45 protein-coding genes and 1 tRNA gene (2 of these 46 running past the window's edge) are annotated in these 57,671 nt (G+C 57.6%); 27 read left to right on the plus strand and 19 right to left on the minus strand.

Annotated features, from left to right (window positions below):
• A protein-coding gene (uxuA, locus tag M2416_RS22410; protein ID WP_259226861.1) for a mannonate dehydratase crosses the window boundary here: on the minus strand, nt 1-182 show its start. It extends 1,009 nt beyond the left edge of the window; the window shows 182 of its 1,191 coding nt (coding positions 1-182); the start codon lies at nt 180-182; its stop codon lies beyond the left edge, outside the window.
• 206 nt (nt 183-388) lie between these two features.
• On the opposite strand from uxuA, the gene M2416_RS22415 reads away from it, so the two are divergent.
• The 9 genes from M2416_RS22415 (at nt 389) to yejF (ending at nt 12,042) form a co-directional block, all read left to right on the plus strand.
• Nucleotides 389-1,855 carry a mannitol dehydrogenase family protein gene (locus M2416_RS22415; RefSeq protein ID WP_259226862.1) on the plus strand — a complete coding sequence of 489 codons (1,467 nt, stop codon included), beginning with the start codon at nt 389-391 and terminating at the stop codon, nt 1,853-1,855.
• Nucleotides 1,856-1,977: 122 nt separating this feature from the next.
• Nucleotides 1,978-2,955 carry a CobW family GTP-binding protein gene (locus M2416_RS22420; RefSeq protein ID WP_076945750.1) on the plus strand — a complete coding sequence of 326 codons (978 nt, stop codon included), beginning with the start codon at nt 1,978-1,980 and terminating at the stop codon, nt 2,953-2,955.
• Between the two features lie 42 nt (nt 2,956-2,997).
• Complete coding sequence (locus M2416_RS22425; RefSeq protein ID WP_259226865.1) at nt 2,998-3,705, plus strand: phosphatase PAP2 family protein; 708 nt, start codon at nt 2,998-3,000, stop codon at nt 3,703-3,705.
• A gap of 424 nt (nt 3,706-4,129) precedes the next feature.
• The gene (mepS, locus tag M2416_RS22430; RefSeq protein ID WP_041146498.1) at nt 4,130-4,702 is read left to right on the plus strand and encodes a bifunctional murein DD-endopeptidase/murein LD-carboxypeptidase; all 573 of its coding nucleotides are present in this window, start codon (nt 4,130-4,132) and stop codon (nt 4,700-4,702) included.
• Nucleotides 4,703-4,888: 186 nt separating this feature from the next.
• Nucleotides 4,889-6,457, plus strand: coding sequence for a cyclic di-GMP phosphodiesterase (locus M2416_RS22435; protein ID WP_259226867.1), 1,569 nt, complete (start codon nt 4,889-4,891; stop codon nt 6,455-6,457).
• Nucleotides 6,458-6,516: 59 nt separating this feature from the next.
• On the plus strand, nt 6,517-8,322 hold the full coding sequence (locus tag M2416_RS22440) for an extracellular solute-binding protein (RefSeq protein ID WP_259226952.1): 1,806 nt from the start codon (nt 6,517-6,519) through the stop codon (nt 8,320-8,322).
• 9 nt (nt 8,323-8,331) lie between these two features.
• Nucleotides 8,332-9,426, plus strand: a complete 1,095-nt coding sequence (locus M2416_RS22445; protein WP_041146500.1) for a microcin C ABC transporter permease YejB — start codon at nt 8,332-8,334, stop codon at nt 9,424-9,426.
• On the plus strand, nt 9,426-10,451 hold the full coding sequence (locus M2416_RS22450) for a microcin C ABC transporter permease (protein ID WP_123709349.1): 1,026 nt from the start codon (nt 9,426-9,428) through the stop codon (nt 10,449-10,451). The genes M2416_RS22445 and M2416_RS22450 overlap by 1 nt, the downstream gene beginning before the upstream one ends.
• A 1-nt stretch (nt 10,452) precedes the next feature.
• Entirely contained in the window at nt 10,453-12,042 is a 1,590-nt protein-coding gene (gene yejF, locus M2416_RS22455; protein WP_259226870.1) for a microcin C ABC transporter ATP-binding protein YejF, read from the plus strand.
• 3 nt (nt 12,043-12,045) lie between these two features.
• On the opposite strand, the gene M2416_RS22460 is transcribed toward yejF, so the two are convergent.
• The 3 genes from M2416_RS22460 to rsuA form a co-directional block, all read right to left on the minus strand.
• Nucleotides 12,046-12,390, minus strand: a complete 345-nt coding sequence (locus tag M2416_RS22460) for a YejG family protein (protein ID WP_259226871.1) — start codon at nt 12,388-12,390, stop codon at nt 12,046-12,048.
• A 329-nt stretch (nt 12,391-12,719) separates the two neighbouring features.
• The gene (locus M2416_RS22465; RefSeq protein WP_132512296.1) at nt 12,720-13,916 is read right to left on the minus strand and encodes a Bcr/CflA family multidrug efflux MFS transporter; all 1,197 of its coding nucleotides are present in this window, start codon (nt 13,914-13,916) and stop codon (nt 12,720-12,722) included.
• Nucleotides 13,913-14,632 (minus strand): 16S rRNA pseudouridine(516) synthase RsuA, encoded by a 720-nt coding sequence (rsuA, locus tag M2416_RS22470; RefSeq protein ID WP_259226878.1) that lies wholly within the window; start codon nt 14,630-14,632, stop codon nt 13,913-13,915. Before rsuA ends, M2416_RS22465 begins: the two co-directional genes overlap by 4 nt.
• A gap of 147 nt (nt 14,633-14,779) precedes the next feature.
• Here rsuA and M2416_RS22475 point away from each other — a divergent pair, with 147 nt between their 5' ends.
• Together M2416_RS22475 and rplY are read left to right on the plus strand one after the other, a co-directional pair.
• Entirely contained in the window at nt 14,780-16,537 is a 1,758-nt protein-coding gene (locus tag M2416_RS22475; protein ID WP_076945756.1) for a DEAD/DEAH box helicase, read from the plus strand.
• 137 nt (nt 16,538-16,674) lie between these two features.
• Nucleotides 16,675-16,959 (plus strand): 50S ribosomal protein L25, encoded by a 285-nt coding sequence (gene rplY, locus M2416_RS22480; protein WP_041146506.1) that lies wholly within the window; start codon nt 16,675-16,677, stop codon nt 16,957-16,959.
• A gap of 57 nt (nt 16,960-17,016) precedes the next feature.
• Here rplY and M2416_RS22485 read toward each other — a convergent pair whose 3' ends face one another.
• Complete coding sequence (locus tag M2416_RS22485; RefSeq protein ID WP_041146507.1) at nt 17,017-17,907, minus strand: LysR family transcriptional regulator; 891 nt, start codon at nt 17,905-17,907, stop codon at nt 17,017-17,019.
• 106 nt (nt 17,908-18,013) lie between these two features.
• On the opposite strand from M2416_RS22485, the gene M2416_RS22490 reads away from it, so the two are divergent.
• Nucleotides 18,014-19,321: a serine hydrolase domain-containing protein gene (locus M2416_RS22490; protein WP_259226882.1), complete on the plus strand. Its 1,308-nt coding sequence runs from the start codon at nt 18,014-18,016 to the stop codon at nt 19,319-19,321.
• Here M2416_RS22490 and M2416_RS22495 read toward each other — a convergent pair.
• Nucleotides 19,318-19,938: an NUDIX domain-containing protein gene (locus tag M2416_RS22495; RefSeq protein ID WP_076945759.1), complete on the minus strand. Its 621-nt coding sequence runs from the start codon at nt 19,936-19,938 to the stop codon at nt 19,318-19,320. The two genes, M2416_RS22490 and M2416_RS22495, sit on opposite strands and share 4 nt — an antisense overlap.
• A gap of 81 nt (nt 19,939-20,019) precedes the next feature.
• Between M2416_RS22495 and M2416_RS22500 the strand changes: the two genes are divergently transcribed.
• Entirely contained in the window at nt 20,020-20,784 is a 765-nt protein-coding gene (locus tag M2416_RS22500; RefSeq protein WP_076945760.1) for a DeoR/GlpR family DNA-binding transcription regulator, read from the plus strand.
• A gap of 42 nt (nt 20,785-20,826) precedes the next feature.
• Here the strand turns inward: M2416_RS22500 and yejK are convergent, their stop codons facing one another.
• Nucleotides 20,827-21,834: a nucleoid-associated protein YejK gene (yejK, locus tag M2416_RS22505; protein WP_041146511.1), complete on the minus strand. Its 1,008-nt coding sequence runs from the start codon at nt 21,832-21,834 to the stop codon at nt 20,827-20,829.
• Nucleotides 21,835-22,024: 190 nt separating this feature from the next.
• On the opposite strand from yejK, the gene M2416_RS22510 reads away from it, so the two are divergent.
• The 4 genes from M2416_RS22510 to M2416_RS22525 all read left to right on the plus strand — a co-directional run bounded on the left by M2416_RS22510 (nt 22,025) and on the right by M2416_RS22525 (nt 25,583).
• The gene (locus M2416_RS22510; RefSeq protein WP_015583825.1) at nt 22,025-22,252 is read left to right on the plus strand and encodes a YejL family protein; all 228 of its coding nucleotides are present in this window, start codon (nt 22,025-22,027) and stop codon (nt 22,250-22,252) included.
• Between the two features lie 19 nt (nt 22,253-22,271).
• Nucleotides 22,272-24,032 carry an LPS biosynthesis-modulating metalloenzyme YejM gene (gene yejM, locus M2416_RS22515; RefSeq protein WP_115192208.1) on the plus strand — a complete coding sequence of 587 codons (1,761 nt, stop codon included), beginning with the start codon at nt 22,272-22,274 and terminating at the stop codon, nt 24,030-24,032.
• Between the two features lie 75 nt (nt 24,033-24,107).
• Nucleotides 24,108-24,184, plus strand: a tRNA-Pro gene (locus M2416_RS22520).
• A gap of 289 nt (nt 24,185-24,473) precedes the next feature.
• Nucleotides 24,474-25,583, plus strand: coding sequence for an AI-2E family transporter (locus M2416_RS22525; RefSeq protein WP_041146515.1), 1,110 nt, complete (start codon nt 24,474-24,476; stop codon nt 25,581-25,583).
• A gap of 97 nt (nt 25,584-25,680) precedes the next feature.
• On the opposite strand, the gene M2416_RS22530 is transcribed toward M2416_RS22525, so the two are convergent.
• Nucleotides 25,681-26,103 (minus strand): hypothetical protein, encoded by a 423-nt coding sequence (locus tag M2416_RS22530; protein WP_115192207.1) that lies wholly within the window; start codon nt 26,101-26,103, stop codon nt 25,681-25,683.
• 367 nt (nt 26,104-26,470) lie between these two features.
• Between M2416_RS22530 and eco the strand changes: the two genes are divergently transcribed.
• Nucleotides 26,471-26,962 carry a serine protease inhibitor ecotin gene (eco, locus tag M2416_RS22535; protein ID WP_259226895.1) on the plus strand — a complete coding sequence of 164 codons (492 nt, stop codon included), beginning with the start codon at nt 26,471-26,473 and terminating at the stop codon, nt 26,960-26,962.
• 47 nt (nt 26,963-27,009) lie between these two features.
• On the opposite strand, the gene mqo is transcribed toward eco, so the two are convergent.
• The gene (mqo, locus tag M2416_RS22540; protein WP_041146518.1) at nt 27,010-28,641 is read right to left on the minus strand and encodes a malate dehydrogenase (quinone); all 1,632 of its coding nucleotides are present in this window, start codon (nt 28,639-28,641) and stop codon (nt 27,010-27,012) included.
• A gap of 277 nt (nt 28,642-28,918) precedes the next feature.
• Between mqo and M2416_RS22545 the strand changes: the two genes are divergently transcribed.
• Nucleotides 28,919-30,166: a SulP family inorganic anion transporter gene (locus M2416_RS22545; protein WP_259226897.1), complete on the plus strand. Its 1,248-nt coding sequence runs from the start codon at nt 28,919-28,921 to the stop codon at nt 30,164-30,166.
• On the opposite strand, the gene mgtE is transcribed toward M2416_RS22545, so the two are convergent.
• The 6 genes from mgtE to ompK36 form a co-directional block, all read right to left on the minus strand.
• The gene (gene mgtE, locus M2416_RS22550) at nt 30,129-31,565 is read right to left on the minus strand and encodes a magnesium transporter (protein ID WP_041146520.1); all 1,437 of its coding nucleotides are present in this window, start codon (nt 31,563-31,565) and stop codon (nt 30,129-30,131) included. The two genes, M2416_RS22545 and mgtE, sit on opposite strands and share 38 nt — an antisense overlap.
• A gap of 150 nt (nt 31,566-31,715) precedes the next feature.
• A complete protein-coding gene (locus M2416_RS22555; protein WP_259226899.1) occupies nt 31,716-33,359 on the minus strand; it encodes a multidrug ABC transporter permease/ATP-binding protein in 1,644 nt (547 codons plus the stop codon).
• Between the two features lie 74 nt (nt 33,360-33,433).
• A complete protein-coding gene (gene alkB / locus M2416_RS22560; RefSeq protein ID WP_041146522.1) occupies nt 33,434-34,084 on the minus strand; it encodes a DNA oxidative demethylase AlkB in 651 nt (216 codons plus the stop codon).
• Nucleotides 34,084-35,145, minus strand: a complete 1,062-nt coding sequence (ada, locus tag M2416_RS22565; RefSeq protein WP_076945767.1) for a bifunctional DNA-binding transcriptional regulator/O6-methylguanine-DNA methyltransferase Ada — start codon at nt 35,143-35,145, stop codon at nt 34,084-34,086. Before ada ends, alkB begins: the two co-directional genes overlap by 1 nt.
• A 72-nt stretch (nt 35,146-35,217) precedes the next feature.
• Nucleotides 35,218-36,270, minus strand: a complete 1,053-nt coding sequence (gene apbE, locus M2416_RS22570; protein WP_259226904.1) for an FAD:protein FMN transferase ApbE — start codon at nt 36,268-36,270, stop codon at nt 35,218-35,220.
• Between the two features lie 101 nt (nt 36,271-36,371).
• Nucleotides 36,372-37,463: a porin OmpK36 gene (gene ompK36, locus M2416_RS22575; RefSeq protein ID WP_259226906.1), complete on the minus strand. Its 1,092-nt coding sequence runs from the start codon at nt 37,461-37,463 to the stop codon at nt 36,372-36,374.
• Between the two features lie 770 nt (nt 37,464-38,233).
• Here ompK36 and rcsD point away from each other — a divergent pair.
• Together rcsD and rcsB are read left to right on the plus strand one after the other, a co-directional pair.
• Nucleotides 38,234-40,891, plus strand: a complete 2,658-nt coding sequence (gene rcsD / locus M2416_RS22580; RefSeq protein WP_259226908.1) for a phosphotransferase RcsD — start codon at nt 38,234-38,236, stop codon at nt 40,889-40,891.
• Between the two features lie 16 nt (nt 40,892-40,907).
• Nucleotides 40,908-41,558 carry a response regulator transcription factor RcsB gene (gene rcsB, locus M2416_RS22585; RefSeq protein WP_041146527.1) on the plus strand — a complete coding sequence of 217 codons (651 nt, stop codon included), beginning with the start codon at nt 40,908-40,910 and terminating at the stop codon, nt 41,556-41,558.
• A gap of 80 nt (nt 41,559-41,638) precedes the next feature.
• Here rcsB and rcsC read toward each other — a convergent pair whose 3' ends face one another.
• Together rcsC and gyrA are read right to left on the minus strand one after the other, a co-directional pair.
• Nucleotides 41,639-44,485 carry a two-component system sensor histidine kinase RcsC gene (rcsC, locus tag M2416_RS22590; RefSeq protein ID WP_259226911.1) on the minus strand — a complete coding sequence of 949 codons (2,847 nt, stop codon included), beginning with the start codon at nt 44,483-44,485 and terminating at the stop codon, nt 41,639-41,641.
• A 153-nt stretch (nt 44,486-44,638) separates the two neighbouring features.
• Nucleotides 44,639-47,278 (minus strand): DNA topoisomerase (ATP-hydrolyzing) subunit A, encoded by a 2,640-nt coding sequence (gene gyrA / locus M2416_RS22595; RefSeq protein ID WP_041146529.1) that lies wholly within the window; start codon nt 47,276-47,278, stop codon nt 44,639-44,641.
• 213 nt (nt 47,279-47,491) lie between these two features.
• Here gyrA and ubiG point away from each other — a divergent pair, with 213 nt between their 5' ends.
• From ubiG to yfaE, 4 genes are all read left to right on the plus strand, one after another.
• Entirely contained in the window at nt 47,492-48,220 is a 729-nt protein-coding gene (gene ubiG / locus M2416_RS22600) for a bifunctional 2-polyprenyl-6-hydroxyphenol methylase/3-demethylubiquinol 3-O-methyltransferase UbiG (protein WP_041146530.1), read from the plus strand.
• A 345-nt stretch (nt 48,221-48,565) separates the two neighbouring features.
• Nucleotides 48,566-50,851 carry a class 1a ribonucleoside-diphosphate reductase subunit alpha gene (nrdA, locus tag M2416_RS22605; RefSeq protein ID WP_041146531.1) on the plus strand — a complete coding sequence of 762 codons (2,286 nt, stop codon included), beginning with the start codon at nt 48,566-48,568 and terminating at the stop codon, nt 50,849-50,851.
• 96 nt (nt 50,852-50,947) lie between these two features.
• Complete coding sequence (nrdB, locus tag M2416_RS22610) at nt 50,948-52,078, plus strand: class Ia ribonucleoside-diphosphate reductase subunit beta (protein WP_076945773.1); 1,131 nt, start codon at nt 50,948-50,950, stop codon at nt 52,076-52,078.
• On the plus strand, nt 52,078-52,332 hold the full coding sequence (gene yfaE, locus M2416_RS22615; RefSeq protein ID WP_041146533.1) for a class I ribonucleotide reductase maintenance protein YfaE: 255 nt from the start codon (nt 52,078-52,080) through the stop codon (nt 52,330-52,332). The genes nrdB and yfaE overlap by 1 nt, the downstream gene beginning before the upstream one ends.
• A gap of 62 nt (nt 52,333-52,394) precedes the next feature.
• On the opposite strand, the gene glpQ is transcribed toward yfaE, so the two are convergent.
• Nucleotides 52,395-53,474 (minus strand): glycerophosphodiester phosphodiesterase, encoded by a 1,080-nt coding sequence (glpQ, locus tag M2416_RS22620; RefSeq protein WP_259226919.1) that lies wholly within the window; start codon nt 53,472-53,474, stop codon nt 52,395-52,397.
• Nucleotides 53,475-53,483: 9 nt separating this feature from the next.
• A complete protein-coding gene (gene glpT, locus M2416_RS22625; RefSeq protein WP_041146535.1) occupies nt 53,484-54,830 on the minus strand; it encodes a glycerol-3-phosphate transporter in 1,347 nt (448 codons plus the stop codon).
• 269 nt (nt 54,831-55,099) lie between these two features.
• Between glpT and glpA the strand changes: the two genes are divergently transcribed.
• Together glpA and glpB are read left to right on the plus strand one after the other, a co-directional pair.
• Nucleotides 55,100-56,722 carry an anaerobic glycerol-3-phosphate dehydrogenase subunit A gene (gene glpA / locus M2416_RS22630; protein ID WP_259226922.1) on the plus strand — a complete coding sequence of 541 codons (1,623 nt, stop codon included), beginning with the start codon at nt 55,100-55,102 and terminating at the stop codon, nt 56,720-56,722.
• A protein-coding gene (gene glpB, locus M2416_RS22635; protein WP_076945776.1) for a glycerol-3-phosphate dehydrogenase subunit GlpB crosses the window boundary here: on the plus strand, nt 56,712-57,671 show its 5' portion. It continues 300 nt past the right edge of the window; 960 of the gene's 1,260 nt are visible here — the first part of the coding sequence; it begins with the start codon at nt 56,712-56,714; its stop codon lies off the right edge, out of view. Before glpA ends, glpB begins: the two co-directional genes overlap by 11 nt.

Here is a 57,671-nt window from a genome sequence, read left to right on the forward strand (position 1 = left end):
ACCGACCACGTCAGCCCTTTTTCCGCCAGCAGCGCCTGACGCTGCTTGATATCTTCAACGGGCCATACCTGCCCGTTCGGAATATGGTGCAACGCGGTAACCACGCCCGTCGCACCGGCCTGCCGTACATCATCAAGCGATACCGGATCGTTCGGTCCGTACCAACGCCAGGTTTGCTCCATCGCTATACCCCTTTAAAGTTGTTATACCAATAACGCGAACATCAATGACGACTACCATACAGGCTTCCGCCAAAGGGTCAATTTATCCCGCTGAATTGATTGATCCAGCTCACACTAAGCGTATAAATACGGCTCACCAATTTAATTTGTTGTCATATAACTTTACACTGGCCGTGTTAATCATTGGTTAATCAGGTGTGTAAAGAATGACGAATATTGCTACAGCTACGCTACCGGAAGACGTGCAGCTTCCCCGCTACGATCGCAGCCAGCTGCGCTCGCGTATTGTGCACTTTGGGTTTGGCGCCTTTCATCGCGCGCACCAGGCGCTGCTTACCGACCGGGTGCTGAACGCCAGCGGCGGCGACTGGGGGATCTGCGAAATAAGTCTGTTCAGCGGCGATCGGCTGATGAGCCAGCTCCGCCAGCAGGATCACTTGTTTACCGTGCTGGAGAAAGGGGCGCAGGGCAATAAGGCTATCGTGGTCGGCGCGGTGCACGAGTGCCTGAACGCTAAACTCGATTCGCTCCCGGCGATAATCGAGAAGTTTTGCGAACCGCAGGTCGCCATCGTCTCTCTGACCATTACTGAAAAAGGCTACTGCATCGACCCGGCAAGCGGGTTGCTGGATCTTAAACAGCCGCGCATCGTGCACGATCTGGATAACCCGACGCTGCCGCAGTCGGTGCCGGGCATTTTGGTCGAGGCGCTCGCCCGCCGTCGTGAGCGCCACCTGCCGCCGTTTACCGTGCTCTCCTGCGATAACATTCCCGACAATGGCCACGTGGTGAAAAACGCCGTGCTGGGAATGGCACAGAAACGCTGTCCGGAGCTGGCGCAGTGGATTGCTGAACGAGTCAGCTTCCCCGGCACGATGGTCGACCGCATCGTTCCCGCCGCCACCGACGAGTCGCTGGCGGAAATCAGCGCCGCGCTGGGCGTCGAGGATCCCTGCGCCATCAGCTGCGAGCCGTTTATTCAGTGGGTGGTTGAAGATAACTTTGTCGCCGGCCGTCCGGCGTGGGAAACCGTCGGCGTGCAGATGACCGACAACGTGCTGCCCTGGGAGCAGATGAAGCTGCGAATGCTCAACGGCAGCCACTCTTTCCTCGCGTGGCTCGGCTACCTTGCGGGCAATGCGCATATCAGCGACTGCATGCAGGATGAGGTGCTGCGCGCCGCCGCGCGCCGGCTGATGCTCGATGAACAGGCGCCGACGCTCTCTATCGAAGGCGTCGATCTGACGGGCTATGCCGACGGTCTTCTTGAGCGCTTCAGCAACCCGGCGTTGAAGCATCGCACCTGGCAGATCGCGATGGACGGCAGCCAGAAGCTCCCGCAGCGCATGCTTGACGGCATCCGGGTGCATCTCGCTCGCGGCAGCCGCTGGCCACTGCTGGCGCTTGGCGTCGCCGGTTGGATGCGCTACGTCAGCGGCGTGGACGATGCCGGCCAGCCGATTGACGTTCGCGACCCGTTGGCGGAGAAAATCCACGCCCTGGTCGCCGGCAGCAATGAGCAAGAGCGGGTCAGCGCCCTGCTCTCCCTCGAAGAGATTTTTGGCAACGACCTTCCCCATAGCGCCGAATTTGTCGCCAACGTGACCTCGGCCTGGCGCCAGCTCTCGTCGCTGGGCGCGTGCGAAGCCATCGCCGCCGCGCTGGATTCTTAACAATTTCTGCTGTTTAACGGACAGAATTCTTTTCTGTCCGTCGTAAGCCTTCTCTTTTCCCCATTTTTTCGTCAGGATAGTCGCCAACTGTTACAACATTACATTTGTATCCTGGAGAAAATGTGACCAAAACAAACTTGATCACGGGGTTTCTCGGCAGCGGTAAAACGACCTCGATTCTTCATCTGCTGGCCCACAAGCCTGCAGATGAAAAATGGGCCGTACTGGTCAATGAGTTTGGCGAAGTGGGCATCGACGGCGCTCTGCTGGCCGATAGCGGCGCATTACTCAAAGAAATTCCCGGCGGCTGCATGTGCTGCGTCAACGGCCTGCCAATGCAGGTCGGGCTGAATACCCTGCTGCGCCAGGGGAAGCCGGACCGGCTGTTGATTGAGCCAACCGGGCTCGGTCATCCGAAACAGATCCTCGATATTCTCACCGCCGCGGTCTACGAGCCGTGGATCGACCTGCGCGCGACGCTGTGCGTTCTCGATCCCCGCCAGCTTCTGGACCCGAAGGTGGTGGCCAACGAAAACTTCCGCGATCAGCTGGCCGCCGCCGACGTCATTATCAGCAATAAAACCGACCGGATGACCGCTGAAAGCGAGCGCGCCTTCAGCGTCTGGTGGCAGGAGTATGCCGGCAAGCGCCTGCACGTCAGCGCCACCCAGGGAAGTATTGACCCGGCGCTGCTGGACCTGCCGCGGCTGAACCTTCGCCCGCTGCCGGAGAGCGCGGAGCATGCGCACGGCCACGGGCAGAAAAAGGGCCTCGCGGCGCTGAGTCTCCCCGGCCACCAGCGCTGGCGCCGCAGCCTGAACGCAGGCCAGGGCTACCAGGCCTGCGGCTGGATTTTTGACGCCGATACCACCTTCGATACCGTTGGCCTGCTGGAGTGGGCGCGGCTGGCCCCGGTGGGCCGCGTGAAGGGCGTGATGCGTATTGCCGAAGGCCTGGTGCGGATTAACCGCCAGGGGCTGGACCTCAATATTGAAACGCAGAACGTCGCCCCGCCGGACAGCCGCATAGAGCTTATCTGCGACGGCGAGGCGGACTGGAATGCACTACAATCCGCTCTGTTGAGGCTACGTTTAAGTTAAGGCGGCTATGTTTGCCGCCGTTTTACACAATACGCGACCGTTATGAATAAAACCCGAATCCCCCTTATCCTGCTGCTTAACGCCGCGGGTATTGCGCTTTTTTTATCATGGTATCTGCCCGCCAACCACGGGCTGTGGTTTCCGCTGGATTCCGCCATTTTCCACTTCTTTAACCACAACGTCGGCGTCAGCCGCGGCTATACCTGGCTGCTGGCGATTATCAACAACCGCGCTTTCGATGCCTGCTCTCTGCTGGCGATGGGAGCCGTGATGCTGAGCTTCTGGCTGAAGGAGCAAAGCGCCGGCCGCCGCCGAATCGTCATCATCGGCCTGGTCATGCTGCTGTCGGCGGTGGTGATAAACCAGCTGGCGCAGCACCTGATGCCGGTTAAGCGCGCCAGCCCGTCGCTCTCGTTTAGCGGTATCGTTAAGGTCAGCGACGTGGTCTCATTCCCGACCAAAGATGCCTCGAAGGATAGCTTCCCGGGCGATCACGGGATGATGCTGCTGATTTTCGCCACCTTCATGTGGCGCTATTTTGGCCGTCGGGCGTTTGCTATTTCCCTCGCCATTTTCGTTGTGTTTGCCTTCCCGCGGGTAATGATTGGCGCCCACTGGTTTACCGATATTGCCGTCGGTTCATTAACCGCGCTGCTGGTCGGTGCTCCCTGGGTTCTGCTGACCCCGTTGAGCGACAAAATGATTGCCTGGTTCGACCGGACTCTGCCCGCCGGAATGCACAAAAATTAACATTCCCGTCGCATATTATTAAATATCCATAAGGGATCGTTCTCGGTCCCTTTTTTTATGTTTCGCCTTTTTTATCCCCACAATCATCTTTCTGTCACATTAATCGTCTTAGAAATGAGGTAATTGCGTATTTTTTACCCATCTCTGCCGCTATTTTGGCCTTTGCCGATGATTCACTTTTTGTCGCAAAAATTCTTATAAGAAATCTCGCAAAACCGCTCGCCATCCCAGTGTTGATAGGGTAATCTCATTCTCGTTTTGCCTTTCCAGCAACGTAAAACCGGCATCAGAATTAAATTGTGCGTTACTGCACAAATTTAGATTTAAGGATTTGTCTGATTGCTGCCAGGTATTTAGGCTCTAACACGTTTGGCATTTTTTATAACGACATTGTCGTTAAGGACAACAAGGGAAAACACACAACATGGTCAAATCTCAGCCGATTTTGAGATATATCCTGCGGGTCGTTCCCGCGATAGCAGTGGCAGTTTTGCTCTCTGCCTGTAGTTCGACAAGTAGTACCGCAAAGAATATGCATTCTGAGACGCTTGGTGTGGGTAGTGGCGATTTATCATCACTGCAAGCCTCTCAGGATGAATTTGAAACAATGGTTAGCAATCTGGACGTTAAGTCCCGTTTGATGGACCAGTATGCTAGCTGGAAAGGCGTGCGTTACCGCCTTGGCGGCAGCACCCGGAAAGGCATCGACTGTTCGGCATTCGTACAGCGCACCTTCCGCGAACAGTTTGGTCTGGAACTGCCGCGCTCAACTTCAGAGCAGCAGGATTCCGGCAAATCGATTTCACGTTCCCAGCTGCGTACGGGTGATTTAGTCCTGTTCAGAGCGGGATCCACTGGCCGCCATGTGGGTATCTACATCGGCAACAGCCAGTTCGTTCATGCTTCCACCAGCAGCGGTGTGACCATCTCCAGCATGAACGAGCCGTACTGGAAAAAGCGCTATAACGAAGCGCGCCGTGTACTGAGCCGTTCGTAATCTCTTCCGTCGTCAGTTTTCCCTTGGCTGACGAACGGAAATTAAAAAACACTGCCAGGGCAGTGTTTTTTTTTGCTCATCGCCTCGCAAAGCCGCAATATAAGCTATGTCTTTAAATGGAAACGGTGAAATCGTTTTTCTGTCACCCCATTGGCGCGCCTCATAAACACGGACTGACTATAGCCTATGCTTACCCGCTACTTCTCACCCCGGCGTAAAATCTGGCTGACCAGCACACTGATTGGAGTTATCGTCGCCCTGCTGGTCGGTAGCATTCAATTTATGGTTATCTACCACAACCGCTCTGAACGCTTTGACTCCATCATCAATAACGTCAACGTCTACCTGAATGAGTACTTCCACGATCTTAATCAGACCATCGCCGAGCTGCAGCCGCTGGTCGACCGGGATTGCGAGAATATCGCATCAGGCCTAACCGCCCATGCCGCGTTCAGCCCAAACGTGCGGGCGTTTCTGCTGGTTAAAAATGGCCAGGCATTTTGCTCTTCGGCAACGGGCCCCATGAATAACCCCCTGACGCAGCTTATTCCGCAGCTCGATATGACTAAACCCGTCGATATGGCCATTCTGCCGGGTACGCCGATGATGCCAAAAAGCTCGGCGCTGGCGATGTGGGTACGCAGCCCACACGGCGGCAACGACGGCATCTTCGTGTCAATTAATACCAACCTGACGCCCTATATTCTCTATTCCGCCCGGCAAAATGACTTCAGCGGCATCGCGCTGGTGGTCAACAACAGCGCTATTTCGACCTTCAGCAACAGGCTGGTTAACCCGCAGGCGATGCTCTCCGAGCCGATTCGCGAAGTGCAGATCACGGGGCTACCGCTCAAGGTCTACCTCTACGCCAACAGCTGGCTGGCTGAAAACACCCAGTACGCCCTGCTGTTAGGCGTGGTATGCGGGCTGCTGGCGGGACTGCTGGGCTATTACGTGCTAACGATCAAGTCCGATCCGCGAAAAGCGATCCTGATGGGAATAAAGAACGACCAGTTCTACATCGTCTATCAGCCGGTCGTCAAAGCCGATACCCTGCACATTAGCGGCGTTGAGGTACTGATGCGCTGGCGCCATCCGGTCGCCGGCGAGATCCCCCCGGACGTCTTTATCAACCTGGCCGAAACCCAGCAGATGATCGTGCCGCTGACCCACCATCTGCTGGCGCTGATCGCGCGCGATGCGCCAACGCTGCAAAAAATCCTCCCGGCGGGAAGCAAGCTCGGCCTGAATATCTCCCCGGCCCACCTGCACGCCGACAGCTTTAAATCGGATTTACGGCAGTTTGCCGCCGCCCTGCCGGCCAACCACTTTAGCGTGGTGCTGGAGATAACCGAACGCGCGATGATCGATAAGAACCGATCCCTGGCTATCTTTGACTGGCTGCACGAGCAGGGCTTTGAAATTGCGATCGATGATTTTGGCACCGGCCACAGCGCGCTGATTTATCTTGAACGCTACAACTTCGACTTTTTGAAAATCGATCGCGGCTTCGTGCAGGCTATCGGGACCGAAACCGTCACCTCGCCGGTGCTTGATGCCGTGCTGACCCTGAGCCGCCGCCTGCAGCTCCTGACCGTTGCCGAAGGGGTTGAAACGCCTGAACAGGCGGAGTGGCTACGCAAGCACGGCGTGCACTACCTGCAGGGCTACTGGATAAGCCGGCCTCTGCCGCTGGAAACGCTGCTTGCCGCGCACGACGAACCGGCGAAATACTTCGCCGCCGCCGAGCGCTGATGATTTAATCTATGGACGGGCCCGCTCTGGGTCCGCCGACAGAGGATAACAACCTGGCCATGTTTGCGCGTATCTGCCTGATATTAATTACCTTTATGAGCCTTAACGGTCAGGCGCAGGCCGTGAAAGAGAGCCACAGCTTCGCCATTATCGGCGAGCCGAAATACTCTGACGGCTTTACTCATTTCGCCTACGCCGACCCGACGGCGCCAAAAGGCGGCGGCATCACACTCGCCTCCATTGGCACCTTCGACAACTTCAACCGCTACGCGCTGCGCGGCAACCCCGGCGTGCGTACCGATGCCCTGTACGATACGCTGTTCACCACCTCCGACGACGAAGCGGGCAGCTACTATCCGCTGATCGCCAACGGGGCGCGCTACGCCGATGACTTTTCGTGGGTGGAGGTTACCCTCAATCCGCAGGCCCGTTTTCATGACGGCACGCCGATCCGCGCCAGCGACGTCGCCTTTACCTTCCAGAAGTTTATGACCGAAGGCGTCCCGCAGTTTCGTCTGTTCTACAAAGGCACCCGCGTCAAGGCCATCGCCCCGCTCACCGTGCGCATCGAACTCGGCCAGGCGGGCAAAGAGAATATGCTCAGCCTGTTCACTCTGCCGGTCATGCCGGAAAAGTTCTGGCGAGACCACAAGCTCAGCGACCCGCTCTCGACGCCGCCGCTGGCCAGCGGCCCTTATCGCATTACCGACTGGCGGATGGGTCAGTACATCGTTTACTCGCGCGTTAAAACCTACTGGGCGGCAGATCTTGCGGTCAACCGCGGGCGCTGGAACTTCGATACGCTACGCTACGACTACTATCTCGACGATAACGTTGCCTTTGAGGCCTTTAAGGCGGGGGCGGTCGACCGGCGGGAAGAGACGATGGCCAAAAACTGGGCCACCCGCTACGTCGGGCGCAACTTTACGCGCGGCTACATCGTGAAGGATGAGTATCAGAATACCTCGGCGCAGGATACCCAATGGCTGGCCTTCAATATTCAGCGCCCGGTTTTTGCCGATCGTCAGGTACGCGAGGCCATTACCCTCGCCTTCGATTTTGAATGGATGAACAAGGCGCTGTTTTACAACGCCTACAGCCGCGCCAACAGCTATTTCCAGAATACCGAGTACGCGGCCCGCGCGGCGCCCGATGCCGCTGAACTTGCCCTGCTGACGCCGATGAAAAAAGATTTGCCGCCCGAGGTCTTCACCGCGCTCTATCAGCCGCCGCAATCCGACGGCGGCGGTTTCGATCGGGCAAATCTGCTGAAGGCGGACAGCCTGCTCAACCGGGCCGGATGGGTGGTGAAAAACCAGCGCCGGGTAAACGACAAAACCGGGAAGCCGCTGCGTTTTGAGCTACTGCTCCCCGCCGGCGGTAACGATCGCTGGGTGCTGCCCTTTCAGCACAATCTGCGGCGTCTCGGCATCACCATGGATATTCGCCAGGTTGATAATTCCCAGTACAGCAATCGCCGCCGCAGCCGGGATTACGATATGATGCCGATGGTCTGGCGGGCGACGCCGTGGCCCGGCACCGACCTGCAGGTTTCCTGGGACTCGGCCTATATTCACTCCAGCTACAACGCGCCGGGGGTCCAAAGCCCGGTCGTGGATAGCCTGATCGCGCAGATTATTCGCTGGCAGGGCAACGAGCAGAAGCTGCTGCCCCTGGGCCGCGCGCTGGACCGGGTGCTCACCTGGAACTACTACATGCTGCCGATGTGGTATATGGCGCAGGACAGAACGGCCCGCTGGGACAAGTTCTCGTTCCCGCCAACGCGGCCGGTATACTCCTCCGGCTTTGATAGCTGGTGGTATGACGTTAACAAAGCGGCAAAACTGCCCGCGGACAGACGCTGAGGAACGACGATGGGCGCATACCTGATCCGCCGACTGCTGCTGATTATCCCTACCCTGTGGGCGATCATTACGATCAACTTTTTTATCGTCCAGATTGCCCCCGGCGGCCCGGTCGATCAGGCCATTGCCGCCGTTGAGTTCGGCAATCATGGCGGGATGCCGGGCGCGGGCGACAGCGGAATGGCCGCCAGCCACGCGCGCACCGGCGTAAGCAACGTCAGCGAGGGCCACTATCGCGGCGGGCGCGGGCTCGACCCGGAGGTCATCGCCGAGATAACCCATCGCTACGGCTTCGATAAGCCCATCCACGAGCGCTACCTGAAAATGCTCGGCGACTACCTGCGCTTTGATTTTGGCGACAGCCTGTTTCGCAGCGCCTCGGTGCTAGAGCTGATCAAAAACAGTATGCCGGTCTCCATTAGCCTCGGCCTGTGGAGTACGCTGATTATCTACCTGGTGTCGATCCCGCTGGGGATTCGTAAAGCCGTCAGCAACGGCAGCCATTTTGATATCTGGAGCAGCACGCTAATTATCATCGGCTACGCGATCCCGGCATTCCTGTTCGCGATTCTGCTGATCGTTATTTTCGCCGGCGGCAGCTATTTTGACCTGTTCCCGCTGCGCGGGCTGGTCTCGGCTAATTTCGACAGCCTGCCGTGGTATCAGAAGATCCTCGACTACCTCTGGCACATTACGCTGCCGGTGCTGGCGACGGTGATCGGCGGCTTTGCGGCGCTCACCATGCTGACCAAAAACAGCTTTCTGGATGAGATCCGCAAGCAGTACGTGGTCACCGCCCGCGCCAAAGGGGTAAGTGAAAAGCAGATTTTGTGGCGCCACGTGTTCCGCAACGCCATGCTGCTGGTTATAGCCGGTTTCCCGGCGATGTTTATCAGCATGTTCTTTACCGGTTCGCTGCTGATCGAGGTGATGTTCTCCCTCAACGGCCTCGGGCTGCTGGGCTATGAGGCGACGGTTTCGCGCGACTATCCGGTGATGTTTGGCACATTGTATATTTTTACGCTGATTGGCCTGCTGCTTAATATCGTCAGCGATATCTGCTACACGCTGGTCGACCCGCGTATCGATTTTGAGGGCCGCTGATGTCATTTTTGAGTCCCGTCAACCAGGCCCGCTGGGCGCGTTTTCGCCACAACCGCCGCGGCTACTGGTCGCTTTGGCTGTTTTTAATCCTCTTCGTCTGCAGCCTCGGCGCGGAGCTGATCGCCAACGACCGCCCGCTGCTGGTGCAGTACCGCGGCAGCCTGTACGTTCCGCTCTTAAAAGAGTATAGCGAGAAGACCTTCGGCGGCGACTTTGCCACCGCCGCCGACTATCAGGATCCGTGGCTGCAGAAGCAGCTCGAGGCTCACGGCTGGGTGCTGTGGGCGCCGGTGCGCTTCGGGGCGACGACCATCAACTTTGCGACCCAATCCCCCTTCCCCTCGCCGCCGTCGTCGCAGAACTGGCTCGGCACCGACGCCAACGGCGGCGACGTGCTGGCGCGAATTCTCTACGGAACGCGGATCTCCATTCTGTTCGGCCTGCTGCTGACGCTCTTTTCCAGCGTTCTCGGCGTGCTGGCGGGCGCCATCCAGGGGTACTACGGCGGCAAAATCGACCTCTGGGGGCAGCGCTTTATTGAAGTGTGGTCGGGAATGCCGACGCTGTTTTTGATTATTCTCCTCTCCAGCGTCGTGCAGCCAGGATTCTGGTGGCTGCTGGCGATTACCGTCCTGTTCGGCTGGATGACGCTGGTGGGCGTGGTGCGCGCCGAGTTTCTGCGCACCCGTAACTATGACTATATCCGCGCGGCGCAGGCGCTGGGCGTTAACGACCGCAGCATCATCCTGCGCCATATGCTGCCCAACGCGATGGTCGCCACCCTCACCTTCCTGCCCTTTATTCTCTGCAGCTCGATTACCACTCTGACTTCGCTGGATTTTCTCGGCTTCGGTCTGCCCCTGGGCTCGCCTTCGCTGGGCGAGCTGCTGCTGCAGGGGAAAAACAACCTGCAGGCGCCGTGGCTGGGGATCGCCGCCTTTTTGTCCGTCGCGGTGCTGTTAACGCTTTTAATTTTCATTGGTGAAGCGGTTCGCGACGCCTTCGACCCGAGTAAGGCGGTATAGCATGGTGCAGCCTCTGTTAGAAATCGACAATCTCTCCATCGCCTTTCGCCAGCAGGGCGAAACCCAGACCGTCGTCAGCGAACTGTCGCTGCACATTGCGGCGGGGGAAACTCTGGCGCTGGTGGGCGAATCCGGCTCCGGTAAGAGCGTTTCCGCGCTGTCGGTGCTGCGCCTGCTCCCCTCGCCGCCGGTAAGCTACCCCAGCGGCGATATCCGCTTTCACGGCCAGTCGCTGCTGCATGCCGATGAGCGAACCCTGCGCGGGGTGCGCGGCAACCGTATTGCGATGATTTTCCAGGAGCCGATGGTGTCGCTCAATCCGCTGCACACCCTGGAAAAGCAGCTCTATGAAGTGCTCTCTCTGCATCGCGGAATGCGCAAAGAAGCCGCTCGGGGAGAGATTCTCGACTGCCTGGAGCGCGTCGGTATTCGCCAGGCTCCTCGCCGACTGGCGGACTATCCGCATCAGCTCTCCGGCGGCGAGCGCCAGCGGGTGATGATCGCCATGGCCCTGCTCACTCGCCCGGAGCTGCTGATTGCCGACGAGCCGACCACCGCGCTGGACGTCTCGGTGCAGGCGCAAATTCTGCAGCTGCTGCGCGAGCTGAAGCAGGAGCTGAACATGGGGCTGCTGTTTATCACCCATAACCTGAGCATCGTCCGCCAGCTCGCCGACCGCGTGGCGGTGATGCAAAACGGACGCTGCGTCGAGCAGAACGGCTGTCGCGCCCTTTTCTCGGCCCCTCAGCATCCCTATACCCGCCGCCTGCTGGATAGCGAACCGTCGGGGCTGCCGGTTCCGCTGGCGCCCGATGCGCCGCTGCTGCTGGCGGCGAGCGGGCTCAGCGTCGCCTTCCCGGTTCGTCGGGGACTTTTGCGCCGGGTGGTTGAGCATAATCGGGTGGTGAACGCCCTGAGCTTTCAGCTGCGCGCGGGGGAAACTCTGGGCCTGGTGGGCGAATCGGGTTCCGGCAAAAGCACCACCGGGCTGGCGCTGCTGCGCCTGATTGCCTCTGAAGGGGTTATCGCCTTTGATGGCCAGACGCTGCAGGGCCGCAGCCGTCGGCAGATGCTGCCGCTACGCCGTCGGATGCAGGTCGTGTTTCAGGATCCGAACTCGTCGCTGAACCCGCGACTAAACGTTTTACAGATTATTGAGGAAGGGCTGCGCGTCCACCAGCCGACGCTTACCTCCGCCGAGCGTGAACGGGCGGTCATTCAGGTGATGCAGGAGGTGGGGCTGGATGCGCAAACGCGCCTGCGCTACCCGGCAGAGTTTTCCGGCGGCCAGCGGCAGCGTATTGCCATCGCCCGGGCGCTGATCGTTAAGCCTCAGCTTATCGTGCTGGATGAGCCGACCTCGTCGCTGGATAAGACCGTGCAGGCGCAAATCTTAGCCCTGCTGAAAGCTTTACAGCAAAAGCATCAGCTGGCCTATATTTTTATCAGCCACGATCTGCGCGTCGTGCGGACGCTATGCCATCAGGTGATGGTGCTGCGGCAAGGAGAGGTGGTCGAACAGGGAGAGTGTGAGCGCGTATTTACCGCTCCACAGCAGGAGTATACCCGCCAGCTGCTGGCGCTGGGCTGACGGTCAGAACGGGTTGTTGCCGGAGAAGGGCTCGGCAATGGCTACGCCGAAATTTTTCAGCCGACAGGTGGCGGCGAACTCGTCCTGCATGTTGACGAACAGGCACGGCTCCCCTTCACACTCAACGATGGAGCAGTCGACTTCGATGTCGCTGAGCGCCTGGCTAAGCTTATGCATAACCGGCCACGCGCTCTCGCCGTCCGGGCTGAGTAATTTCAGCGCCACGAGGCTATTCTCGCTCTGCGCGCCGTTTTGCGGAATCGGTTCAACTCTTGAACCCGCAAAACCGGCCAGCCAGCGATAGCTTTGCGGCAGTCGGTGTACGATAGAGAGTTGCTGTGTATTCACCTGGTTTTCCCCGGAAGCAAAATGCTTCACAATAAATTTACATCAATATTAACACATTGTTGACAACTAGTCCTGTATCAGCGTGGAAAACGTTTACACCGGCGTGCGCCAGAGTTAACCGCTTATTATCCAGAACTTTATAGTTTCGCTGCGGAACCGATCGGGGCTATATGTACCCGTTTCTGTGATCCAAAACAACTTTTTTATCGCAACATTGCGACTTTTTACACTAATTGATTTTACATAAAAGAAACAAATTGCAGAATAACGAAGCCCGCCGCGGTTGATATGCATCAAAAAAGGGGCTGAAATAGCCCCTTTTTTGAGATTCAAAGCGCGACTTTTCGCCGCCGGCTGGCGTAGAGGTAGAAGAGAATGGAGCTGCTGGCGCAGAAAGCGATAGAGATCAGCATCGGCCAGGCGGTAGTAAAGGTTGCCATCGACAGCAGCGCCCCGACAATCGCGCCGATGCCGAAGCGGAAGGTTCCCGCCAGCGAAGAGGCCGTCCCGGCCATATGCGGGAACTCATCAAGAATAACCGCCATCGCGTTCGAGGAGACCATCGATACGCAGCCGATAAACGCGGCCACGCCGAACACCAGCGCCCAGAAGCCGACATCAAACAGCGCGCAGACCACCATCCACACGGCCATCGCGAACTGGATCCACAGCCCGGCGCGGAACATATTCAGCGCCCCAACCCGCCGGACAAAGCGGCTGTTAATCATGGTCATGACGAACAGGAAGGCCACGTTGAGCGCAAAGTAGTAGCCGAAGTGCTGCGGGGAAACGTGGTTAATCTTGATGTAAACAAACGGCCCGGCGCTCAGAAATGAGAACATCCCGGCAAAGCTGAAGCCGCTCGCCAGCATATAGCTCAGCACGCGCTTGTGGCGGAACAGGGTGGCAAAATTGCCGAGGGTGGTGCGAATGTGGAACTTCTGCCGCCGCTCCGGCGGCAGGGTCTCGCTAATGAAGAACGCGATCATTGCCGAAGCCAGCAGCGCCGCCACCGCAAGGATCCAGAATATCGCATGCCAGCTGAACCATACCAGCACCGCCCCGCCCACCATCGGTGCGACCAGCGGAGCGATGGTGGTGACCAGCATCACGAACGACATCATCCGCGAAAACTCTTCTTTCGGATAAATATCGCGCATCAGGGCGTTAATCACCACGCTCGCCGCCGCCGCCGCGAGGCCGTGGAAGAAGCGCATGGTGATCAGCATTTCGATGGTCTGCGACAGCGCGCAGGCCACCGCGGCGGCGGCAAAAATCAGCGTCCCCCCGAGGATAACCGGCTTACGGCCGATGCTGTCAGCCATCGGGCCGTACAGCAGCTGGCCAAAGGCAAAGCCCAGAATATAGGTACTGAGCGTCATCTGCGCGCTGCCGTCCGGCACGTTAAACTGCGCCGAGATCACCGGCAGAGCCGGGAGATACATATCGATCGACAGCGGCATGAGCATGGCCAGCAGGCCAAGAATAAACACAATCCCCAGGGAAGAATTCTGCTTTGCCGTCACGTTTTACTCCGTGCATGCTGAACGCCAACGCTGGCAATCTCTTCTTCCGTCAGCGGGCGATACTCGCCGGGCGCCAGAGAGTCGTCCATGGCGATTGCGCCGATTCGTTCACGATGCAGGCCGACAACGTGGTTGCCCACGGCGGCAAACATCCGCTTAACCTGGTGGTAGCGCCCTTCGCTGATGGTCAGGCGGACTTCCGTCGGGGTAATCACTTCGAGAACCGCCGGCCGGGTCAGATCTTTTTCATTGTGCAGCTGAACGCCCTCGGCGAACTGCTCCGCGGTGTTTTCAGCGACCGGGTTTTCCAGCGTCACCAGATAGGTCTTTTCGCAGTGATGGCGCGGAGAGGTAATACGGTGCGACCACTGGCCGTCGTCGGTCATCAGCACCAGGCCGGTGGTGTCGATATCCAGACGCCCTGCGGCATGTAGCTTGTGCGCCACCGGCACGTCGAGAAAATAGAGCACCGTGGGGTGATCCGGATCGTCGGTAGAACAGACGTAACCCTGCGGCTTGTTAAGCATAAAGTAGCGCGGGCCGTTCTGCTGGGTAAGCGTATTACCGTCATACTCAACGTCATGCTCCGGCTGGAGCTTGAACGAAGCGTCTTTCACGATTTCACCATCCACGAGAACGCGGCTGCTGCGGATTTCACGTCCGGCAATAGCCCTACTGACGCCAAGTTGCTGAGCGATAAACTTATCAAGTCGCATGAGATTTTTTTAGCCTGTAATAATGCTGGAGCGGGCAAGCGCCCGAAAAAGAAGAAATTCATTGGCTAGTATAACGGGCTCTTAACGCCACTCAAGGGAAAAGATTCGTGGCATACTATTTGCGAGTTAATTAACGCCTGTGAAGCCATGAATTTTACACTACGCCCCTACCAAAAAGAGGCGGTCGATGCCACCTTAGCCTGGTTTCGCCGCCACCATGAGCCCGCCGCTATCGTCCTGCCAACCGGGGCAGGCAAAAGCCTGGTCATTGCCGAACTGGCGCGCCTGGCCCGCGGCCGCGTGCTGGTTCTGGCGCACGTCAAAGAGCTGGTGGCGCAAAACCACGCTAAGTATCTTGCCCTTGGGCTGGAAGCCGACATTTTCGCCGCAGGGCTGAAGCGCAAAGAGAGCCACGGTAAGGTGGTTTTCGGCAGCGTGCAGTCGGTTGCCCGCAATCTCGAGCAGTTCCAGGGGGAGTTTTCGCTGCTGATCGTCGATGAGTGCCACCGCATCAGCGATGACGACGATAGCCAGTACCAGCAAATTATCGCCCACCTGCGGCAGGTCAATCCGCAGCTGCGCCTGCTTGGGCTCACCGCCACGCCGTTTCGCCTCGGCAAGGGCTGGATTTATCAGTTCCATTATCATGGCATGGTGCGCGGCGACGAGAAGGCGCTGTTTCGCGACTGCATCTATGAGCTGCCGCTGCGCTACATGATTAAACACGGCTATCTGACGCCGCCGGAGCGGCTCGATATGCCGGTAGTGCAGTACGATTTCAGCCGCCTTCAGGCGCAGAGCAACGGCCTGTTTAGCGAGGCCGACCTCAATCACGAGCTGAAAAAACAGCAGCGCATTACGCCACATATCGTCAGCCAGATTGTTGAGTTTGCCCAGACGCGAAAAGGGGTGATGATTTTCGCCTCTACGGTGGAGCACGCGCGGGAAATCACCGGTCTGCTGCCCGCAGGCGAGGCCGAACTGATTACCGGCGAAACGCCGGGCCCGCAGCGCGACCGCATTATTGAATCGTTTAAAGCTCAGCAATACCGCTATCTGGTCAACGTGGCGGTGCTGACCACCGGCTTTGACGCCCCGCATGTCGATCTTATCGCCATTCTGCGCCCGACCGAATCGGTGAGCCTCTATCAGCAAATCGTCGGTCGCGGCCTGCGCCTGGCGCCGGGAAAAACCGACTGCCTGATCCTCGACTATGCCGGCAACCCGCACGACCTCTACGCGCCCGAAGTCGGGACGCCTAAAGGTAAGAGCGACAACGTGCCGGTGCAGGTCTTCTGCCCGGCCTGCGGTTTTGCCAATACCTTCTGGGGCAAAACCACCGCCGACGGCACGCTGATCGAACATTTTGGCCGCCGCTGTCAGGGCTGGTTTGAGGATGATGACGGCCATCGCGAGCAGTGCGACTTTCGTTTTCGCTTTAAGAACTGCCCGCAGTGTAATGCGGAGAACGATATCGCCGCCCGCCGCTGCCGCGAGTGCGACACGATCCTCGTCGATCCCGATGATATGCTGAAGGCGGCGCTGAAGCTCAAAGACGCGCTGGTGCTGCGCTGCAGCGGCATGGATCTGCAGCACGGCGCCGACGACAAAGGCCCGTGGCTGAAAATTACCTACTACGATGAAGACGGCGCCGACGTTAGCGAGCGCTTCCGCCTGCAGACGCCCGCCCAGCGCACCGCGTTTGAACAGCTGTTTATTCGCCCGCACACCCGCACGCCCGGCGTGCCGCTGCGCTGGATAACCGCCGCCGATATCCTTGCTCAGCGGGCGCTGCTGCGCCATCCGGACTTTGTCGTCGCCCGCATGAAGGGGCAATACTGGCAGGTGCGGGAGAAAATGTTCGACTACCAGGGACGCTTCCGCCGGGCCAACGAACTGCGTTAATCGGCATTAAGGCTGAGGTTTTGATTGCCGTAAAAACCTCAGGCGGCTATAATACCGCCCGCTTTTGCATTCGCAAAGCAGATCATCTGCCTGCTGCTGGGTCGCCTGTAGCAGGATTTAAATATAGAGAGACATCAATGTTTACTATCGACGCAGAAGTACGTAAAGAGCAGGGTAAGGGTGCGAGCCGCCGCCTGCGTGCAGCTAATAAATTCCCGGCCATCATTTATGGCGGCGAAGCTACTCCGGTAGCAATTGAGCTGGACCAGGACAAACTGTGGAACATTCAGGGTAAAGCTGAGTTCTACGGTGAAGTTCTGACCATCGTTCTCGATGGCAAAGAAGAGAAAGTTAAGGTTCAGGCTGTTCAGCGTCACCCGTTCAAGCCAAAACTGTCTCACATCGACTTCGTTCGCGCTTAATAGCCGATAGCAGTTGTTGTATGAAGCGCCCCGGTCCGCAAGGTCCGGGGCGTTTTGTTATGTGCTTTGCGCCCACAGAGCCGGCGCTAAATCGATAACCGTCTTCAGATCCTGGTGTTTGTTCATGCCCGGCTGCCAGAGCATCACCATCGTGACGTTCAGCCCCTGGCTGCCGACCTCGGTGTCGATTTTACTCACCCCATCCCAGCGCTGCGCCTGAAGGTGATCGGCCAAAAACCCCCAGCCCTGCCCTTGCTGCATGGCGTGACGCAGCAGCGTGATTTCATTCATATACTGCGTATGGCCGGAGATCTGCAGCCGGCGGGCAATCTGATCGTCAGAACGGCGATGCATCACCAGCTGCGGTACCAGCGCCAGATTCAGCAGCGTCAGCGGCCTCGCATAGCCGGCAAACAGCCGCTCTGCGGCATAAAATCCCAGCTCAACGGTCCCCAGCGCGCGCCACTCCATCTCGCTGCCGAGGGTACGGTTATTGGCCTGACATAGCGCCAGGTCGGCATGGCCGTCGGCCAGCGCCTGTTCGGCCTCGCGACGCGACGCGCTCCAGCAGCTCATCCGCAGCTGACGCTGCGCAAGATTATCGGCCAGCGCACAGAGAAAGCCGCGCGGCACGAAGGGATCGTACGCCACCCTCAGCTCCTGCCAGGCCGTGCCCGGCAGCGTCCGGGCAAAGGATTCAAAGGCCTGCGCCTGACGCAGCAGCAGATGCGCCTGGCGAAAAAGCTGCTCCCCCTCCGCGGTTAACGCCAGGCTGCGTCCGTGGCGCAGGAATAGCGCGTAGCCCAGCGCATCTTCCAGATAATCCAGCAGATCGCGCAGCGTCGTGCGATCTTTGCCGAGGCGAATCGCCGCCCGCGACAGCGAGCCCGTTTCGGCGACGGTGGCGAAAGCCTCAATTTGCGCAAAAGAGTACTGCAGCGTTTTCATACCACCTCATCCTTGCGGGGGAAAATCCCCCATCGGCTGATTTTAGCCTGCGGCCGACGATTTATATACTGCGCATCGGGTTGTAATGGCTAACAAGGAATTTCTGATGACAAGTATAAAAACGATCAAACCGCTGGCGCTGGCGCTGATGCTTACCGCCCTGCCCGGCGCCGCGCTGGCGCAGGCGCAGCAGGCGTGCGGCGGCGTGCTGCTCGATACCTGCCCGACGCCGTTTGATAAAACGCTGCCGGCGGCTAAAGAGATGCTCACCTGGGATCGGGCCGATCGGGTGATTGGTTTTCGTAACGACTATCGTAACTATGCCGGGGACGTCTTTCACCACGGCGCCTCCGCTGCGCTCCAGCAGGCAGATAAGCCGCTGACCGACGTCAGCTATACGGTAAACGGCCATACCTGGCACCTGGAGGACTACCTGAAGCGCCAGAACGTTACCGGCTTCCTGGTACTGAAAGAGGGCAAAATTGCCTATAAATATCTTGGCGCCGGCAACAGCGACACGACCCTGTGGACCTCACGCTCGGTTGGCAAAGCGGTGGTTTCCACGCTGGTCGGTATCGCGATTCAGCAGGGAAAAATCCGCTCTTTGGATGACCTGGTGACCGATTATGAACCCGACCTTAAAGGGACGGCCTGGGAGGGCGTGACGCTCCGTCAGCTGATTCAGCACACCTCCGGCGTTGAGTGGAATGAGGACTACACCAACCCGCAGTCCCACTTCGCCCGGCTGACCCAGTGCGAGGCGCAACCGGGCGCCTACGACTGCGTCAGCAAGATTGTCGCCTCCCTGAAACGCGCCCATCCGCCCGGGGAGCAGTGGTCCTACTCCTCCGGCGGGGCATGGCTGCTGGGGGATATCGTGGAGCGAGCAACCGGCATGCCCCTTGCCGCCTGGCTGGAGCAAACGCTATGGCGGCCTGGCGGCATGGCCCAGGATGGCGTGTGGCACGCCTATCAGCAAGGCAAGCACGATGTCGGCGCCCACGGCTTCAACGCCACGCTTGAAGACTGGGGACGCTTCGGTGAGTTCGTCGCCCGGGACGGACGCCTGGCCAACGGGAAAGCGCTGGTGCCTGACGGCTGGTTCGATATGGCCTCCGCCTGGGCTCAGGCGCAGAAGTCGGTCTCCGCGGCGCATCCTGAGGGAATTTACGGATTCCAGTGGTGGAATAACGCCATTCCAGCTAATGCCAAAAACGTCGAACCGACGGCTCAGCAAGGGCTGAAGGATTCCCTGTGGGCGCTCGGCATCTATGGCCAGGTGATTATGGTCAATCGCGCTGAGCATCTGGTTATCGTCCAGTGGTCAACCTGGCCGCAGGCGGAGCCTTCGTTTAGCGCCCAGCCGCTGGAGGCCGCGCTGATGTACAGCGCCATCGCCCGCCAGCTGCGCTAAACCCTATCGCTCTTTGCCCGCTCTGTGGCAAAGAGCGAGGCTGAATTAAGCGCCAGGTGCTGCAGCAGCATGATGGTTTTGGCATCCACGATCTCACCGTCGCGGATAGCCTGCAGCGCCTGCTCAAGCGGCCACTCCAGCACTTCGATATCTTCCCCCTCTTCCGCCAGCCCGCCGCCGCCGGTTTGCCGATCGTCAGGCGAGTATTCGGCAATAAAAAAGTACAGCTTTTCCGTGACCGAACCGGGGCTCATGTAGGCGGTAAAAACGGGCTCGATGCGGGTCACCCGAAAGCCCGTCTCCTCCTGCGCTTCGGCGATAATTCGCTCTTCCGGGGAGGCGTTATCCAACAGTCCGGCGGCGGCCTCAATTAAAAATCCGTGGTGGCCGTTAATCCAGACCGGAAAGCGAAACTGGCGGATGAGAACCACCGTTTTTTTCTCGCGGCTGTAAAGTAGAATGACGGCACCGTTTCCGCGGTCGTAGGCTTCGCGACTCTGCTCCTGCCAGCGCCCGTCACGCCGCAGCAGCTCAAAGGTATATGTTTTGAGCGTATACCAGTTATCGGATAACAGCGTTTCACGGATATTACGAACCTTTGGTGCGTCAATGTGCATGCTTTGCTCCTTATCAGGTGACAGCAGGCACCATAACATGCATAATCAGGCACAAACAAGATCAATCGTGAAGGAAACCGCATGCTTGCCAGTCAACGAAAGCAGCTTATTTTGCAGATTCTCACCGCCGAGAAGCAGGTGATGTCGGGAGAGCTCAGCCAGCGCTTTGGCGTCTCGGAGGACTCCATTCGTCGCGACTTACGCGAGCTGGCGGCGGAAGGGAAGCTGCAGCGGGTTCACGGCGGCGCGCTTCCGGCTTCGGCCGCCGTTGCCCCGATAGCAACGCGCAGAAACGTGCAAATCGATTCAAAACAGGCGATTGCCCGCCGGGCGGCGGCGCTCATTCATCCAGGCCAGGTGGTTATCGTTGACGGCGGGACCACCACCACCGAGATGGTGAAGTTTCTGCCCGCCGATTTGGCCTGCACCATCGTGACCCACAGCCCCGGCATTGCCGTCGCGCTGGTCGATCGGCCGCTGATTGAGGTGATCCTGATCGGTGGCCGCTTGTTTAAACATTCGCTGGTCGCCGTCGGCGCTGCGGCGCTGGAAGGCATTGCGCGGATCAACGCCGATCTGTTTTTTATGGGCGTCACCGGAGTACATCATCATGCGGGTTTCACCACCGGGGACTATGAAGAAGCGGGTATTAAGCGGGCGCTGGCCGCACGGGCGGCGGAAACCATCGTGATGGCGTCGCAGGAGAAGCTGAATTCGGCATCGGCTTTTGCCATCGGCGAGCTGAGCCTTGCCGGTACGCTGGTGGTGGATAGCCCGGTGGATGAGATGCTGCAGGCGCGGCTGGCACAATGCGGTATTGAAACGATCCACGCTGGCGCGCAGTAAGAGAGGAGAACGCCCCCGGCCTGAAGCCGGGAGCGTTTAGCTTCAGCTGCCGCCGGACGTCCGCCGCTGGAGCTGATCGCGCAGATTCGGCGGCGTGCCCTTAATGGTTAAGGTATCCGTCGCCGGGTCCCAGAACACGCGCTCGCCGAGCAGCATGGCATCAAAGTTGATCGTCAACCCGCCGCCGCTGCCGGCAAACTTGGTGAGCTGCCGCAGAGTGCTGCGATCCGCCGGGAAGCTCTCTTCCAGCTCATACCCCTGTTCAGCGGTAAACTCCTGGAAACTCTTCTCGCTCACGCCCGCCAGCTCTTTAGAGAGCGATTCAAGCTCGATCTCTTCTCCGGACTGCAGCTGCTCGCTGCAGTAGGCGTAAACCTGCTGACGCACGTTCTGCCGCTCGGACTTATCCAGCTGCGCGTCGGCGGCAAAATCATCCACCGCCTGCAGCAGGCCGCGGTTCTGCGCTTTGGCGTTCAGCCCTTCGCTGGCACCGAGGAAATCCATAAAGAAATCGGCGACTTTGCGCCCTACCCGACCCTTCAGGAAGGTCAGATAGCGGGTGGATTCCGGGTTCGTCTCCCACTCGGTTAAATCAATGCGCGCCACGATATCGGCATGATTGATGTCCAGGTAGTGGGTGGAGCTGATATCCAGCTCTTCGTTGACGCGCATGCTGCTCAGGTTGTTCAGCACCGCCACCAGCAGATACTCAACCGCCAGATAGCGATACTGGCAAAACAGGACGATCCCGCCCTCGGCGAAGGGATATTTCGCCAGCTCGTCACGCAGACGACCGGTGGCCGCGCGGCTGAACGGCAGAAAATCTTCTTCACCTTTGCGCTGCAGGCGCAGCGCCTGCGCCAGCTCGCTCTCTTCATTAAACAGGCCATAGGCCTTGTTTTTTGCGCTGTAGACACGATGCAGCTCGGCCATCATCTCTACCACCGTCGCATTCGGCTCCAGCAGCGAATCGCGCAGCACCAGCTCAAGGTTTTGTTCATCACGTTTAATTAACTGATGCAGGGCAATCTGGTCGATATCCAGACTCATGTTAAACTCTCCTTTTAGACCGGGCGGTATTCAACCACCGCCGGGACGGCGACGCAACCGGCGCGTGACTCTTCGGCTAGCGGAGACTCGCGATCCTGCGCGCTTTTGCGCCGTGGCGAAAAAATGCGGAAAAAAAGCTGCTGCTACGGTAATATGTTGCCCTTTCACGAACAAACAGATTTTGACTTTTATGCCGCAATTATCCCGCTATAGTGATGAACACGTCGAACAGCTGCTCAGCGAGCTGACCAACGTGCTGGAAACACACAAAGCCCCCGTTGACCTTTCACTGATGGTGCTAGGCAATATGGTGACCAACCTGATCAATAGTAGCGTCGCGCCGGCGCAGCGTCAGGCGATCGCCCGTTCTTTTGCCCAGGCTCTGCAGTCCTCAATCAACGACGACCCGGCGCACTAAGGATAACCAACAACTTTATATGGTGACTCTTCGTCAGCCCTACCGAGAAAAAGTCTCCCAGATGGTCAGCTGGGGGCACTGGTTCGCCCTGTTCAACATGTTGTTGGCTATGGTGCTCGGCAGCCGCTATCTTTTTGTCGCCGACTGGCCAACGACGCTTGGCGGACGCATTTTTTCGTACGTCAGCCTCGTTGGTCACTTCAGTTTCCTGGTCTTTACCAGCTACGTACTGATCCTCTTTCCGCTGACGTTTGTCGTGATATCACAGCGACTTATGCGCTTCCTGTCGGTCATTTTGGCCACCGCAGGAATGACGCTGCTGCTGATTGATAGCGAAGTTTTCACCCGCTTCCACCTGCATCTCAACCCTATCGTCTGGGAACTGGTTATCAACCCGGACCAGAACGAGATGGCGCGGGACTGGCAGCTGATGTTTATCAGCGTGCCGATTATCTTCCTGCTGGAAATGCTTTTTGCGACCTGGAGCTGGCAGAAGCTGCGCAGCCTGACGCGCCGCCGCCACTACGCGCGCCCCGTCGCCTGGCTTTTCTTTATCTCTTTTATCAGCAGCCACCTGATCTATATCTGGGCGGATGCTAATTTCTATCGTCCGATTACCATGCAGCGGGCGAACCTGCCGCTCTCCTATCCGATGACCGCGCGCCGCTTCCTTGAGAAACACGGCCTGCTGGACGCGCAGGATTACCAGCGTCGCCTGGTGGAGCAAGGCGCTCCGGAAGCCGTCTCCGTACAGTATCCGCTGAGCGATCTGCGCTATCGCGACCTCGGCGCCGGCTATAACGTGCTGCTGATTACCGTTGATAACCTGAACTACTCGCGTTTCGAGAAGAACATGCCGGAGCTTGCCGGCTTCGCGAAAGATAGCGTCAACTTTACCCAGCATATGAGCTCAGGCAACAGCACCGATAACGGTATTTTTGGCCTGTTCTACGGCATTTCACCTGGCTATATGGACGGCGTGCTGTCGGCCCGTATTCCGGCCGCGCTGATTACCGCACTCAACCAGCAGGGCTATCAGCTGGGCCTGTTCTCTTCCGACGGCTTCAGCAGCCCGCTCTATCGCCAGGCGCTACTGTCCGACTTCTCGCTGCCGGTCGCCAAAACCCAAAGCGATGAGCAGACGGCAAATCAGTGGATTGGCTGGCTGAATCGCTACGCTCAGGATGAAAACCGCTGGTTCTCGTGGATTTCGCTCAACGGCACCTCGCTTGACGACGGCCAGCAGCAGAACTTCGTGCGCCGCTATAGCCGCGCGGCGGGTGATGTCGATACGCAGATTGGCCGGGTGCTCAGCGCTCTTCGCGAGGCGGGCAAGCTGGATAACACGGTGGTTATCGTCACCGCCGGTCACGGCATGCCGCTGAATCCTCAGCACGGCAAGTTTGACTGGTCGAGAGATCAGCTGCAGGTTCCGCTGGTAATTCACTGGCCGGGCATTCCGGCGCAGAATATCGCGACGCTGACCGATAACAAAGACGTGATGACCACGCTGATGCAGCGCCTGCTGCACGTCTCTACCCCGGCGAACGAGTATTCGCAGGGTGAGGACCTGTTTAGCCCTGCGCGCCGCCGCGGCTGGGTCACCGCGGCGAACAGCGATACGCTGGCGGTCACCTCACCGGAAGTCACCGTGGTGTTGAACCACAACGGAACCTACAGCACCTGGAACAGCGACGGTAAGAAGATCGACAATCGCAAACCGCAGCTCAGCCTGCTGCTGCAGATCCTGACGGATGAAAAGCGCTTTATCGCTAACTGATTGATTAATTATGAATCAATTGGTCGTTCCCCGCTTGCATTCGCCAGGGGAACGGGTAATATTACCGCCACGCGTCGGCACGTAGCGCAGCCTGGTAGCGCACCGTCATGGGGTGTCGGGGGTCGGAGGTTCAAATCCTCTCGTGCCGACCAAATCACTCCGAGAAACCAGCCTTTTAAGGCTGGTTTTTTTATGCCTGCTTTTCGCCAGGGCGTCAACGAGTGGGGCCCGGACAATAACCCCACACTTCCTCGCTATTCCGGCGTATCAGAACCTATAAAATATCCCCTCATCGGTTCTTTGTGCCCGAAAGCTGACGCGAACCCGCCCGCAGCGCCGCTCTTGAGCCGCGCCGCAAAATAAACTGCGATACCGCTGATTGTAAATCGAGGAATAGCTTCTATCATTCGACTGTATCAGTCATACGCCAGGAAGATAAATATGAGAGTTAATGGAATTACCAAGGGATTTTTTATCCTGATTCTGCTGATAGTCAGCCTTGCCTTTTTTGATGTTCTTTCTCCCTATTACTCAGCCATTCTGTGGGCGGCGATTCTGGCCGTGATCTTCAATCCGGTGAAGAACAAGATCCGCGCTAAGCTTGGTGAACGTAATGGCCTGGCCTCACTGCTCACCGTGGCGATTATCTGCCTGATTGTCTTCACCCCGCTGGCGATTATTATCTCCTCGCTGGCGCTCGAGCTGAACGTGGTTTACACCAAGCTTGAGCACAATGACACCCAGTTTCCGTCGGTAGTGGCAAGCCTGTTTGCCCATCTCCCGGAGTGGGTCAGAAGCTTCCTCTCTGAGCATAATCTCGACAGCGCCGATCAGATTCAGAAACAGCTCTCAGACGCGGCGCTAAAAGGAGGCCAGTACCTGGCCGGCAGCGCATTTCTGATTGGTAAAGGGACTTTCGGCTTTACCATTAGCTTTGGCGTCATGCTGTATCTGCTGTTTTTCCTGCTCAAGGATGGCCCGTATCTGGTGCTGCTGATCCTCGAATCCCTGCCGCTGTCGAATTACGTTAAGCAGCACCTGTTTGCCAAATTTGCCGCCGTCGCCAGGGCAACCGTGAAGGGTACCGTCGCCGTCGCTCTGGTCCAGGGCATCCTCGGCGGAATTGCCTTCTACGTTGCCGGAATTGACGGCAGCATTTTGTGGGGCGCGATCATGGCGTTTCTGTCGCTGATCCCGGCGGTCGGTTCCGCCATCGTCTGGGTTCCCGCGGCCATCTTCCTCTTCGCAACCGATCAGATATGGCAAGGGGCGTTTGTCGTCGGCTTCTTCGTGATCGTTATCGGGCTGGTGGACAACATCCTGCGTCCGCTGCTGGTGGGTAAAGATACTAAAATGCCGGACTACATGATTCTGATCGCCACCCTCGGGGGAATGGAGATTTACGGTATTAACGGTTTTGTGATCGGACCGCTGATCGCCGCGCTGTTTATCGCCTGCTGGAATCTGCTCTCAGGCCGCGAACACGCCGGCAATACCGATGAAATTGATGAAGAGTTTATCGAGGAAGGCAAGCTAACCCGCGACGAGTGAGCCGTTAGCGGCGCGACGTCAGCAGCCTTAGGGGGTGCTGACAAAAACCAGGAGGAGCCGCCTGCCCCTCCTGGCGTTCGCGGCGCGAGCCATACTCTTATTTTGCGTAGCCTTTGAAAGTGCCGTTTTCAGTCACCGCAATCTTGCCGTTGGTGTAAACAATAAAATTGTACAGCCCCTGCTGGTAGACCGTTGCCTTAGGCTCCTTCTCAATCACCGCCGCCGGTTTACCGTCAACGGTAATCCCGGTACTGGTAGACTTGATCTCCATCCCCGCAAAGTGCTTTACGTTACCCTTAGCGCCTTGTGCGTGCTGTACGGCGCTGGCAGCGTTCTCCATCGCCTGTTTCTCATAGGCGGCGTTAAGAGCAGCTTGTTTATTTTGCTCAGCTAAATAACAGGTATCTTTCGATACGCCTTTGGCTTCACAGCTGGCTAAACGCTGCGCCTCGGAGGTGCAGCCCGCTAAGGCTGCCGTCATCCCCAGTACCGCGACCAACATGACTTTATTCACTTTCATCTATCATCACTCATATAAATAATCTAATTTTAATAACAATTCCATATCAATTAATTTCCCTGGTAAATCATTCTAAGCGGTGAATATTGGGCGGCGCGACTGAAATAATTTCATGCGAAAATTAAGTTTTTCATTGATGATTATCAATGCTGATTTCACCAATAAAAGCATGGTGCGATAAACCTGTAAAATCCTGCGGATAATAGTTCTTTAGTTAAGGTTACTTTCAGTAAGTTCCCATACACCATAACAATAAAGCAGCATATCACACTATTTTATATGCAAATATTGGTAAATAACTCTTACCAATGACGCAAACAGTGATAGTCTTTTAGCGTTGAAGAACGATAACAAAGGATGATCGATCGTGAAAAAAATTGCTACGTTTGCAGTTTCCCTGCTGACCGTTGCCTGTGTCTCCACCAGCGCTCTGGCCGCCGAACAGCCTCTGGAAAAGATTGCGCCCTATCCGAAAGCGGAGAAAGGCATGAAACGTCAGGTGATCCAGCTGCCGCCGCAGCAGGACGAATCGGCCTATAAAGTTGAGCTGCTGATTGGCCAGACGCTGGAAGTCGACTGCAACCGCCATCGCCTGGGGGGTCAGCTGGAAAGCAAAACCCTGGAAGGCTGGGGCTACGACTATTTCGTCTTTGATAAAGTGACGTCGCCGGTTTCGACCATGATGGCCTGCCCGGACGGGAAGAAGGTGGAGAAGTTTGTCACCGCAGGTCTGGGTGACGCCGGCATGCTGCGTTACAACAGCAGGCTGCCGGTAGTGATTTACACGCCGGATAACGTACAAGTGAAGTACCGCATCTGGCGAGCAGACGAAACTATCGGTAATGCCGTCGAGCGCTAGCCGATAGAGGATAAGAAACCGGCGGCCAGGGCCGCCGGTTTTGCCTTCTACAGCGCGATATCCGCTATCGGTTTGCTATCCGTCAGCGGTTTCAGCTCTGCCTGAGGGGCTTTATCCGCGACCGAAACCGGCTCGTAGCGCAGCTGCAGAACCTCGCTGGTCCACGCCAGCGCCTGCTCAATCGCTGCGGAATTACCGTCGAGACGCAGGCCATAGGAGGGAACGATCTCTTTCAGCTTCGCCTGCCAGGCGGCTGAGTGAACCTTATCCTTAAAGACCGTTTCCATCAGCTGCAGCATAATCGGCGCGGCGGTCGAAGCGCCGGGCGATGCGCCCAGCAGTGCCGCAACGGTACCCTCATCATCGCTGACCACTTCGGTTCCCAGACGCAGTACGCCCTTCTTACCGTTGCGCTTAATGATCTGCACGCGCTGGCCGGCCTGCCACAGGCGCCAGTCGCCTTTATTCGCTTCCGGATAGTATTCGCGCAGCGCCTCGTGGCGATCTTTATCTTTCTGCATCACCTGGCTAATCAGGTATTTCACCAGATCGAAATTATCCAGACCGACGTTGAGCATCGGCAGAATATTTGAGGTGTTGGTCGATGCCAGAAGATCCCACAAAGAGCCGTTTTTCAGGAAACGGGTGGAGAAGGTGGCAAACGGCCCAAACAGCACCACCCGCTTACCGTCAATAATACGCGTATCAATATGCGGCACCGACATCGGCGGCGCCCCAACTTCGGCCTGACCGTAGACTTTTGCCAGATGGTGGTTAACGACCTCCGGGTTTTCACACACCAGGAACTGGCCGCCAACCGGGAAGCCCGCGTACTCTTTAGCCTGAGGAATACCGGTTTCCTGCAGCAGCGTCAGCGCCGCGCCGCCGGCGCCGATAAAGATAAATTTGGCTTTAATGACCCGCTTCTGGCGACGGTTATTCGCGTCCGCCAGGGTGACCGTCCAGCTCTTATCGGCGTTGCGCTTGAAGCGACGCACAACGGTGCCAAGCTGTAAGGAGAAGTTAGCGTGGGTCTGCAGGCCGGCAATCAGCTGACGGGTAATTTCGCCGTAGTTGACGTCGGTGCCGACCTCGGTACGGGTCGCGGCAACCTTTTGCTGCGGATCGCGCCCTTCCATCACCAGCGGAGCCCACTCTTTAATCTGCTGATGATCTTCGGAATAGCGAATACCGCGGAACAGTTCGCTCTGCTGCAGAGCGGCGTAGCGCGCGCGCAGGAAGTTGACGTTATCTTCGCCCCACACAAAGCTCATGTGCGGTACGCTGTTGATAAATGATTTCGGCTTACTCAGAATGCCGCGCGTGACCTGGTGGGCCCAAAATTGACGAGAGATATGGAAGGATTCGTTGATATCGACCGCTTTGTCGATGTTGATCCCGCTGGCGGTCTGGGGCGTATAGTTCAGCTCCATCAGCGCCGCATGCCCGGTACCCGCGTTATTCCAGCCGTTCGAGCTCTCCTCAGCCACGCTGGACATCTGCTCGACCATGGTAATAGACCAATCCGGCTCCAGTTCCTGCAGCCAGGTTCCCAACGTGGCGCTCATGATGCCGCCGCCAATCAACAGTACATCCGTCTCTTGCTCGTGGCGGGTGTTGGTCCGAGGTGTATTTGAACCAACCGCCGGTGAGCTGGGTACGGCCATCTTTTTCTTCATCGAATTTGAGCCTTACTTTACTCGCTTTTTTTTATTTAGCGCAGGTGACACGATTATCAGGAATCAAAGTAACACTGAAGATAAAAAATTTAAATATTGTTTAAAATTTAAGTTGAGTTTTGAGATCTGTTATAAAAATGTTTAATAAATGTGTACCACAAATCACATTTTGTACTGGTATAAGCGGCGCGACCGCGCTATCATCCCCCGTTTTGTGACAGACCGCACGCAAGCTCAGGCTTACTCGTCCCGGCTTAAACTAATCTGCGAACTCCCTATGCCTCAGGCCCCAGACCACGCTACGTCCGCTTCAACAGGCGACATTCGCCACGTACTTCGTTCGCCGTCGCTGTTCACGCGAGAGGCTCTGGCAGGCGTTCTGACCGCTCTGGCTCTGATTCCGGAGGTTATCTCCTTCTCAGTGATTGCCGGCGTTGACCCCAAGGTCAGCCTGATTGCGTCCGTTGTGCTGTGCCTTGCGATGTCGGTACTCGGCGGCAGGCCCGCAATGGTTACCGCCGCCGCCGGGTCGGTGGCGCTGGTGATTGGGCCGATGGTGCATCAACACGGCGTCGGCTACATCCTGCCCGCCGTCATTTTGGCCGGTATTATTCAAATTTTGTTTGGCCTGGGCGGCATGGCCCGGCTGATGCGGTTTATACCGCAAGCGGTGATGACCGGCTTCGTCAACGCGCTGGGGATTTTGATCTTTTTCGCCCAGGTTCCCCATTTTTGGAGCAAGCAGCCGCTGATCCTCGGCCTGTTCGTCCTGACGCTGCTGATTGTCCTCTGGGCGCCGCGCTATATTAAAGCGATCCCTGCGCCGCTGATTGCCATCGTGGTGTTAACCCTGTTTACCGTCACCACCGGGCAGCTGCTGCCTACCGTCGGCGACGAGGGCTCGATGAGCGGCGGGCTTCCGGGGTTCACCGCCCTGCTGGTGCCGCTCAATCTCGACACCCTGCAAATTATCTGGCCCTGCGCCCTGAGCATTGCCTTTGTCGGCCTGATGGAGTCGCTGCTGACCGCCAAATTAGTCGATGACCTGACTCAGACGCCGTCCAGCAAAGCGCGCGAGAGCGCCGGGCTGGGCATCGCCAATATTCTTGCCGGGTTCTACGGCGGCATCGCCGGCTGCGCAATGATTGGTCAGACCATTGTTAACGTTGAAATGGGTAAAGGCCGCAGCCGCGTCTCCACCCTCGCCGCCGGCGTGGTACTCCTGCTTCTGGTTACCGTGCTGAGTGAAGTGATGGCAAAAATTCCGATGGCGGTGCTGGCCGGAGTGATGGTTATTGTGGCAGCCAAAACCTTCAGCTGGCACAGCCTTCGCCCGGCCGAGCTGAAGCGCAATCCGTGGCCGGAAACGTTGGTCATGCTGGTGACCGTTGCCGCAACGGTAGGCACCAGCAATCTGGCCATTGGCGTTCTGGCAGGCCTGGTGGCGATGGCGCTGATCCCACGCAGGCTGCGCGGCGGGCCGTCGGCTACATCAGGAAAATCGTCGCCAGACCGAGAAAAATAAAGAAGCCGCCGGTATCGGTGATGGCGGTGATCATCACGCTGGAGCCGACCGCCGGGTCGCGTCCCAGCTTCACCATCACCATCGGGATAATCACCCCCATCATCGCCGCCATCAGCAGGTTGAGCATCATCGCCAGCGTCATCACGGCGCCGAGCTGCGGGTCGCTGTAGAGCCACCAGGTCACGGCGCCCATAATTCCGCCCCATACCAGCCCGTTAATCACCGCAACCCCCATTTCACGCAGGATCAGGAACGAGAAGCTTCCCGGCTGAATATGCTGCAGCGCCATCGCCCGTACGATCATGGTGATGGTTTGATTTCCGGTATTACCGCCGATCCCGGCGACGATCGGCATCAGCGACGCCAGCGCCACCAGCTGCGAAATCGTATGCTCAAAGCCGTCAATCACCCGCGAGGCGATAAACGCGGTGCACAGGTTGACCGCCAGCCACGCCCAGCGCGTTTTCACCGCTTTGCTCACCGGGGCGAAAACGTCGTCATCGTTGCTCAGCCCCCCCATTCGACGTAAATCGTTATCGGTCTCTTCATAAACCACGTCCACGATTTCGTCGATGGTCAGGCGCCCCATCAGCTTGCCGTCGGCATCAATCACCGCGGCGCTCAGCAGGTTGTCACGTTCAAAGGTGCGCGCGACCTTCTCCGCCTCTTCGTGCGGCTGAAAGGTCACCGGATCGCCTTCCATGACTTCGCCTACCCGCTTCTGCGCATCGTTGAGCAGGATGGTCTGCAGCTCCAGCTCGCCAAGCAGCAGCTTGTTGCGGGTGGTGACAAACAGCTTATCGGTGTTTTCCGGCATTTTGCCTAACCGCCGCAGGTAGCGCTGCACCGCGGCAAGCGTCGCCTCCGGGCGAACGGTGATCACCTCAAACTCCATGATCGCGCCGACGGTATTGTCGGCGTAGCGCATCATCTGACGGATACGCGCCCGCCTCTCCGCCGGCAGCTCCGCCAGCAGGCGTGCAGTCAGGTCTTGCGGCAGATGCTGCAGGATATAGACCTGCTCATCAATATCCAGATTTTGCAGCGTAAACAGCAGCTCGCGATCGCTCATCTTATCGATGAGGTCGCCCCAGACGCTTTCCGACGCCTCAAGCAGTACTTCGCCGCGTTTATCGTCGGCAATCAGCCGCCATAGCGCGTTACGCGCGTCGTAAGGCAGCGCCTCGAGGGCATCAGCGAGATCCGGCGGCGGCAGGTGGGAAACCAGCACTTCCACTTCCGCCAGATCGTCGGCAAGGGTGCCGTCGTCATAGCGTTCAGCCAGCGTTAATTTGCCCAACAGCGAGGAGGTAACGGCTTTATCAGTGCTCAGCAGCCAAATGAGGCGGGCGCGCTCTTCGTCGCGCAATCTGGCGCTTTTTTTATGCAAAACGGACATCGGTCAGGCAATCCTTGTGAGAATAGTTGGCCGACCAGCAGGCCAGGTGCCCTAAGCATAGCGCGAGGAGGGGGAAATAATAACCGCCGGCGGGTTCGTCCGGCGGAAAAATCAACAATAGCGCCCGCCGTGGGTCGGCAGGCGCAGCTTTCAGGCGGTGCGGGAGACCGCATCGCGGGTCGCCAGCTCGCGATCCTGGCCCGTCAGCTCCGCCAGCTGGCCGGCGCGCATCTCCAGCAGGCGATCGGCATGCTGGAAATAGTGATCGTCGTGGCTGATAGCGAAAATGGTTTTACCCATCTGCTGCATCAGCGGCAGCAGCACCTGATAAAACTCGCGGCGGAAGTGCGGATCCTGATCCGCCGCCCACTCATCAAGCAGGATGATATCGCGATCTTCAGCCAGGGCCAGCAGCAGCGCCACGCGCTTTTTCTGCCCCTTGGAGAGCTTCAGATCGAGGATCCTGCCGTTATCCAGCCGCAGCTTATGCGTCATTTTCAGGTACTCCATCCACTGGCTCACCCGCGCAGGATCGGCCGCTTTCCCCTCCGGCCCCAGCAGCTGGTCAAACAGCCAGACATCGGTAAATACCGCCGAGAAGAGCTTACGGTAGTCTTCCGGCCGGTCTACCGCCAGCGCCTCGCCATCCAGCAGGATCTGACCGGAAGCCGGCTGATACAGCCCGGTCAGCAGCATCGCCAGCGTCGATTTGCCGCTGCCGTTGCCGCCGATCAGGAACACCAGCTCGCCGCGTTTGAGGGTCATATTGACAGGCCCGACGGCGAAGCTGTTGTCCGGGTAGTGGAAGCAGACGTCGCGCAGCTCCAGGGTTTGCCAGTGTGGGTGCGCCTGCGGCTGCGGGAATTCGGCACGGTACGGCGCCAGGGAGAATTTGTGCAGCTTATTGAAGGCAACCTGGGCGCTGAGCAGCGTCGGCAGCGCGCCCACGGCGGAAAGCAGCGGCGTGCGCAGGAACAACAGGGTCAAAGAGTAGGTCGCCGCCACGGCGGTATTCGCCCAGCCGAGGCTGTTGGCCATCCAGAACACCAGGCCAATGGCGCCGAGCATCATAATATTCGACCAGTTTACCGCGCTGAGGTGGAAGGTATCAGCGCGGATAATATGGTGACGATACTCGCGCGCGTCCGGCAGATAGAGATGACTAAACACGTATTCGGCGCGCTCGCGATTGAGCGTCAGCTCTTTGCGCCCTTCCAGCACCGTCTGATAGTCGTGGTGCAGCTTGTCTTCGGTCTCCCGCAGCGTCGCCATATGCTTATAAACGCGTGATACCAGCATAAATCCGCCCCAGATGGTTATCGCCATCCACAGCGCGGTCACCATCATCATTTTTCCCGACAGCCACGCCAGATAGGCGGCGGAACCAAAGGTCAGGATAATGCCCTGCACCAGCTCGGGCAGGCGCACAAAGGCGATGGTAATACTGCGTACGTCGCTGGTTAAGCCGGCAAGCAGCGAGGCGCTGCCGATCTTCTCAACCTGCTCGATTTGGGTGTCGAGGATGCGCTTAATGAACTCCCCGCGCAGACGGAAAACAAAATGGTGCCCAAGGGTCGTCAGCGCCAGCTGTGAGCCCAGCGTCACCGCCATCAGCAGCAACAGCAGGCCGAGAAACTCCGGCAGCACCGTCAGCGAGGTATCGACAACGGTCATCAACCGCAGATTGATAAAGGCAATCAGCCCGATCCCCAGCGCCGCGCTGAGCAGGCTCAGGGCAATGACGGAAATAAACGGCCAGCGATACTGGCGCCAAACAAGAAGAAGAAGTTCCATAACAGCAATCCGGGCAAGCAAAACAGCCAGCAGTGTAAACTGCTCGCCGATGACATCAAGAATAATTCTTATTTTTATTCTTTATCGCCTGCCAGCCGAAAGGTGAGGTTGTAACGACAGGCGCCGGTGTCCGGATGGTCACCCTCTTTCAACGGCTGAATACCGTGATAAAACAGCCGCGACTCGCCGCCCCAGACCACCACGTCCCCGTGCTCCAGCAGCACTCTGCGCAGCGGATCGCTCCGCTGCAGGCCGCCAAACTGAAACACCGCCGGCAGCCCCAGCGATACGGAAACGATCGGCGCACGCAGATCGCGCTCATCCTTATCCTGATGCAGCGAGAGCTTCGCCCCGGGCTGATAGCGGTTGATTAAGCAGGCGTCGGGCACAAAGCCCGCGTAGCCGCAGGCGAGCGCCGCCTGCGCGGCCAGCTCGGCGAATATCGGCGGCATCGGCGGCCAGTCGCGCCCCGTTAGCGGATCGCCGGGAGCATACAGATAGCCGTGCATATTGGTCGTCCAGCCCAGCGGCCCGCAGTTAGTCATCGCCACCGACATGGTGTAGCCGCCGGGCGTGACCATCTGGCGAAACGGCGAAACGTCGGCAACGCCCAGCAGCGCCTGCAGCAGAGCCGGAGCGCGCTGGTGGGCGAAGCGCCGCAGAATGACGGCCCCGGGCGCCAGCGGTTCCTGCCAGGGGGGCGTATCGGCAAAAAGATCGAGCATTACGACTCCTCGGTTTGTGCTTCCCTGGCCAGCAGCTGCGCTTTGCGGGCGGTACCCCAGCGATAGCCGGACAGCGCCCCGCCTTCGCGGACCACCCGGTGGCACGGAATGACGATAGCCAGCCGGTTGGCCGCGCAGGCCCCCGCCACCGCCCGGACGGCGCGCGGCTGGCCGATGCTTTCGGCAACCTGGCGGTAGCTGCGCGTTTCGCCCGCCGGGATCTGGCGCAGGGCCTGCCAGACCCTCTGCTGAAAGGCGGTGCCGCGAATATCTAACGGCAGATCGACGGCCTGGCGGCTATCGTCGATGTGGGCAAAAATCTGCGCCACCCGCGCGGAAAAATGCGCGTCGCCGGGCAGAAGCCGGGCGTGAGGAAACAGGCGGCGCAGCTCGTCCAGCGGCGCATCGCCCTCTCCGGGCAATACGGCGCACACTCCGCGCTCGCTTTGCGCCACCAGACAGCGGCCAATCGCGCAGTCGCCGAGCGTGTAGACGATATCGGTATCATCGCCGCCGCGGCGAAACTGGCTGGCGGTCATGCCAAGCACGGCGTCGGCCTGACGATAGTAGCTGCTGCCGTCGGGAAAGCCTGCGGCCAGCACCGCTGGGGTCACTTTTTCCCCTTGCGCCAGCGCCTCCCGTAAACGCCGCGCGCGCCACGCCTGCTGCCAGGCCTTCGGCGTCATGCCGGTGACGGATTTAAATAAACGGTGGAAGTGGTACGGGCTGACCGCCAGCTCATGGGCCAGCGCCTCGAGGGTGATGGGCGCTTCCTGCTCAAGCAGGCGGCAGGCTCTGGCAACTTTCTCGGCCTTCTGCCGCTGCGGGTCGCTTTTGTCCGGCTGACAGCGCTTGCAGGGGCGAAATCCGTCGGTGATGGCGGCCGCCACATCAGGGTAAAAACGGACGTTTTCCCGCAGCGCCCGCCGCGAGCGGCAGGAGGGACGGCAGCAAACGCCGGTGGTCAGCACGGCAAACACAAACTGACCGTCGGCGCGGGCATCACGATCGCATACCGCCTGCCAGCGGCGGTCATCGGTATCAGCAATAATCGGTTTCATCATCGGCTCCTGCTTTAAGTGTATAGCCAGTCTGATTCATCGCCCGCCGAATAAAACCCGAAATCTTGCTGTTTAATTCTTTTCGCCAACCAGGAAGGTGCGGAACTGCGGCGACATCCAGGTTTTAAACCCCTCCCCCTCTTTGACGATCATATAGACGGCCAGCCCCTGCTCTCTCACCACCTCCTGCGCCTTTTGCGGGCCGAGGACCATCAGCCCGGTATCCCAGCCGTCGGCTTCCAGCGCCGTCGGCGCAATCACCGTCACCGAGACCAGCTTATGGTCGATCGGTCTGCCGGTTTGCGGATCGATCACGTGCGAGATCCGTTTGCCATCCAGCTCGTAATAGTTGCGGTAGCTGCCGGAGGTGCTGATACCGTGGCCGTTAATATCGACGATGGCCTGGACGGCATTTTCACGATCGGTCGGCTTTTGGATCGCCACTCGCCACGGCTGCCCGTCGGCGTTCATCCCTCGGCTAACCAGCGCGCCGCCGACGGAAACCAGATAGCGAGAAATGCCCTCCTGTTCCATCAGACGCGCCAGATGATCGGCGGCATAGCCCTCGCCCACGGTCGAAAGATCGACATACAGATCCGCAATATCTTTTTGTAAATACTGACGATCTGTGCGGTTAATCACCGTCAAATGCTGCAACCCCGTCCGCGCTTTTGCCGCCGCGATCTGCTGAGGATCCGGCGTTTTTACCGGCTGCTTATCCGGGCCAAAGCCCCAGAGATTGACCAAAGGCCCGACGGTAACATCCATCGCGCCGTGCGTTTTCGCGCCAATGCGCAGGGACATGGTGATGATATCGGCCATCGCTGCGCTGACCGGCCACGGCTCGGTGGAGGTGGCGTGGTTAAATTGCATCAATGCTGAATCGTTTTTCCAGGTGGAAAGCAGGCGATCGTCGGCGTCCAGCTGGGTCTCTATTTTCTGCCGCAGCGCCTGGGCTTTCGCTCGATCAACGTCAATGACGCTGACCCGCCAGAATGTGCCCATCGTTTTGCCGTCCAGCACGGTCGCGGCACTCTTTTGGGCTGCAGGTGAGGTGGCTGAATCACAGCCGGAAAGGAGTATGCAAACGCCGAGCAGCGCGGCGCGGAAAAAAGTGCTATCCATAAAATCGGTTCCTCTTGCTAAGGCAGCAAGAGTACACCAGCCACCTTAAACGAGGCATAAAAAAAGGCGCCAGAGGCGCCTTTTTCGTGACTTCAGCGTGCTTAGAACTGGTAAACCAGGCCCAGAGCAACCACGTCGTCGGTAGAGATACCGGCGCTGCGGGTGAAGCTGTTGTCGTCCAGCAGGTTGATTTTGTAATCAACATAGGTAGACATGTTTTTGTTGAAGTAGTAGGTCGCGCCTACGTCAACATATTTCAGGATATCCTGGTCGCCGTAACCGTTCAGGTCCTTACCTTTAGACTGCAGGTAAGCAACGGACGGACGCAGACCGAAATCGAACTGGTACTGTGCAGCCACTTCGAAGTTCTGTGCTTTGTTAGCAAAGCCCAGGCTACCAGCGCGAGTTGCGTTGTAGGTCTGAGTGTACTGAGTTGCCAGGTAGATGTTGTTCGCGTCGTATTTCAGACCGCCGGTGTAGGTTTCAGCGTGATCGCCTTCGCCCAGCAGCAGTTGGTTCTGATCGTCGGTACGCTTGGAGTTAGCATACGCGAAACCAGCGCTGATACCGTCGAAGATATCATAAGTTACGGAAGTACCGAAACCGTCGCCGTTCTGTTTCAGAGCGCCACGACCGTTGTTGGTCGCGCCTTCGCCGCTGACGCTGCCGTTTTTACCCTGATACTGCAGAGCAAAGTTCAGGCCGTCAACCAGACCGAAGAAGTCAGAGTTACGGTAGGTTGCAACGCCGTTAGCACGGGACTGCAGGAAGTTGTCAGAACCGTAGGTGTCGCCGCCGAATTCCGGCAGAACGTCGGTCCAGGAAGTTACGTCGTAAACAACGCCGTAGTTACGACCGTAGTCGAAAGAGCCCGCGTCGCCGAATTTCAGACCTGCGAATGCCAGACGAGTCCATGCCTGATCGCTGGAGCTTTCAGTGTTGTTCGCCTGAACGTTGTATTCCCACTGGCCGTAACCGGTCAGCTGATCGTTGATCTGGGTTTCGCCTTTCACGCCAATACGCATGTAGGTCTGGTCGCCGTCTACGCTCTTGTCGTCAGAGAAATAGTGCAGACCGTCGATTTTGCCGTACAGGTCTAATTTGTTGCCATCTTTGTTATAAATTTCAGCCGCATTTGCTGCGCCTGCTACCAGCAGAGCCGGTACCAGGAGGGACAGTACTTTAACTTTCATGTTATTAACCCTCTGTTTGTTATATGCCTTTTATTATGCCACTGCTTACTGATTACCCTTCTAATCAGTCGGCTATATTCATTGTGCTGTAAAATGCAGAATAATCCAACAAGAATATGATACGAAAACTTCTAAGGTGTTTCAAAATGCGCACAAGATGTTTCAATTTGTAAATGCAAGGGAACTTTTCGCAACGATGAAAAATCGTAAAATAAGCACCAATAATCAAGAAAATAATTTTTTCCAATTACCATCAGGTAGTTACACACCACGTCAGGTATAGCACTGAATGACAAAACAAAATGGTCGCCTGCGACTAGAATAACTCCCGCTATCATCATTAACTTTATTTATTACCGTCATTCAGTTCTGAATGTCTGTTTACCCCTATTTCGACCGGATGCTTAGCATCCGGTTTTTTTTACCCTTCTTTACATAACTTTAATTATACCTGTGCTAACCGCGATAAAAATAACGGTTATTAATCAAACACTCCGCGTATCAGGAAGTCCTTATCCGGGTAATTTCTTGTTATTTCGTGCTATTTCCTGCAGGTAATCGGCAAATAACTGTACAGAATCAATTCCGCTGTACATTTTTATTGTCAACGCTCCTTTAAGATAAATCCCAAAGCAAAAAAGCGCTGAAGGCCATTCTGTAGTATGGATTTGATAAATTAGCCTTTATACTGCTTAGCGAATTCACTCTGCTACCAGTTACTTTGGTGCAACATCCTGCTTACAAACATTGATGAGTCGCACTGCTACACGATGACCCAGAAAAAGTTCACCCTGATGCCTGGCAGCATCACCCGTTTCTTCATTTTAATGGTCATCGTCCTGCTGGCGACGATGAGCGTGACGCTGCAAAGTGCGGTCAACGCCTGGTTAAAAGAGAAAAGCTATCAGGTTGTCGACGTAAGCCATGCGCTGCACAAGCGTATCGATGCGTGGCGCTATGCCACCTGGCAAATTTACGACAATATCGCCGCCACCTCTTCCAGCGCCGCCGGCGAGGGTTTACAGGAAACGCGGTTAAAGCAGGATGTCTATTATCTGGAAAAGCCGCGGCGTAAGACCGAGGCGCTGATTTTTGGCTCTCATGACAGCTCAACGCTGGAAATGACGCAAAAAATTTCCAACTATCTCGATATTCTGTGGGGCGCAGAGACCATTCCCTGGTCGATGTACTACCTCAACGGGCTGGATAACAGCCTGATTCTGGTCTCGACTCTGCCGCTCAAAGACCTCTCTTCCAGCTTTAAAGAGTCGACGATTAGCAACGTGGTGGAGTCCCGCCGCGCGGAAATGCTGCTGCAGGCTAACACGCTCGACGAAAGAGAAACCTTCTCGTCGCTGCGCCAGCTTTCATGGCAAAACGGCCACTACTTCACCCTGCGGACCACCTTCAACCAGCCGGGTCATCTGGCCACCGTGGTCGCTTTCGACCTGCCAATTAACGATTTGATCCCGCCGGGCATGACCCTGGACAGCTTCCGCCTTGAGCCTGACCCGTCACAGAACGCGACCGGCAATCCGGATAAAGAAGAGTCTGATAACGTCAGCATCAACTTCAACGGCACGCGGATTGAAATCGTCACCGCCATTAATACCACCGGGATGCGCCTGATCTGGGTGGTGCCATTCAGTACCCTGATGATTGAGTCGCTGCAGAACGTCCTGCTGCCGCTCCTGCTGATTATCGGCCTGCTGGCGCTGACCCTGTTTGGCTTCACGACCTTTCGCCACTACAGCGGCCGCAGCCGTCAGACCGGGACGAGCGTCTCGTCTGCCACCAGCGGCGAGCATCGTACGCTGCGGGCAATAAATGAAGAGATTGTCTCGCTGCTGCCGCTGGGGCTGCTGGTTCACGATTTAGAAGCTAACCGCACGATTATCAGCAACCCCATCGCCGATCATCTGCTGCCGCATCTCAACCTGCAAAATATTACCAACATGGCGGATCAGCATCAGGGCGTGATTCAGGCGACGGTGAACAACGAACTGTATGAGATTCGCCAGTACCGCAGCCAGGTCGCGCCGCGCACGCAGATCTTCATCATCCGCGATCAGGATCGGGAAGTGCTGGTGAGTAAAAAGCTCAAGCAGGCCCAGCGCCTGTACGAGAAAAACCAGCAGGGCCGCACCGCGTTTATGCAGCATATTGGCGCTGCGCTGAAGCAGCCCGCCCGCAGCCTGGCGGAAGAAGCGGCCGCGCTCGGCATGGCTGAAAGCCGCAGGCTGGCACAGCACGCGGATGAGCTGGTGCAGCTGGTTGACGAAATTCAGCTGGCAAACCTGCTGGAAAGCGATAGCTGGAAGAGCACGGCGGATCGGTTCTCGATTCAGGAGCTGATCGATGAAGTGGTGCCGGAAGTGCTGCCGGTGATTAAGCGCAAAGGCCTGCAGCTGCTGATTAACAACGCCCTGGCGGCGAATGAGCAACGCTACGGCGACCGCGACGCGCTGCGCCGGACGCTGCTGCTGCTCATTCAGTACTCGGTCACCACCACGCAGATCGGTAAAATCACCCTCGAGGTGAGCAAGGACGACTCTGCGGACGATCGTCTGACCTTCCGCATTATCGATACCGGCAACGGCGTTTCGGCAAACGAAATCGATAATATGCACTTCCCGTTCCTTAACGATACTCAGGCCGATCTGTACGGTAAGGCCAATGCGCTCACCTTCTGGCTCTGCGATCGCCTGACGCGCAAGCTCGGCGGCCAGATGAATATCAAAGCGCGCGAATCTCTGGGCACCCGCTACTCCCTGCACCTCAAAATGCCGGCCAGTGAAGAAGAGAGCGACTCCGGCGAACATCTGCTGGATGAGGTGGTGGTACTCCTTGATATTACCGCTAACGAGGTAAGAAGGATCGTCACCCGTCAGCTTGAAAGCTGGGGAGCGAGCTGCATCACGCCGGATGAGAGGCTGACAAGTCAAGAATACGATCTCTTTTTAACGGATAATCCGTCTAATCTTACTGCTTCTGGCTTGCTTTTAAGCGATGATGAGGTCGGGATACGAAAAATAGGTCCAGGCCAACTGTGCGTCAATTTTAATATCAGCACGGCCATGCAGGAAGCGATTCTGCAACTGATTGAACAGCAGCTGGCGGAAGAAAACGTGCAACCTTCTCCTCCGGGAAGCGGGAGCAACGCCGAACTGCACGCCAGCGGCTATTATGCGCTGTTTGCCGACACGGTTCCGGATGATGTTAAGAGACTGTATACTGAGCTGGCAACAAGCGATTTAGCTGCGCTGGCCCAGACTGCGCATCGCCTCAAAGGGGCGTTTGCTATGCTTAACCTGATACCCGGCAAACAGTTATGTGAAACGCTTGAGCATCTGATTCGTGAAAAAGATGCGCAAAGCATAGAAAAATACATCAGCGACATTGACGTTTACGTCAAGAGCTTGCTGTAGCAAGGTAGCCTAATACATGAATACTATGAACGTAATTATTGCCGATGACCATCCGATCGTACTGTTCGGTATTCGTAAGTCACTCGAGCAAATTGAGTGGGTAAACGTTGTCGGCGAGTTTGAAGACTCCACAGCACTTATCAATAATCTGCCGAAATTAGACGCCCATGTTCTTATTACCGACCTGTCCATGCCAGGCGACAAATACGGCGACGGGATTACGCTTATCAAGTACATCAAGCGCCATTTCCCGGATCTGTCGATCATTGTTCTGACCATGAACAATAACCCGGCGATCCTCAGCGCGGTGCTGGATCTGGATATCGAAGGGATCGTGCTGAAACAGGGCGCGCCGACCGATCTGCCGAAGGCGCTGGCAGCGCTGCAGAAAGGCAAAAAATTTACGCCGGAAAGCGTTTCACGCCTGCTGGAAAAAATCAGCGCCAGCGGCTATGGCGACAAGCGCCTGTCGCCGAAAGAGAGCGAAGTTCTCCGCCTGTTTGCCGAAGGTTTCCTGGTGACCGAGATTGCCAGAAAGCTCAATCGCAGCATTAAAACCATCAGTAGCCAGAAGAAATCGGCCATGATGAAGCTCGGCGTAGAAAACGACATTGCCCTGCTGAACTACCTCTCTTCCGTTTCACTGAGCGCAACCGACAAAGAGTAACGCTCACCTTCCCGGATACGGCGCGACCGTCATGCGCCATATCCGGGGCAACGACCCGCCGCTGCCAGGCCATCTTCGCCCTATTCCCTGCTCTTACGCACCCGTGCGGCGTACAGCGTCAAAGTTTGCTTGATAATATCCAGCGTCACCGGTTTAGAAAGACAGCTGTCCATACCCGACTCAAGGCAGCGCTGCTTCTCTTCCGCCAGCGCGTTGGCGGTCACCCCGATAACCGGCAGCGTCATTCCCAGCTCGCGAATACGCTGCGTCAGGCGATAGCCGTCCATATTCGGCATATTGACGTCGCTCAGTACGATATCAATATGCTGCTTGCTCAGGACGCCCAGCGCATCAACCCCGTCGTTCGCCGTTACGCACTGATAGCCCAGCGATCCGAGCTGGTCGGCCAGCAGGCGGCGGTTGATCGGATGATCGTCCACCACCAGAATCATCATGTCATCGTGATTGGCCGTCTGCGTTTCCGGCGCGGATAGCGCCGGACCGTGTTCGGCGCTGGCCACGTCAACGTGCAGGATACGTCCCAGCAGCGGCAGCAGCTCGTGCGGCGTCGTGACGCTATGCAGCCACTCTCCCGGCGCGCGCTCCTGCGGAATGCCGATATGCCGGCGGCAGAAAATAATCACCGCCGCCCCAGACCAGCCGGTATGCGCTTCATCATCGGTGAGCAAAATATCGTCCGCTCCCGGCGTCTCGCCGGCATAGTTTTTCACCTTCACGCCGTGGTGATTCAGCAGCGAGGTGATAAACATCGTCAGAGCGGTGTTGTGAACGGCAAGCCAGCAGCATTTTTCCGCCAGGCCATCGGCAAGCAGCGGCGCGCCGTTTTGCACGCCATACAGCGGAATGCGGATGGTAAAGCGGCTGCCCATGCCGGGCTCGGTTTCCACGGCAATATCGCCATCCATCATGCTGATGAGCTTCTCGCAAATCGCCAGCCCGAGGCCCGTTCCCTGGAAATTGCGCTGAACGCCGGTACCGACCTGGAAGAACGGGTCAAACAGGCGCACCACCTCTTTTGCCGGGATCCCTTCCCCGGTATCGCGCACGCTGATTTGCAGATAGTCGCCGGCGCACTGAACGTGCAGGATGATGCAGCCGGTATCGGTAAATTTGATGGCATTGCTCAACAGGTTAGAAATGACCTGCTGCAGGCGCATCGGATCGCCGGACATCAGCTGCGGCACGTCGGGCTCGATAAAGCAGTACAGCCCGAGCTGCTTGCGCACCACCAGCGGCAGATAGTTCGCCGATATGTGGTTCATCACCTCGCGCGGCGAGAACTCGCTCGGCTCGATTTTCAGCTGCTCGGACTCAATTTTCGAGAAATCCAGAATATCGCTGATGATCTTCAGCAGCAGGCTGGACGAGTTGTTCATCGCCGTGACCAGACGGTCGACGCCCTTCGGCAGCTCTTTGGTTTGCAGCAGATCGAGGTTGCCGATAATTCCGTACAGCGGCGTTCGCAGCTCGTGGCTCACCGTCGCAAGGAACATCGATTTCGACTGGCTGGCCTGCTCTGCGGCCTGCGCCATCTCCTGCAACGACTCTTCCATTTTGACGCGAGCGCTGACGTCAACCAGCACGCAGATAGCCACGTTTTCGTTGCGGTAGCGCGAGTGAACGAAGCTGATTTGCAGATTGGTATTATTGCTGGTCAGCACATCGACAAAATTGACCTGCTGGCCGCAGATAATCTGCGTCAGCCTCTGCCGGTCCTCATGGGTCAGCATATTGAGGTAGTTATGCGCCAGTTCGTTACTCAGAATATTGGTGCCGTCGAGGGTGCGCAGAATACAGATCCCCACCGGCGCCGAGGCCACGATCTTACGGTTAAACTGCTCGTGCTCTTCGAGGCGCTGGGCGTCATTTTCCGCCGGGATAAAGATCCGCCGCTCGTACATTCGCGCAAGGGCGAAAAGCATCACCCCGGTCAGAATATTGAGCACTATTGCATTGAGGATCAGCATCCGGATGCGCTCGAGGACCTGGTCTACCGATACCGAATAGACGATGCTCAGGGAGGATGGCGGCAGGCTCTTCTTCATGGCCAGCTCGCGGAAGCCGGAAGTGTAGCCGAACCAGATCCGTTCCTGCATCCAGCGGGCCTCGCCCTTGATTTTAGCGTCCGGCCCGGCGAGAGAGATAAGCGGCTGGCCGTTATCGTCAAGGATCGTGACGTTCATCGGCAGGCTGCCCGGCGTGAAGAAGCTCTCCATGCGAATCGTTTGCTCGACGCCGAGCATCGCCTGCAGGCGGTTGGCCATATACACCGGCGTCAGCGCGTAGAAGTAGCCAACGCCGGGACGCACGCCCTGGCTAATCCAGAACAGATTGCTGCCGCGTTCGCTTTGCGGGGCGTCGCGATACTGCTCAATACGCTGGTGCAGCACCTTCAGCGCCTGGTCCCGTTCGAGCGGCATTTCGCGCAGGCCAAAGTTCGCCATGCACAGGTTATCGCTGCCAATTAAAAAGATACGGTTGAGATCGTAAGCGGCGGAGAAATTATCGCGCCAGTAGCGCATAAACCATGCCAGAGACTGCAGCGAATTGCGCCAGGTGCCGCTCATTGCCCCGCAATCTGAATCCGGATAGAGTGGTTCGAAGTCCGGAACCGCGATGTCGCCATTTTGCACCGGCGACGCGTCGCCTTCACGGCCGCCGCCCGGCCGATTGCCGGCAACATATTTCAGCTCTTTAATGACGTCCGCCGTGCGCTGGATATAGCGCTGCGCCTGATCGGCGTTGAGGTTAAACTCCTGGCGGATCTCCGACTCCCGGTCATGCAGCGCGTTAACAATGTAAAACACCGAGACGAAAGCAATCAGCATCCACAGCAGGACCGCCAGCGCCCGGAACAGGTAGCGTGAAACTTTTAGCGTGGTATGAAAAGAAGCAAGATATTTCAATGTGGCGATGCTCGGCCGTCAGGGACTCAACAGAATGGGGTTAAGGTAGCGGTAAACACGTTTTGTCGCAACGTTATACTCTCTGGATCACCCGCGGCGGGCAAATAAAAAGGGCCGGGAATATCCCGGCCCTTTTCGCATCATTACCGCAGATTATTCATCATCTTCGGCGATGTCATCATCAGCTTCAGCGTCGGTTTCCGGCGCGATATCCTCGTCGCCTTCCGCCACGCTGCCGTCGATGGCATCCAGCTCTTCATCATCAACCGGTTCAGCAACGCGCTGCAGGCCAACAACGTTTTCATCTTCCGCAGTACGGATCAGAATGACGCCCTGAGTGTTACGACCCACGATGCTCACTTCCGATACGCGAGTACGCACCAGGGTGCCCGCATCGGTGATCATCATGATCTGGTCGCAATCGTCCACCTGTACCGCGCCTACCACGGAGCCGTTACGCTCGGTCACTTTGATCGAGATAACGCCCTGAGTGGCGCGGGACTTGGTCGGATACTCATCCGCCGCAGTACGCTTGCCGTAGCCGTTCTGGGTCACGGTGAGGATCGCACCTTCGCCGCGCGGAATGATCAGGGAGACAACTTTATCTTCACCCGCCAGCTTGATACCGCGTACGCCGGTCGCGGTACGGCCCATGGCTCGTACTGCGCTCTCTTTAAAGCGCACCACTTTACCGGCCGCAGAGAACAGCATCGCTTCGTCTTCGCCGTTCGTCAGATCAACGCCGATCAGCTCGTCGCCTTCGTTCAGATTCACGGCGATAATGCCGGCTGAACGCGGACGGCTAAACTCGGTCAGCGCCGTTTTCTTAACGGTACCGCTCGCGGTCGCCATAAAGACGTTCACGCCCTCTTCGTACTCGCGTACTGGCAGGATGGCGGTGATACGTTCATTGGCTTCCAGCGGCAGCAGGTTGACGATTGGACGTCCACGCGCGCCACGGCTGGCTTCCGGCAGCTGATAAACCTTCATCCAGTAGAGACGACCGCGGCTGGAGAACAGCAGGATCGTATCGTGGGTGTTGGCCACCAGCAGGCGGTCGATAAAGTCTTCTTCTTTAATACGTGCGGCCGATTTACCTTTGCCACCGCGACGCTGCGCCTCGTAGTCGGTCAGCGGCTGATACTTCACATAGCCCTGGTGAGACAGGGTGACCACCACATCTTCCTGGTTGATCAGATCTTCGATGTTGATATCAGCGGTGTTGGCGGTGATTTCGGTGCGACGCTGGTCGCCGAACTGTTCGCGCATCGCTTCCAGTTCTTCACGAATCACTTCCATCAGACGGTCGGCGCTGCCGAGAATATGCAGCAGTTCAGCAATCTGTTCGAGCAGCTCTTTGTATTCGTCCAGCAGTTTTTCATGCTCAAGGCCGGTCAGCTTCTGCAAACGCAGATCCAGAATCGCCTGGGCCTGCTGTTCGGTCAGATAGTATTGACCGTCACGCACGCCGAACTCTGGCTCCAGCCACTCCGGACGCGCGGCATCATCACCGGCGCGTTCCAGCATCGCCGACACGTTGCCCAGATCCCAGGGTCTGGCAACCAGCCCGGCTTTCGCTTCCGCAGGCGTTGGCGCACGGCGGATAAGCTCGATGATCGGGTCGATGTTGGCCAGCGCAATCGCCAGGGCTTCAAGGATGTGCGCACGATCGCGGGCTTTACGCAGCTCGAAAATAGTACGACGGGTGACCACTTCACGGCGGTGACGCACGAACGCGGAAAGAATGTCTTTCAGGTTCATGATCTTCGGCTGGCCGTGGTGCAGCGCAACCATATTGATGCCGAAAGAGGTCTGCAGCTGAGTCAGCGAGTAGAGGTTGTTAAGAACCACTTCACCCACCGCATCACGCTTGATCTCAATCACGATACGCATGCCGTCTTTGTCAGACTCATCGCGCAGCGCGCTGATCCCTTCCAGACGCTTCTCTTTCACCAGCTCGGCCATTTTCTCGATCAGGCGAGCCTTGTTCACCTGATACGGAATTTCATGGACGATGATGGTTTCACGGCCGGTTTTCGCATCGGTTTCTACCTCAGCGCGGGCGCGAATATAAATTTTGCCACGGCCGGTACGGTAGGCTTCCTCGATGCCGCGACGGCCATTGATAATGGCGGCGGTCGGGAAGTCCGGGCCTGGAATGTGTTCCATCAGGCCTTCGACGGAGATGTCTTCATCGTCGATATAGGCCAGGCAGCCGTTAATCACTTCCGTCAGGTTGTGCGGCGGAATGTTGGTCGCCATCCCGACGGCAATACCGGACGAACCGTTTACCAGCAGGTTGGGGATTTTTGTTGGCATGACGTCAGGGATGCGCTCCGTGCCGTCATAGTTATCAACGAAATCAACCGTCTCTTTTTCGAGGTCGGCCATCAGCTCGTGGGCGATTTTCGACATACGGATTTCCGTATAACGCATCGCTGCGGCGGAGTCGCCATCGACAGAACCGAAGTTACCCTGGCCATCGACCAGCATATAACGCAAGGAGAATGGCTGCGCCATACGTACAATGGTGTCATAAACGGCGGTATCACCGTGAGGGTGATATTTACCGATTACGTCACCAACGACACGGGCGGATTTTTTATAGGCTTTGTTCCAGTCATTGCCCAATACGTTCATGGCGTAAAGTACGCGACGGTGTACCGGTTTCAACCCATCTCGGACATCCGGCAGCGCACGGCCAACAATGACCGACATCGCATAATCCAGATACGAGCTCTTCAGCTCTTCCTCAATGTTGACCGGTGTAATTTCTCTCGCAAGGTCGCTCATCTAACCGCTATCCCTCTACTGTATCCCGGATTCAAAGGTCGCAAATTATAACACAGCCGCGGTGATACCGGTAAACCTATACCCAATGAATTTCGTACCGCATCAAGGCGGCCAACGAAGAGGCGGTGCGAAAGGCGAAGGGTATAGACGGTTTATTCATGGCGGTCTGCTGATATACTCGCAGGTCTGAACTGAAAAGGAGTAAAAGCGCCCATGAATGCCGAAAAACCGTCGGTGGCCCACAACGTTGATCATAATGAAATCGCTAAATTTGAAGCCGTCGCCTCGCGCTGGTGGGATTTAGAGGGCGAATTCAAACCACTGCATCGCATCAACCCGCTGCGGCTGGGCTATATTGCGCAGCGCTCCGGCGGCCTGTTCGGCAAAAAAGTGCTCGACGTCGGCTGCGGCGGCGGCATTCTTGCGGAGAGCATGGCGCGGGAAGGCGCAACGGTGACCGGGCTGGATATGGGCTTTGAACCGCTGCAGGTGGCGAAGCTGCACGCGCTGGAAAGCGGCGTTCAGGTTGAGTATGTCCAGGAGACCGTCGAAGAGCACGCGCTGAAGCATGCGCAGCAGTACGACGTGGTGACCTGTATGGAGATGCTGGAGCACGTTCCCGACCCGCAGTCCGTCGTCCACGCCTGCGCGCGGCTGGTTAAGCCCGGAGGCCAGGTCTTCTTCTCAACCATCAACCGCAACGGCAAAGCGTGGCTGATGGCGGTAGTCGGCGCCGAATACGTGCTGAAGATGGTGCCCAAGGGGACCCATGACGCGAAGAAGTTTATCAAGCCGTCCGAGCTGATCGGCTGGGTAGATCAGACAAATCTGAAAGAGCAGCATATTACCGGCCTCCATTTCAATCCGCTAACCAATACCTTCAAGCTGGCGCCGGGGGTAGATGTTAACTACATGTTGCATACAACGGCGAAAAACGCATAACGTCAGCGGTTTTTCATATGATGATTGCGCGGCATCAAGCCGCGTAATTTTTCCTGGCGCCGAAGAAATCAGCACTCGATCAAATTTTCATTTTTATTTTTGAGTTTATTGACATCTTCGCCAGGCCTTATGCGACGTGGGCCCGGCTATTATTACGCTTCCGCAACCTCAATTTAACGTCAAAATCAACTCTTGTACTCAAAAGAATCCTTACTAGAATACTCACCATATAGCGTTCTTTTTATCTACAACCCCCTACATATAGTATTTATCCACAGAGTTAGTCACAACGACCTTCTGTGGATAAGCGGGGGATATTTTCTTTCACGGACAGGTATAATCCACATGAATCAGAGTCTGCTGGTGACAAAGCGCGACGGTACAACCGAGCGTATTAATCTCGACAAAATCCATCGCGTACTGGATTGGGCGGCAGAAGGACTGAATAACGTTTCGATTTCTCAGGTAGAATTGCGTTCCCACATTCAGTTCTACGACGGCATCAAAACTGCCGATATTCACGAAACTATCATCAAGGCTGCGGCGGATCTTATCTCCCGCGATGCTCCGGATTACCAGTATCTCGCCGCGCGTCTGGCGATTTTCCATCTGCGTAAAAAGGCCTACGGCCAGTTCGAGCCGCCGGCGCTGTTCGATCACGTCACGAAGATGGTCAACAAGGGTAAATACGATACTCATCTGCTGGAAGACTACACGGAAGAAGAGTTCAAGCAGATGGACTCGTTCATCGTGCACGATCGCGATATGAGCTTCTCCTATGCGGCAGTTAAGCAGCTGGAAGGTAAGTATCTGGTGCAGAACCGCGTGACCGGCGAAATTTATGAAAGCGCCCAGTTCCTCTACATTCTGGTCGCCGCCTGCCTGTTCTCGAACTACCCGCGCGAGACCCGTCTGGACTACGTCAAGCGCTTCTACGACGCGGTGTCCACCTTCAAGATTTCTCTGCCGACGCCGATCATGTCCGGGGTGCGTACGCCGACCCGCCAGTTCAGCTCCTGCGTGCTGATTGAGTGCGGCGACAGCCTCGACTCCATCAACGCCACCTCCAGCGCGATTGTGAAATACGTTTCCCAGCGCGCCGGCATCGGCATTAACGCCGGTCGCATCCGCGCGCTCGGTAGCCCGATTCGCGGCGGTGAAGCCTTCCACACCGGCTGTATCCCGTTCTATAAGCACTTCCAGACCGCGGTGAAGTCCTGTTCACAGGGCGGCGTGCGCGGCGGTGCTGCCACCCTCTTCTATCCGATGTGGCATCTGGAAGTTGAAACCCTGCTGGTGCTGAAAAACAACCGCGGCACCGAGGCGAACCGCGTTCGTCACATGGACTACGGCGTACAGATCAACAAGCTGATGTACACCCGTCTGCTGAAAGGTGAAGATATCACCCTGTTCAGCCCGTCCGACGTCCCGGGCCTGTATGACGCCTTCTTCGCCGATCAGGACGAGTTTGAGCGTCTCTACACCCAGTACGAAAAAGACGACAGCATCCGCAAGCAGCGGATCAAAGCGGTTGAGCTGTTCTCTCTGATGATGCAGGAGCGCGCCTCTACCGGCCGTATCTACATCCAGAACGTTGACCACTGCAACACCCACAGCCCGTTCGACCCGGCTATCGCGCCCGTTCGTCAGTCCAACCTGTGCCTGGAAATCGCCCTGCCGACCAAGCCGCTGAACGACGTCAACGATGAAAACGGCGAAATCGCGCTGTGTACGCTGTCAGCGTTCAACCTCGGCGTGATTGAGAGCCTGGACGAGCTGGAAGATCTGGCGGTGCTGGCGGTTCGCGCGCTGGATGCGCTGCTGGACTATCAGGACTACCCGATTCTGGCGGCAAAACGCGGCGCCATGGGCCGTCGTACGCTGGGTATCGGCGTGATTAACTTCGCCTACTATCTGGCAAAACACGGCAAACGCTACTCCGACGGCAGCGCCAACAACCTGACGCACAAGACGTTTGAAGCTATTCAGTACTACCTGCTGAAAGCCTCCAACGAGCTGGCTATCGAACAGGGCGCCTGCCCGTGGTTCAACGAAACCACCTATGCCAAGGGCGTTCTGCCGATCGATACCTATAAAAAGGATCTCGACGCTGTCGTTAGCGAGTCACTGCACTACGACTGGGAGCAGCTGCGCGAGTCGATCAAAACCCACGGCCTGCGTAACTCGACCCTCTCCGCGCTGATGCCTTCAGAGACCTCTTCGCAGATCTCTAACGCCACCAACGGTATCGAACCGCCGCGCGGCCATGTGAGCATCAAGGCTTCGAAAGACGGCATTCTGCGCCAGGTGGTTCCGGATTACGAAAAGCTGCAGAACAGCTACGAGCTGCTGTGGGAAATGCCGAGCAACGATGGCTACCTGCAGCTGGTCGGCATTATGCAGAAGTTTATCGATCAGTCGATTTCGGCCAACACCAACTACGACCCGACGCGCTTCCCGTCCGGAAAAGTGCCGATGCAGCAGCTGCTGAAAGACCTGCTCAACGCCTATAAATTTGGCGTAAAAACTCTGTACTATCACAACACCCGTGATGGCGCGGAAGATGCGCAGGACGATTTGGCGCCATCCATCCAGGACGACGGCTGCGAAAGCGGCGCTTGTAAGATCTGATAACGCCCCCCTCGCCCCATGGCGAGGGAACATCACAGCCCGGCCCCGTCTGTAGGGCCGAAGCGAGGGGCAATAACATCACAGGACGCACATTTAATGGCATATACCACCTTTTCTCAGACCAAAAACAATCAGCTGCTTGAGCCGATGTTTTTTGGTCAGCCGGTTAACGTTGCCCGTTACGATCAGCAAAAATATGACATCTTCGAAAAGCTTATCGAAAAGCAGCTCTCCTTCTTCTGGCGCCCGGAGGAAGTTGACGTTTCCCGCGATCGTATCGATTATCAGGCGCTGCCGGATCACGAAAAGCATATCTTCATTAGCAACCTGAAGTACCAGACTCTGCTGGACTCCATCCAGGGCCGCAGCCCGAACGTCGCGCTGCTGCCGCTGATTTCGATTCCTGAGCTGGAAACCTGGGTAGAGACCTGGGCGTTTTCTGAAACCATTCACTCGCGCTCCTACACCCATATCATCCGCAACATCGTCAACGATCCGGCGGTGGTCTTCGATGATATCGTCACCAACGAGCAGATTCAGAAGCGCGCGGAAGGGATCTCCAGCTACTACGATGAGCTCATTGAGCTGACCAGCTACTGGCATCTGCTGGGTGAAGGCACCCATAGCGTTAACGGTAAAACCGTCACCGTGAACCTGCGCGAGCTGAAAAAGAAACTGTACCTGTGCCTGATGAGCGTGAATGCGCTGGAAGCGATTCGCTTCTACGTCAGCTTCGCCTGCTCCTTCGCCTTCGCCGAGCGTAAGCTGATGGAGGGTAACGCTAAAATCATCCGCCTGATCGCTCGCGACGAAGCGCTGCACCTCACCGGCACCCAGCACATGCTGAACCTGCTGCGTTCCGGCGTCGACGATCCGGAAATGGCCGAAATTGCCGAAGAGTGCAAGCAGCAGTGCTATGACCTGTTCGTGCTGGCGGCTCAGCAGGAGAAAGAGTGGGCAGATTATCTGTTCCGCGATGGTTCAATGATTGGCCTGAACCGCGATATCCTCTGCCAGTACGTCGAATACATCACCAATATTCGCATGCAGGCGGTCGGTCTCGAGCTGCCGTTCCAGACCCGCTCCAACCCCATCCCGTGGATCAATACCTGGCTGGTATCCGATAACGTGCAGGTTGCGCCGCAGGAAGTGGAAGTCAGCTCCTACCTGGTGGGGCAGATCGACGCCGAAGTCGATGCCGACGACCTGAGCAACTTCCAGCTCTGATGAAACGCATTTTTTTGAAAATTTCTGACACTCATCTCGAGTGTCAGGATGAACACCACTGCCTGCTTGATGCCCTGGAATCGCATAATATCGACGTGGAGTATCAGTGCCGCGAAGGTTATTGTGGCTCCTGCCGCACGCGGCTGGTGTCAGGTCAGGTTGACTGGCTGACCGAGCCGCTGGCGTTCATTCAGCCGGGAGAGATTTTGCCCTGCTGCTGCCGGGCAAAAAGCGATATCGAAATCGAGATGTAGCTGCCCGGCGACATCCCATCCGCGCCGACCGGCGCGGACAGGTTTGCCATTCACGCCGCGGGTTAGCGGTGTTCCCCCTCTTGCTGCAGAAACTGCACCGCCTTATCCGGGAAGTCGCTGAACAATCCATCGACGCCAGCCTTGTTATACAGCAGGTCGAACAGCTGGTTCACGTTGGTGACGTAATCCGGCAACTGGTCAGCGCGGACGGTATAGGGGTGGACCACCAGATGCTGGCGATGCGCCTCTTTCACCATGTCAGTCAGCGCCACCTGGCCCGGCCTGGCGTTCGCCGCCACCAGCATGTGGTAGTCCGGGCCGATGCCGTCGGCGTATTGTGCAATCTGCCCCATCGCGCCGGGCTTAAACATCCAGTCATAGCTGTAGTTAACCCATTTGCCATCCGCCTGGCGCTGCTGGGTTTCATTCCAGTCGCTGTAGGCGATCAGCTGCACCAGATTCAGGTCCATCCCCATCTTCGGCTCCAGCTCGTTCTTGATGCGCTTGAGCTCGTTGGCATCAAAACACTGCAGATACACCTTATCCTGCTTGCTGGTGTAGCCATACTTCTTCAGCACCTGCAGGACGCTGGTGGCGATATCCTTGCCTTCCTGATGGTGGAACCACGGCGCTTTAATTTCCGGATAGATACCGATATTTTTCCCGGTTGAGTGGTTCAGCCCCTGAACGAACTCAATCTCCTCTTCAAAGGTATGAATGCGAAAATCCGCTTTTCCCATCGGGAAGCGCCCCGGGAAGGTCTGGACGTTCTTACCGTTTTTGGGTTCAAACCCCTCGCTGAACTTCAGCGTTTTTATCTCCGCCAGGGTGAAGTCGATCGCGTAGAAGCGGCCATCCTGACGCGCGCGCTGCGGAAATTTCTCCACCACGTCGGTGACCCGATCGAGATAGTGGTCATGCAGCACCACCAGCCGATCGTCTTTGGTCATCACCAGGTCCTGCTCGAGATAATCGGCTCCCTGGGCATAGGCCATCGCTTTCGCCGGCAGCGTATGCTCCGGCAGATAGCCGCTGGCGCCGCGGTGAGCAATGACTATCTTATCCCCCGCCTGAGCGGCAAAACTCAGCGTGGAGCCTGCCAGCAGAATCCCGGTCATCAAGGTCGTTATTGCCGTTTTCATGCTCACTCCTCAGGACTGTTTCAGCTGCTGGTGATGACGTTTTTCGCCCACCATCACCACAATCAGCAGCAGCACAGCCAGCACGCTACCGCCGATCATGACCATAAATCCGCCGTCCCAGCCGAAGAAGTCGACGGTGTAGCCGACGATTGCGCTGGCGGCAACGGAGCCTCCCAGATAACCAAACAGCCCGGTAAAGCCCGCCGCGGTGCCGGCGGCTTTTTTCGGCGCCAGCTCGAGAGCATGCAGGCCAATCAGCATCACCGGACCGTAAATCAGGAAGCCGATAACGATCATGCAGGCCATATCAACGCCAGGATTACCCGGCGGGTTAAGCCAGTAAACGACGGTGGCGATGGTCACCAGCGTCATAAAGAAGACCCCGGTCGCCCCGCGGTTGCCTCTGAACACCTTATCCGACATCCAGCCGCAAATCAGCGTCCCGGGGATCCCCGCATACTCGTAGAGGAAGTAGGCCCAGGAGGATTTATCCAGCGCAAAGTGCTTCACCTCTTTCAGGTAGGTTGGCGACCAGTCGAGAATGCCGTAGCGCAGCAGGTAGACAAAGACGTTGGCGATGGCGATATACCACAGCAGCCGGTTTGGCAGAATATACTGCTTAAAGATCTGCCGGGCGGTGAGCTCCTGCTCGTGCTGCTCGCTGTAATCATCAGGATAGTCGTTCTTATACTCTTCAATCGGCGGCAGGCCGCAGGACTGCGGGGTATCGCGCATCATGGCAAAGGCAAATACCGCCAGCAGGATCGCGCCAAACGCCGGCATATACAGCGCCGCGTGCCAGTCGTTGAACCAGGCCATCCCCAGCAGGAAGAGCAGCGGCGGGATCCCGCCGCCAACGTTGTGCGCGCAGTTCCATACCGAAACGATGCCCCCACGCTCCTTCTGCGACCACCAGTGCACCATCGTACGCCCGCAGGGCGGCCAGCCCATCCCCTGGAACCAGCCGCAGAGGAACAGCAGCACAAACATAACCATGATGCTGGAGGTCGCCCAGGGCACAAAGCCCATCACCAGCATCACCAGCGCCGCCAGGATCAGCCCCGCCGGCAGAAAAATGCGCGGATTCGAGCGATCGGATACCGAGCCCATAATGAATTTTGAAAAACCATAGGCGATGGAAATCCCGGACAGCGCAAAGCCGAGATCGCCGCGAGAGAATCCCTGCTCCACCAGGTATGGCATGGCTAACGCAAAGTTCTTGCGCACCAGATAGTAGGCGGCATAGCCAAAGAAAATACCGATAAAAATCTGCCAGCGTAGTCGACGATAGTGCGGGTCAATTTCCGCCTCGGGTAGACGCGCTTTGTGCGCCGCGGGTTTAAAAATACTTAACATAGCAGCCTCCGTTGCCATTTGCTTTTATGGGTACAGGTAAAAAAAACCTAATTTAATCACCCACTTCTGATATGGCGCGATGGTAGGGAAACCTCGCAGACGATACTGTGAAACATCGCACGCTTTGTTACAAAAATATGACAAAACATTCCATTGTGAGCATGAAATCACATTCCATGCTCGATAAACGCGCGAATATGCTCGAAATCAAACAATACGCACTATTTGTGTGGCTAAATGATGTAAAACGAAAGTAGAGGGATAGAGAGATGGCCGAGACCGATGAGTGTGATGTCATTGTCATTGGCGGCGGCGCAACCGGAGCAGGGATCGCCCGTGACTGCGCGCTCCGCGGGCTGCGCGTAACCCTGGTAGAACGCCACGATATCGCCACCGGGGCGACCGGACGCAATCACGGGCTGCTGCACAGCGGCGCCCGCTACGCGGTAACCGACGGCGAATCGGCGCGCGAATGTATCAGCGAAAACCGCATCCTGCGCCGCATCGCCCGCCACTGTGTGGAACCCACTAACGGGCTGTTTATTACCCTCCCCGAAGACGATCTCGCCTGGCAACAGACCTTTATTCACGCCTGCCAGCAGGCCGGAATTGAGACCCGTCAGCTCTCGCCCGCCGAGGCGCTGCGCATTGAGCCCACCGTCAATCCCACGCTGCTCGGCGCCGTTCAGGTACCCGACGGCACCGTCGATCCGTTTCGCCTGAGCGCGGCCAATATGCTGGACGCCCGCGAACACGGCGCCACCATCCTTACCGGCTGTGAAATCACCGGCCTGTTGCGCAGCGGCGATCGGGTCAACGGCGTGCGCTGCTATGACCATAAGCGTCGCGAAAACCGCACGCTGCGCGCAAGCGTAGTGGTCAATGCCGCCGGGATCTGGGGTCAGCGGATTGCGGAATATGCCGATCTGCGCATTGCGATGTTTCCGGCTAAAGGATCGCTGCTGATCCTCGACCATCGCATTAACCGCCACGTTATCAACCGCTGCCGCAAGCCTGCCGATGCCGATATTCTGGTTCCCGGGGATACCATCTCCCTGATTGGCACCACCTCGGTGCATATTCCCTACGATGAAATTGACGATAACCGGGTCACCGCCGCGGAAGTCGATACCCTGCTGCGCGAAGGCGAGAAGCTGACACCCGTCATGGCCCGCACCCGGGTGCTGCGCGCCTACTCCGGCGTGCGCCCGCTGGTGGCCAGCGATAACGATCCCAGCGGTCGTAGCGTCAGCCGCGGCATTGTGCTGCTGGATCATGCCGAACGCGACGGGATGGCCGGGTTTATCACCATTACCGGCGGCAAGCTGATGACCTACCGCCTGATGGCGGAATGGGCGACGGATACCGTTTGCCGCAAGCTTGGCAACACCGTCCCCTGCACCACCGCCGAAACCCCTTTACCGGGATCCCGCGAGCCGGTCGAAGCCACGCTGCAAAAAATCATCTCTCTGCCCGCGCCGCTGCGGGGATCGGCGGTGTACCGCCACGGAGACCGCACGCCCGCGTGGCTTGGCGATAGCCGCCAGCATCGCAGCCTGGTCTGCGAGTGCGAAGCGGTTACCGCGGGGGAGGTGCAGTACGCGGTAGAAAATTTAGCGGTCAACAACCTGCTCGATTTACGCCGCCGTACCCGAATCGGGATGGGAACCTGCCAGGGCGAGCTGTGCGCCTGCCGCGCCGCCGGGCTGCTGCAGCGCTTCAATGTCGCCACGCCGGCCCAATCGCTGACCCAGCTTTCTGAGTTTTTAAACGAGCGCTGGAAAGGCGTACAGCCCGTCGCCTGGGGCGATGCGCTGCGCGAAAGTGAATTCACCCGCTGGGTCTATCTCGGGCTGTGCGGTTTGCAAAAGGAGCAGCAGGATGAAATTTGATTGCGCGATTATCGGCGGCGGGCTCGCCGGACTACTTTGCGGGCTGAGCCTGAATCAATATGGTTTGCGCAGCGCGATCGTCAGCCGCGGTCAAAGCGCGCTGCATTTCTCCTCCGCCTCGCTGGACCTGCTCTCAGAACTGCCCGACGGCGAAAAGGTGACCGAAGTTGCCCAGGGTCTCGCCCGGCTGACAGGCCAGACTCCGGAGCATCCCTACGCGAGGATCGGCATCGAACGCGTCATGGACTACGCGGCGCAAACCCAGGCGCTGCTGGCCGCCAGCGGCATTGTGATGCAGGGCGATGCCGCCCGGCCGCATCTGCGCATCACGCCCCTCGGCACCCTGCGCGCCGCGTGGCTCTCCCCGCAGGAGGTTCCCGTTTACCCGTTAACCGCCCAATCCCCCTGCCTGGTCGGGATCGGCGGCTTTGCCGACTTCCAGCCGCACCTGGCCGCCGCGTCGCTTAATCAGCACGGAATGAACGCCAGCGCGGCGGAAATCGATTTACCGCTGCTGGACGTCCTGCGCGAGAGCCCGAGCGAATTTCGCGCCGCCAATATTGCCAGAGTGCTGGATGACGAGCGCCACTGGCCGGCGCTGCTGGCCGCGCTGCTTCCGCTGGCGCAGGAACACGACTTGCTGATCCTGCCCGCCTGCTTTGGCCTTAGCGATAACCGGCTCTATCTGTGGCTACAGGAGCGCCTGCCCTGCCCGCTGCGCCTGCTGCCAACCCTGCCCCCTTCGGTACCGGGAATGCGCCTGCATAGCCAGCTCCAGCGCCGCTTTATTCGCGGCGGAGGAACCTGGCTGGCCGGTGATGAGGTGACCAACATCAGCCATCAGGATGGAACGGTCAGCAGAGTATGGACGCGTAACCACGGCGATATCCCGCTGCGGCCGCGCTTTACCGTCCTGGCCAGCGGCAGCTTCTTCAGCAACGGCCTGATC

Origin of the sequence: Klebsiella sp. BIGb0132, assembly GCF_024810075.1 — a bacterium.
Lineage (GTDB): Bacteria > Pseudomonadota > Gammaproteobacteria > Enterobacterales > Enterobacteriaceae > Klebsiella > Klebsiella terrigena.

Bases quoted from the DNA above. Each gene is read 5' to 3' on its own strand.
- ompK36 (WP_259226906.1), bottom strand. From the start codon at position 37,463: ATGAAAGTTAAAGTACTGTCCCTCCTGGTACCGGCTCTGCTGGTAGCA.
- rcsD (WP_259226908.1), top strand. From the start codon at position 38,234: ATGACCCAGAAAAAGTTCACCCTGATGCCTGGCAGCATCACCCGTTTC.
- yejK (WP_041146511.1), bottom strand. From the start codon at position 21,834: ATGAGTCTGGATATCGACCAGATTGCCCTGCATCAGTTAATTAAACGT.
- nrdA (WP_041146531.1), top strand. From the start codon at position 48,566: ATGAATCAGAGTCTGCTGGTGACAAAGCGCGACGGTACAACCGAGCGT.
- yejF (WP_259226870.1), top strand. From the start codon at position 10,453: ATGGTGCAGCCTCTGTTAGAAATCGACAATCTCTCCATCGCCTTTCGC.
- nrdB (WP_076945773.1), top strand. From the start codon at position 50,948: ATGGCATATACCACCTTTTCTCAGACCAAAAACAATCAGCTGCTTGAG.
- yfaE (WP_041146533.1), top strand. From the start codon at position 52,078: ATGAAACGCATTTTTTTGAAAATTTCTGACACTCATCTCGAGTGTCAG.
- M2416_RS22475 (WP_076945756.1), top strand. From the start codon at position 14,780: ATGAATTTTACACTACGCCCCTACCAAAAAGAGGCGGTCGATGCCACC.
- gyrA (WP_041146529.1), bottom strand. From the start codon at position 47,278: ATGAGCGACCTTGCGAGAGAAATTACACCGGTCAACATTGAGGAAGAG.
- yejM (WP_115192208.1), top strand. From the start codon at position 22,272: ATGGTGACTCTTCGTCAGCCCTACCGAGAAAAAGTCTCCCAGATGGTC.
- mgtE (WP_041146520.1), bottom strand. From the start codon at position 31,565: ATGTCCGTTTTGCATAAAAAAAGCGCCAGATTGCGCGACGAAGAGCGC.
- M2416_RS22545 (WP_259226897.1), top strand. From the start codon at position 28,919: ATGCCTCAGGCCCCAGACCACGCTACGTCCGCTTCAACAGGCGACATT.
- M2416_RS22445 (WP_041146500.1), top strand. From the start codon at position 8,332: ATGGGCGCATACCTGATCCGCCGACTGCTGCTGATTATCCCTACCCTG.
- M2416_RS22415 (WP_259226862.1), top strand. From the start codon at position 389: ATGACGAATATTGCTACAGCTACGCTACCGGAAGACGTGCAGCTTCCC.
- rcsB (WP_041146527.1), top strand. From the start codon at position 40,908: ATGAATACTATGAACGTAATTATTGCCGATGACCATCCGATCGTACTG.
- apbE (WP_259226904.1), bottom strand. From the start codon at position 36,270: ATGGATAGCACTTTTTTCCGCGCCGCGCTGCTCGGCGTTTGCATACTC.
- glpA (WP_259226922.1), top strand. From the start codon at position 55,100: ATGGCCGAGACCGATGAGTGTGATGTCATTGTCATTGGCGGCGGCGCA.
- ubiG (WP_041146530.1), top strand. From the start codon at position 47,492: ATGAATGCCGAAAAACCGTCGGTGGCCCACAACGTTGATCATAATGAA.
- M2416_RS22510 (WP_015583825.1), top strand. From the start codon at position 22,025: ATGCCGCAATTATCCCGCTATAGTGATGAACACGTCGAACAGCTGCTC.
- M2416_RS22490 (WP_259226882.1), top strand. From the start codon at position 18,014: ATGACAAGTATAAAAACGATCAAACCGCTGGCGCTGGCGCTGATGCTT.
- rplY (WP_041146506.1), top strand. From the start codon at position 16,675: ATGTTTACTATCGACGCAGAAGTACGTAAAGAGCAGGGTAAGGGTGCG.
- rsuA (WP_259226878.1), bottom strand. From the start codon at position 14,632: ATGCGACTTGATAAGTTTATCGCTCAGCAACTTGGCGTCAGTAGGGCT.
- M2416_RS22525 (WP_041146515.1), top strand. From the start codon at position 24,474: ATGAGAGTTAATGGAATTACCAAGGGATTTTTTATCCTGATTCTGCTG.
- alkB (WP_041146522.1), bottom strand. From the start codon at position 34,084: ATGCTCGATCTTTTTGCCGATACGCCCCCCTGGCAGGAACCGCTGGCG.
- M2416_RS22530 (WP_115192207.1), bottom strand. From the start codon at position 26,103: ATGAAAGTGAATAAAGTCATGTTGGTCGCGGTACTGGGGATGACGGCA.
- mqo (WP_041146518.1), bottom strand. From the start codon at position 28,641: ATGAAGAAAAAGATGGCCGTACCCAGCTCACCGGCGGTTGGTTCAAAT.
- M2416_RS22450 (WP_123709349.1), top strand. From the start codon at position 9,426: ATGTCATTTTTGAGTCCCGTCAACCAGGCCCGCTGGGCGCGTTTTCGC.
- M2416_RS22555 (WP_259226899.1), bottom strand. From the start codon at position 33,359: ATGGAACTTCTTCTTCTTGTTTGGCGCCAGTATCGCTGGCCGTTTATT.
- M2416_RS22425 (WP_259226865.1), top strand. From the start codon at position 2,998: ATGAATAAAACCCGAATCCCCCTTATCCTGCTGCTTAACGCCGCGGGT.
- M2416_RS22435 (WP_259226867.1), top strand. From the start codon at position 4,889: ATGCTTACCCGCTACTTCTCACCCCGGCGTAAAATCTGGCTGACCAGC.
- glpQ (WP_259226919.1), bottom strand. From the start codon at position 53,474: ATGAAAACGGCAATAACGACCTTGATGACCGGGATTCTGCTGGCAGGC.
- M2416_RS22500 (WP_076945760.1), top strand. From the start codon at position 20,020: ATGCTTGCCAGTCAACGAAAGCAGCTTATTTTGCAGATTCTCACCGCC.
- glpT (WP_041146535.1), bottom strand. From the start codon at position 54,830: ATGTTAAGTATTTTTAAACCCGCGGCGCACAAAGCGCGTCTACCCGAG.
- ada (WP_076945767.1), bottom strand. From the start codon at position 35,145: ATGAAACCGATTATTGCTGATACCGATGACCGCCGCTGGCAGGCGGTA.
- mepS (WP_041146498.1), top strand. From the start codon at position 4,130: ATGGTCAAATCTCAGCCGATTTTGAGATATATCCTGCGGGTCGTTCCC.
- M2416_RS22485 (WP_041146507.1), bottom strand. From the start codon at position 17,907: ATGAAAACGCTGCAGTACTCTTTTGCGCAAATTGAGGCTTTCGCCACC.
- M2416_RS22440 (WP_259226952.1), top strand. From the start codon at position 6,517: ATGTTTGCGCGTATCTGCCTGATATTAATTACCTTTATGAGCCTTAAC.
- M2416_RS22495 (WP_076945759.1), bottom strand. From the start codon at position 19,938: ATGCACATTGACGCACCAAAGGTTCGTAATATCCGTGAAACGCTGTTA.